46 protein-coding genes (2 of these 46 running past the window's edge) are annotated in these 57,671 nt (G+C 62.6%); 21 read left to right on the top strand and 25 right to left on the bottom strand.

All coding sequences use genetic code 11. The annotated features are described in order from the left end of the window. The 3 genes in view from JQ600_RS14880 to JQ600_RS14870 are tightly spaced (each overlapping or abutting the next) and all read right to left on the bottom strand, a layout consistent with a single transcriptional unit that may run on beyond the window. Nucleotides 1-2,978 carry the 5' portion of an error-prone DNA polymerase gene (locus tag JQ600_RS14880; RefSeq protein WP_212385672.1) on the bottom strand. Its footprint begins 478 nt before the window's first position, so only the first 2,978 of its 3,456 coding nucleotides appear in the window; the start codon lies at nucleotides 2,976-2,978; the stop codon falls past the left edge of the window. Beyond that, complete coding sequence (locus tag JQ600_RS14875) at nucleotides 2,975-4,684, bottom strand: Y-family DNA polymerase (RefSeq protein WP_409363248.1); 1,710 nt, start codon at nucleotides 4,682-4,684, stop codon at nucleotides 2,975-2,977. The genes JQ600_RS14880 and JQ600_RS14875 overlap by 4 nt, the downstream gene beginning before the upstream one ends. Next, complete coding sequence (locus JQ600_RS14870; protein ID WP_212265453.1) at nucleotides 4,575-5,369, bottom strand: ImuA family protein; 795 nt, start codon at nucleotides 5,367-5,369, stop codon at nucleotides 4,575-4,577. Before JQ600_RS14870 ends, JQ600_RS14875 begins: the two co-directional genes overlap by 110 nt. A 160-nt stretch (nucleotides 5,370-5,529) precedes the next feature. Between JQ600_RS14870 and JQ600_RS14865 the strand changes: the two genes are divergently transcribed. From JQ600_RS14865 to JQ600_RS14850, 4 genes are all read left to right on the top strand, one after another. After that, nucleotides 5,530-6,777, top strand: coding sequence for a putative DNA modification/repair radical SAM protein (locus tag JQ600_RS14865; protein ID WP_212489969.1), 1,248 nt, complete (start codon nucleotides 5,530-5,532; stop codon nucleotides 6,775-6,777). A gap of 130 nt (nucleotides 6,778-6,907) precedes the next feature. Next, complete coding sequence (locus tag JQ600_RS14860) at nucleotides 6,908-8,344, top strand: UdgX family uracil-DNA binding protein (RefSeq protein WP_212385673.1); 1,437 nt, start codon at nucleotides 6,908-6,910, stop codon at nucleotides 8,342-8,344. A gap of 450 nt (nucleotides 8,345-8,794) precedes the next feature. Further along, entirely contained in the window at nucleotides 8,795-9,235 is a 441-nt protein-coding gene (locus tag JQ600_RS14855) for a GNAT family N-acetyltransferase (protein ID WP_212265456.1), read from the top strand. Between the two features lie 98 nt (nucleotides 9,236-9,333). Further along, complete coding sequence (locus tag JQ600_RS14850; protein ID WP_212265457.1) at nucleotides 9,334-10,956, top strand: inorganic phosphate transporter; 1,623 nt, start codon at nucleotides 9,334-9,336, stop codon at nucleotides 10,954-10,956. A 244-nt stretch (nucleotides 10,957-11,200) separates the two neighbouring features. Here the strand turns inward: JQ600_RS14850 and JQ600_RS14845 are convergent, their stop codons facing one another. The 3 genes from JQ600_RS14845 to JQ600_RS14835 all read right to left on the bottom strand — a co-directional run bounded on the left by JQ600_RS14845 (nucleotide 11,201) and on the right by JQ600_RS14835 (nucleotide 13,997). Continuing rightward, nucleotides 11,201-12,373 carry a M20 aminoacylase family protein gene (locus JQ600_RS14845; RefSeq protein ID WP_212265458.1) on the bottom strand — a complete coding sequence of 391 codons (1,173 nt, stop codon included), beginning with the start codon at nucleotides 12,371-12,373 and terminating at the stop codon, nucleotides 11,201-11,203. 158 nt (nucleotides 12,374-12,531) lie between these two features. Further along, on the bottom strand, nucleotides 12,532-12,726 hold the full coding sequence (locus tag JQ600_RS14840) for a hypothetical protein (protein ID WP_212265459.1): 195 nt from the start codon (nucleotides 12,724-12,726) through the stop codon (nucleotides 12,532-12,534). 98 nt (nucleotides 12,727-12,824) lie between these two features. Next, nucleotides 12,825-13,997: a M20 aminoacylase family protein gene (locus tag JQ600_RS14835; protein WP_212265460.1), complete on the bottom strand. Its 1,173-nt coding sequence runs from the start codon at nucleotides 13,995-13,997 to the stop codon at nucleotides 12,825-12,827. A gap of 227 nt (nucleotides 13,998-14,224) precedes the next feature. Here JQ600_RS14835 and JQ600_RS14830 point away from each other — a divergent pair, with 227 nt between their 5' ends. The 10 genes from JQ600_RS14830 (at nucleotide 14,225) to JQ600_RS14785 (ending at nucleotide 25,611) form a co-directional block, all read left to right on the top strand. Next, entirely contained in the window at nucleotides 14,225-15,373 is a 1,149-nt protein-coding gene (locus JQ600_RS14830) for a transporter substrate-binding domain-containing protein (protein WP_212385677.1), read from the top strand. 10 nt (nucleotides 15,374-15,383) lie between these two features. Then, on the top strand, nucleotides 15,384-15,992 hold the full coding sequence (locus JQ600_RS14825; protein WP_212385681.1) for an ANTAR domain-containing protein: 609 nt from the start codon (nucleotides 15,384-15,386) through the stop codon (nucleotides 15,990-15,992). Nucleotides 15,993-16,266: 274 nt separating this feature from the next. Then, nucleotides 16,267-17,514, top strand: coding sequence for a transporter substrate-binding domain-containing protein (locus JQ600_RS14820; protein WP_212033330.1), 1,248 nt, complete (start codon nucleotides 16,267-16,269; stop codon nucleotides 17,512-17,514). Nucleotides 17,515-17,633: 119 nt separating this feature from the next. Then, nucleotides 17,634-18,527 carry an urea ABC transporter permease subunit UrtB gene (gene urtB, locus JQ600_RS14815; protein WP_212412606.1) on the top strand — a complete coding sequence of 298 codons (894 nt, stop codon included), beginning with the start codon at nucleotides 17,634-17,636 and terminating at the stop codon, nucleotides 18,525-18,527. Between the two features lie 3 nt (nucleotides 18,528-18,530). Further along, complete coding sequence (gene urtC, locus JQ600_RS14810) at nucleotides 18,531-19,685, top strand: urea ABC transporter permease subunit UrtC (protein ID WP_212489968.1); 1,155 nt, start codon at nucleotides 18,531-18,533, stop codon at nucleotides 19,683-19,685. Between the two features lie 5 nt (nucleotides 19,686-19,690). Next, nucleotides 19,691-20,440: an urea ABC transporter ATP-binding protein UrtD gene (gene urtD, locus JQ600_RS14805; RefSeq protein WP_212385693.1), complete on the top strand. Its 750-nt coding sequence runs from the start codon at nucleotides 19,691-19,693 to the stop codon at nucleotides 20,438-20,440. Next, the gene (gene urtE / locus JQ600_RS14800; protein WP_212265466.1) at nucleotides 20,440-21,135 is read left to right on the top strand and encodes an urea ABC transporter ATP-binding subunit UrtE; all 696 of its coding nucleotides are present in this window, start codon (nucleotides 20,440-20,442) and stop codon (nucleotides 21,133-21,135) included. The genes urtD and urtE overlap by 1 nt, the downstream gene beginning before the upstream one ends. Before the next feature lie 49 nt (nucleotides 21,136-21,184). Then, nucleotides 21,185-22,924: a nitrilase-related carbon-nitrogen hydrolase gene (locus JQ600_RS14795; protein ID WP_212385695.1), complete on the top strand. Its 1,740-nt coding sequence runs from the start codon at nucleotides 21,185-21,187 to the stop codon at nucleotides 22,922-22,924. A gap of 165 nt (nucleotides 22,925-23,089) precedes the next feature. Continuing rightward, complete coding sequence (locus JQ600_RS14790; RefSeq protein WP_212385697.1) at nucleotides 23,090-24,712, top strand: GMC family oxidoreductase; 1,623 nt, start codon at nucleotides 23,090-23,092, stop codon at nucleotides 24,710-24,712. Next, on the top strand, nucleotides 24,709-25,611 hold the full coding sequence (locus tag JQ600_RS14785) for an alpha/beta fold hydrolase (protein ID WP_212385699.1): 903 nt from the start codon (nucleotides 24,709-24,711) through the stop codon (nucleotides 25,609-25,611). Before JQ600_RS14790 ends, JQ600_RS14785 begins: the two co-directional genes overlap by 4 nt. A 31-nt stretch (nucleotides 25,612-25,642) precedes the next feature. Here JQ600_RS14785 and JQ600_RS14780 read toward each other — a convergent pair whose 3' ends face one another. Continuing rightward, nucleotides 25,643-26,047 carry a GFA family protein gene (locus JQ600_RS14780; RefSeq protein ID WP_212265470.1) on the bottom strand — a complete coding sequence of 135 codons (405 nt, stop codon included), beginning with the start codon at nucleotides 26,045-26,047 and terminating at the stop codon, nucleotides 25,643-25,645. Nucleotides 26,048-26,204: 157 nt separating this feature from the next. Beyond that, nucleotides 26,205-27,596 (bottom strand): aspartate aminotransferase family protein, encoded by a 1,392-nt coding sequence (gene hpnO / locus JQ600_RS14775; RefSeq protein ID WP_212265471.1) that lies wholly within the window; start codon nucleotides 27,594-27,596, stop codon nucleotides 26,205-26,207. Nucleotides 27,597-27,694: 98 nt separating this feature from the next. Between hpnO and JQ600_RS14770 the strand changes: the two genes are divergently transcribed. Next, nucleotides 27,695-28,393: a DUF2147 domain-containing protein gene (locus JQ600_RS14770; protein ID WP_212385701.1), complete on the top strand. Its 699-nt coding sequence runs from the start codon at nucleotides 27,695-27,697 to the stop codon at nucleotides 28,391-28,393. On the opposite strand, the gene JQ600_RS14765 is transcribed toward JQ600_RS14770, so the two are convergent. Further along, nucleotides 28,361-30,949, bottom strand: coding sequence for an MMPL family transporter (locus tag JQ600_RS14765; RefSeq protein WP_212265473.1), 2,589 nt, complete (start codon nucleotides 30,947-30,949; stop codon nucleotides 28,361-28,363). The two genes, JQ600_RS14770 and JQ600_RS14765, sit on opposite strands and share 33 nt — an antisense overlap. A 445-nt stretch (nucleotides 30,950-31,394) precedes the next feature. Between JQ600_RS14765 and ispH the strand changes: the two genes are divergently transcribed. Both ispH and hpnH read left to right on the top strand, forming a co-directional pair. Next, on the top strand, nucleotides 31,395-32,321 hold the full coding sequence (gene ispH / locus JQ600_RS14760) for a 4-hydroxy-3-methylbut-2-enyl diphosphate reductase (RefSeq protein WP_212265474.1): 927 nt from the start codon (nucleotides 31,395-31,397) through the stop codon (nucleotides 32,319-32,321). A 46-nt stretch (nucleotides 32,322-32,367) separates the two neighbouring features. Next, nucleotides 32,368-33,528 carry an adenosyl-hopene transferase HpnH gene (hpnH, locus tag JQ600_RS14755; RefSeq protein WP_212385712.1) on the top strand — a complete coding sequence of 387 codons (1,161 nt, stop codon included), beginning with the start codon at nucleotides 32,368-32,370 and terminating at the stop codon, nucleotides 33,526-33,528. 234 nt (nucleotides 33,529-33,762) lie between these two features. Here hpnH and JQ600_RS14750 read toward each other — a convergent pair whose 3' ends face one another. The 7 genes from JQ600_RS14750 to JQ600_RS14720 all read right to left on the bottom strand — a co-directional run bounded on the left by JQ600_RS14750 (nucleotide 33,763) and on the right by JQ600_RS14720 (nucleotide 40,142). Then, on the bottom strand, nucleotides 33,763-34,455 hold the full coding sequence (locus JQ600_RS14750; protein ID WP_312010856.1) for a phosphorylase: 693 nt from the start codon (nucleotides 34,453-34,455) through the stop codon (nucleotides 33,763-33,765). 68 nt (nucleotides 34,456-34,523) lie between these two features. After that, nucleotides 34,524-36,503, bottom strand: coding sequence for a squalene--hopene cyclase (shc, locus tag JQ600_RS14745; RefSeq protein WP_212489967.1), 1,980 nt, complete (start codon nucleotides 36,501-36,503; stop codon nucleotides 34,524-34,526). A 69-nt stretch (nucleotides 36,504-36,572) separates the two neighbouring features. Continuing rightward, complete coding sequence (gene hpnE, locus JQ600_RS14740; protein WP_212265477.1) at nucleotides 36,573-37,820, bottom strand: hydroxysqualene dehydroxylase HpnE; 1,248 nt, start codon at nucleotides 37,818-37,820, stop codon at nucleotides 36,573-36,575. Further along, nucleotides 37,820-38,659 (bottom strand): presqualene diphosphate synthase HpnD, encoded by an 840-nt coding sequence (hpnD, locus tag JQ600_RS14735; protein ID WP_212265478.1) that lies wholly within the window; start codon nucleotides 38,657-38,659, stop codon nucleotides 37,820-37,822. The genes hpnE and hpnD overlap by 1 nt, the downstream gene beginning before the upstream one ends. Then, complete coding sequence (gene hpnC, locus JQ600_RS14730; RefSeq protein ID WP_212385718.1) at nucleotides 38,656-39,534, bottom strand: squalene synthase HpnC; 879 nt, start codon at nucleotides 39,532-39,534, stop codon at nucleotides 38,656-38,658. The genes hpnD and hpnC overlap by 4 nt, the downstream gene beginning before the upstream one ends. Before the next feature lie 187 nt (nucleotides 39,535-39,721). Then, complete coding sequence (locus JQ600_RS14725) at nucleotides 39,722-39,955, bottom strand: hypothetical protein (protein WP_212265480.1); 234 nt, start codon at nucleotides 39,953-39,955, stop codon at nucleotides 39,722-39,724. After that, the gene (locus tag JQ600_RS14720) at nucleotides 39,948-40,142 is read right to left on the bottom strand and encodes a hypothetical protein (protein ID WP_212385719.1); all 195 of its coding nucleotides are present in this window, start codon (nucleotides 40,140-40,142) and stop codon (nucleotides 39,948-39,950) included. The genes JQ600_RS14725 and JQ600_RS14720 overlap by 8 nt, the downstream gene beginning before the upstream one ends. Nucleotides 40,143-40,375: 233 nt before the next feature. On the opposite strand from JQ600_RS14720, the gene JQ600_RS14715 reads away from it, so the two are divergent. Further along, complete coding sequence (locus JQ600_RS14715; RefSeq protein WP_192737358.1) at nucleotides 40,376-40,879, top strand: hypothetical protein; 504 nt, start codon at nucleotides 40,376-40,378, stop codon at nucleotides 40,877-40,879. 111 nt (nucleotides 40,880-40,990) lie between these two features. Here JQ600_RS14715 and JQ600_RS14710 read toward each other — a convergent pair whose 3' ends face one another. The 5 genes from JQ600_RS14710 to JQ600_RS14690 all read right to left on the bottom strand — a co-directional run bounded on the left by JQ600_RS14710 (nucleotide 40,991) and on the right by JQ600_RS14690 (nucleotide 48,276). Continuing rightward, nucleotides 40,991-43,372, bottom strand: coding sequence for an RND family transporter (locus JQ600_RS14710; RefSeq protein ID WP_212385720.1), 2,382 nt, complete (start codon nucleotides 43,370-43,372; stop codon nucleotides 40,991-40,993). Nucleotides 43,373-43,607: 235 nt separating this feature from the next. After that, nucleotides 43,608-44,393, bottom strand: coding sequence for an ethanolamine ammonia-lyase subunit EutC (gene eutC, locus JQ600_RS14705; protein WP_212265483.1), 786 nt, complete (start codon nucleotides 44,391-44,393; stop codon nucleotides 43,608-43,610). A 110-nt stretch (nucleotides 44,394-44,503) separates the two neighbouring features. Then, nucleotides 44,504-46,093: a B12-binding domain-containing radical SAM protein gene (locus JQ600_RS14700; protein WP_212265484.1), complete on the bottom strand. Its 1,590-nt coding sequence runs from the start codon at nucleotides 46,091-46,093 to the stop codon at nucleotides 44,504-44,506. Between the two features lie 149 nt (nucleotides 46,094-46,242). Then, nucleotides 46,243-47,625, bottom strand: a complete 1,383-nt coding sequence (locus JQ600_RS14695) for an ethanolamine ammonia-lyase subunit EutB (protein WP_212385721.1) — start codon at nucleotides 47,623-47,625, stop codon at nucleotides 46,243-46,245. A 51-nt stretch (nucleotides 47,626-47,676) separates the two neighbouring features. Further along, nucleotides 47,677-48,276, bottom strand: a complete 600-nt coding sequence (locus tag JQ600_RS14690) for a hypothetical protein (protein WP_212265486.1) — start codon at nucleotides 48,274-48,276, stop codon at nucleotides 47,677-47,679. 569 nt (nucleotides 48,277-48,845) lie between these two features. On the opposite strand from JQ600_RS14690, the gene JQ600_RS14685 reads away from it, so the two are divergent. Together JQ600_RS14685 and JQ600_RS14680 are read left to right on the top strand one after the other, a co-directional pair. After that, the gene (locus tag JQ600_RS14685; RefSeq protein ID WP_212265487.1) at nucleotides 48,846-50,552 is read left to right on the top strand and encodes a methyl-accepting chemotaxis protein; all 1,707 of its coding nucleotides are present in this window, start codon (nucleotides 48,846-48,848) and stop codon (nucleotides 50,550-50,552) included. A gap of 184 nt (nucleotides 50,553-50,736) precedes the next feature. Next, on the top strand, nucleotides 50,737-51,243 hold the full coding sequence (locus JQ600_RS14680) for a hypothetical protein (RefSeq protein WP_212385722.1): 507 nt from the start codon (nucleotides 50,737-50,739) through the stop codon (nucleotides 51,241-51,243). A 159-nt stretch (nucleotides 51,244-51,402) separates the two neighbouring features. On the opposite strand, the gene JQ600_RS14675 is transcribed toward JQ600_RS14680, so the two are convergent. Further along, on the bottom strand, nucleotides 51,403-51,858 hold the full coding sequence (locus JQ600_RS14675) for a VOC family protein (protein ID WP_212265489.1): 456 nt from the start codon (nucleotides 51,856-51,858) through the stop codon (nucleotides 51,403-51,405). Nucleotides 51,859-52,064: 206 nt separating this feature from the next. Here JQ600_RS14675 and JQ600_RS14670 point away from each other — a divergent pair, with 206 nt between their 5' ends. Further along, the gene (locus JQ600_RS14670) at nucleotides 52,065-52,424 is read left to right on the top strand and encodes a hypothetical protein (protein ID WP_212489966.1); all 360 of its coding nucleotides are present in this window, start codon (nucleotides 52,065-52,067) and stop codon (nucleotides 52,422-52,424) included. A 414-nt stretch (nucleotides 52,425-52,838) separates the two neighbouring features. Here JQ600_RS14670 and JQ600_RS14665 read toward each other — a convergent pair whose 3' ends face one another. The 3 genes in view from JQ600_RS14665 to JQ600_RS14655 are tightly spaced (at most 23 nt apart) and all read right to left on the bottom strand, a layout consistent with a single transcriptional unit that may run on beyond the window. Continuing rightward, the gene (locus tag JQ600_RS14665) at nucleotides 52,839-53,717 is read right to left on the bottom strand and encodes a transglutaminase family protein (protein ID WP_212385724.1); all 879 of its coding nucleotides are present in this window, start codon (nucleotides 53,715-53,717) and stop codon (nucleotides 52,839-52,841) included. After that, on the bottom strand, nucleotides 53,714-56,236 hold the full coding sequence (locus tag JQ600_RS14660; protein WP_249132930.1) for a circularly permuted type 2 ATP-grasp protein: 2,523 nt from the start codon (nucleotides 56,234-56,236) through the stop codon (nucleotides 53,714-53,716). Before JQ600_RS14660 ends, JQ600_RS14665 begins: the two co-directional genes overlap by 4 nt. 23 nt (nucleotides 56,237-56,259) lie before the next feature. Continuing rightward, nucleotides 56,260-57,671, bottom strand: partial view of a DUF2126 domain-containing protein gene (locus tag JQ600_RS14655; protein ID WP_212489965.1) — the 3' end only. Its footprint extends 1,864 nt past the window's final position; 1,412 of the gene's 3,276 nt are visible here — the last part of the coding sequence; its start codon lies beyond the right edge, outside the window; the stop codon is at nucleotides 56,260-56,262.

Genomic DNA, 57,671 nt, shown 5'->3' with positions numbered 1-57,671 from the left:
CGCAAAAATTCCATCGGATGGCCCTTCAGCGACAGCCGGATGGTCTGGTAGTCGGCGACCACCTGCTCCGGCAGCGGCATGTCAGGCAGCGGTTTGGCGTTTTCGTCCGGCTGCTCGCGCGCCACCGCTATCTCGAACAGCGGCAGCGGCACATCGTCGGGCAGCCGGCGCACCGCCCACAGCGCGGCGCGGCGATCGAGCCCGAGCGAACGGAACGCATCGGCATCCGCCAGCAGGATCAGCGCGCGTTTTGGAAGTGCGGTGTCGCGGGCGAACTCCTCCAGCGAGGAGAAGGGACGGCGCGTTCGTGCGGCGATGATGCGGTCGGCCCAGTCGTCGGTCCCACCATCATTCCGGGGCGCGCATAGCGCGAGCCCGGAATCCATCTTGCTACGCGGATGCGGTACAATGGATTCCGGGTTCGTCGCTGACGCGACGCCCCGGAATGACGACTGGAGGGCCTTCAATCCCTCCTCATCCGGATCGGCCCATTTGAAACCATCGATCTGCCGGAACCCGAGCCGCACGGCGCAATATTTCCCTTCGCCCTGTTCCAGCGTGTTCTGCGCAAAGCTGCGTGACACGTCGATCCCGCGCACCTCGACGCCGTTCTTGCGGGCGTCGCCGACGATCTGCGCAGGCGCATAAAAGCCCATCGGCTGCGAGTTCAAGAGCCCGCAGCAGAACGCGTCGGGATGGTAATGCTTGAGCCATGACGAGACATAGACGAGCTGCGCAAAACTCGCGGCATGGCTTTCCGGAAAACCGTAAGAGCCAAAACCCTTGATCTGGTTGAAGCAATTATTGGCGAACTCGGGATCGTAGCCGCGGCGGATCATGTTGCCGACCATCTTGGCTTCGAACTTGCCGATGGTTCCGAGATTGCGGAACGTTGCCATGGCGCGGCGCAATCCGTTGGCTTCCTCGGAGGTAAATTCCGCCGCCTCGATCGCGATACGCATCGCCTGTTCCTGGAACAAGGGAACGCCCAGCGTCTTGTGCAGCACGTTGCGCAACTCATCCTTGTTGCCGCCCTTCGGATAGGGATATTCGATATCCTCAGGCCGCATTTTTCGGCGCTTGAGATAGGGATGCACCATGTCGCCCTGGATCGGGCCGGGCCGCACGATCGCGACCTCGATGACGAGGTCGTAGAAGGTCCGCGGCTTCAGGCGCGGCAGCATGTTCATCTGAGCGCGGCTTTCGACCTGGAACACGCCGAGCGATTCACCCCGCTGCAGCATTTGATAAACTGCGTCGTCGTCCTCCGATTTGATATCGGCCAACTCGTATCGCTCACCCTTGTGATCGGCGATGAGATCAAAGCATTTGCGGATGCAGGTCAGCATGCCCAGCGCCAGCACGTCGACCTTCATCATGTGCAGGGCGTCGACGTCGTCCTTGTCCCATTCGATGAAGGTGCGGTCGTCCATCGCGGCGTTGCCGATCGGCACGTAAGTATCGAGCCGATCCTGCGTCAGCACATAGCCGCCGACATGCTGCGACAAATGCCGGGGGAATTCGATCAGTTCGGCCGCAAGCGCGACCGCGAGCTCGATCATCGTATTCGCAGGGTCGAGCCCGGCCTGCCTGACCTGCATCTCGTTGAGGCCCTTGCCCCAGCTGCCCCACACCGTATCGGCCAGCGCCGCGGTGACGTCCTCCGTCAGCCCCAGCGCCTTGCCGACATCGCGGATCGCGCTGCGCGGCCGGTAATGGATGACGGTGGCAATGATCGCGGCGCGATGGCGGCCGTAGCGCCGGTAGACATATTGCATCACCTCTTCGCGTCGCGAGTGCTCGAAGTCGACGTCGATGTCGGGCGGCTCCAGCCGTTCCTTGGAAATGAACCGCTCGAACAACAGATCGACCTTGGTCGGATCGACCGAGGTGATCCCGAGCACATAGCAGACCGCCGAATTCGCCGCCGACCCCCTGCCCTGGCAGAGGATGTTCTGGCTACGCGCATAATGAACGATGTCGTGCACGGTGAGAAAATAATGCGCGTAGTTTAGCTCGGCGATCAGCGCCAGTTCCTTGTGCAAGGTGGCGCGAAGCGTGTCATTGGCATCGTAGCCAAAATAACGGTCGACACCCTGCCATGTCAGATCTTCCAGATGCTGCTGCGCGGTTTTTCCGGGCGGCACCGGTTCGTCCGGATATTGATATTTGAGCTGGTCGAGCGAGAAATTGATACGGCCGGCAAAGCGCATGGTTTCCGCAATCGCGTCCGGCAGATCGCGAAACAGCCGCGCCATTTCGTGCGGCGGCTTGAGATAGCGTTCCGCATTGGCCTCGAGCCGCTTGCCGACGGCCTCGATGGTCGTCTTTTCGCGGATGCAGGTCAGCACGTCCTGCAGCGGGCGGCGCGCGGCATCGTGGTACAGCACCTCGTTGGTCGCCAGCAGCGGCACCTTTGATGTCAGCGAGATCAGATGCAGCCGCGCCAGCCGGCGGCGGTCGTCGCCGCGGTACAGGAGGCTTGCGGCCAGCCACACGCCGTCGGCGCGGCTATCCTTCAGGCGGTCCAGGATTTTTAAGGCGCCGGCCGAGTCGAAGCGATGCGGCAGCGTCAGCACCAAGAGCTGGCCTTCGGAAAATTCCAGGAGGTCATCCAGTTTCAGATGACACTCGCCCTTGGCGATCCGCTCGGTATCGCCGCCGCGCTTGCCGCGGGTAAGCAGCTGGCATAGCCGGCCATAGGCGGCACGGTCGCGCGGATAGACAAGAATATCCGGCGTGCCGTCCATGAAGACGAGGCGCGAACCGATCAGAAGCTTTGGCTTGTGCAGAAGTTCCGGGTTGTCGAGCTCCTTCCAGGCGCGCACCACGCCGGCCAGCGTGTTGTGATCGGCGATCCCGATCACGGGAATACCAAGCCGGCTCGCCTCCTGCACATAGGCGCGCGGATCGGATCCGCCGCGCAGGAAGGAGAAATTCGTGGTGATGCCGATTTCGGCATAGGCAGGCGTATTCATGCGAACAGCCCGTGCACGAACCATTTGGGCAGAACGGGTTCACCCTCCTCGTCGCTTTTGAGTTCGCCCTCATAAAGCCCGTCGCGGTAGATCCAGAACCGCAGCCCTTCCGCGTCCTCGATCCGGAAATAATCCCGCGTCAGCGCCTCGCCATTCTGCTTCCACCATTCCATCGCGATACGTTCGGGACCTTCCACCCGCACCACCGCATGGGTGACGCGCCGCCAGGTAAATTGATGCGGCGGCCCGTCGGGCACGGATGCAAACGGCACGTTGATGGGCTCAGGTCTTTCGAACAGCCGCAGCGGCCGCAATGGCGGCTCACTCGCGATACGATCAGGCCAGGCGGCTTGCGTCGCGGCCGCCAGATGATGCTGCGCCGATACCGCCAGCACCGCGCGTTCCGGGATATGGGTGTCCTGCGGCAGATGCACGACGACGCGCTTTCCCCCGATCCGCGCCGCGATGCGGTCGATCAGGGCGGCCAGTTCGTCATTGTCATGGACATTGGCGTCGAGATCGCGCTGCTGCTGCACCACGATTTCGGTGCGGCTGGCGGACAGGCGTATCAGGTCAAAGCCGAAGCCGGGATCGAGCGGATCGTTCAAGGCATCGAGCCGCTCGCGAAACAGCCGGTCGATCACCTCAGGCCTGGTCACCGGACGACCGGTATCGACCGTAATGTTGCGCACCGCGCCGTCGGTGCGGAAGAAACTCGCCTCCAACCGCCGCGCGCCCTTGCCTTGCTTGTCCATCGCGGTGACCAGCATGCCTGCGAGCGAGGACAGGTTGATCGCGATCACGGTGTCGGTGGCAACAGGTTCGGGAAAGCGTTTTTCGACGATGTAATCCGGCAAGGGTTTTCGCGGGCTGATCGGCGCATCGCCCTGCCCCAGCGAGTGTTCGAGCAAAGTCGTGAAGCCGGCGCCAAATCGCGCCGTGATCTCGTGGCGGGCGCGCGCGGCGACGTCGCCGATGGTTTTCAGTCCGGCGCGGCGCAGGCCGCTGGTGATCGCACTATCGGCGCCGAGCGCCGAGACCGGCAGCGGGCCGACGGCGTCGGCCTCCTCGCCATCGGCAATGATTTTCCCCGACGCATGGCGCGTCATCGTACGGGCGCAGATCGAGGTGCCGGCGATATCAGCGCTGACGACAAAGCCTCTGCGGGTCAGCGCGCCGCACAGGGTCTGCAGCAGCGCGCGCTCGCCGCCGAACAGATGGGCGCAGCCGGTGATGTCGAGATACAGCCCGTGCGGGGGATCGAGCGCCACCAGCGGCGTGAAGCGATCGCACCAGTCGGCGATATCGCCAAGCGTCTTGGCGTCCGCAACCGGATCGGCATCGAACACCGTCAATTCCGGACAGATCGCGCGGGCATTGGCGAGCGGCAGGCCGATCTCGAGGCCGGAGCGCGCCGCGAGATCATCGAGCGCATAGATCTGCAGCGCGTTGTTTTGCTTGGCGACGACGACGGTGGGGGCTGGCACCTCTCCCGCTTGCGGGGACACACGAACAGCATGACTCGCGGAGACACCCCCACCCCGACCCTTCCCCGCAAGCGGGAGAGAGGGCGCACTGCCCGTGCCGTAAGAGATTTCAACCCGCTCTGCGCTGCCCTGCGTAAGCTGCCGCTTGATGCGGTCGATGGGCAGGCGTGGCAGCCAGAGGCTGAGGATTCGCCGCCGGTTCGCTGAAAAGGCACTCATCACATTTCCATTCCATGATCCACCGCCCAACCGGGCCATGACGGTTACGAACGAGCTCGGCGTCGAACACCGGCGCGCCCCACGCATGCCAGGGTGCTGATGGCGGCGAATGCGCCGCGCGCACGATCCACCTTGTCTCCGCGGTCGAGGGCTGCGGCGTCGCCGCCAGCCGCAACAGCAATGCGGTGACGCCGGAAGCCTGCGCTGCCAAAGTCAGTTTGCGGCTGGCGACGAGATCGAGCTGGCGCGGCTCGCCCCAGACTTCCAGCACCACGGCGCCCAGCGCATCGCAGGCCAGCGCGTCGGCGGCGGTCCGTAGCGCCGCGTCGGCATCGGCGGCGCGCACGGTTACCAGCAGCCGCGGATCGAGGCCGAGTTCGGCGAGCCCGCTCATCGACAGCGCGCCGGATTCGATTTCCGAAAAATCCTGCCGCACCCAGACCAGCGGCCGGCGCGATGTCACCCGTCCCGCAAGGCCCGCGATGAATCCCGTCGCCGCCGCACCCTGATGTCCTTCGGCGAAGACTTCATGCACCGCGGCGCGGGCAAGGCCGCCGCACAGCGTCGCATCGGCCTCGGCATGGCCGAGCGCCACTTTGTGAAGCGCATGCGTATCCGCGCCCGCCTCGATGCGCTCGATGCGGCCGCGCAAACTTGCAAGCGTGCTCATGCGCGCGCCGGTCATGCGCCGCTCCTTGGAAATTGTGGGCCATTGCTGGTTTTGAAATGAACCCGCTGCTGGTTCATTTGTTCATGATATGTTCTATATAAAGCTAACAGGCCCGGCAGAGTCAATCGGGATTACTACTCAGGCGATTCATAAGCGGAATCAAAGGGATTCAAGGATGGACGTGCAACGCAAGCTGGAAATCCTGGCCGATGCCGCCAAATACGACGCTTCCTGCGCCTCCAGCGGCACCGAGAAGCGGGATTCCAGCGACGGCAAGGGCCTCGGCTCGACCTCGCCCGGCATGGGCATCTGCCATTCCTACGCGCCGGACGGCCGCTGCATCTCGCTGCTCAAAGTCCTGCTCACCAATGCCTGCAACTACGATTGCCTTTATTGCGTCAACCGCACCTCCAGCAATGTGCCGCGGGCGCGCTTCACCGTCGACGAGGTGGTGAAGCTGACGATCGACTTCTATCGCCGCAATTACATCGAAGGCCTGTTTCTCTCCTCCGGCATCATCCGCAGCGCCGACTACACCATGGAACAGGTCGTTTCTGTCGCGAGAAAACTGCGCGAGGAGCATCACTTCCGCGGCTACATTCATCTGAAAACCATTCCGGAAGCCGATGATGCGCTAATCACCGAGGCCGGCAGATATGCCGACCGGCTCAGCATCAACATCGAAGTGCCCGAGGAAGCCAGCCTTGCCAAACTCGCGCCGGAAAAAGACGTGCGCGCGATCCGCCGCACCATGGGCCGATTGCGGCTCAAGCTCGATGAAGCGCAGGACAACAATAACAACAACAAGACCGTAACAAAGGCAAAGCCGCCGCTCTTCGCTCCGGCCGGCCAGAGCACGCAGATGATCATCGGCGCGGATGCGGCCGACGACAAAACCATTCTCCATACCAGCGCCAATCTCTATGGCTCCTACAAACTCAAACGCGTCTATTATTCCGCCTTCAGCCCGATCCCGGATGCCAGCCGCGCGTTGCCGCTGGCCGCTCCTCCGCTGGTCCGCGAGCACCGGCTCTATCAGGCCGACTGGTTGATGCGGTTTTATGGTTTCGACGTCGGCGAGATCGTCGACGACGCCGCCGGCATGCTGCCGCTCGATATCGATCCAAAACTCGCCTGGGCATTGCGGCACCGCGACCGGTTTCCGCTCGATGTGAACCGGGCCAGCCGCGAGGACCTGCTGCGCGTGCCCGGATTCGGCCGCAAGGCCGTCGATCGCATCATCGCCACGCGCCGCGTCACATCGATCCGTGCGGCCGATCTCGCCCGGCTGCACATCCCGAGGAATAAGGCGCTGCCGTTCATCGTTCTCAGCGATCACCGCCCGCAGCCGCATCTGCTCGACGGGGCGAAGCTGGCGGAACGATTCAGGCCGAAGGCGACGCAATTGGGGTTTGGGTTTTGACCACAGTCGTCATTGCGAGCGAAGCGAAGCAATCCATAGCGCCACAAGCGGAGGAATGGATTGCTTCGTCGCTTCGCTCCCTTGCGCAAACGCTTCGCGTTTGTCGCAGGCAATGACGAGGAGGAGAGACATGCACCACATCACCCTCGACGGCGAAACCGATTTTGACGGCTGGCGTAAGGCGGCACGGACGCTGGTGCTGAATGATGTAAGCCCGGCCGACGTGACATGGCGTGTGCAAGGTGACGCGCCCGAATTGTTTGAATCGACCACCCCACTGCCCGACCCGCCAAATGCGACTTTCAACGTCCCGGCCAAATTCGTCGAGCTGGTGAAAGCCGCGATCCTGCATCGCAATAGCGAACGCTTTGCCATCCTCTATCGCCTGCTGTGGCGGCTACGCGGCAACCACGACCTGCTTGTCGTTGCGACCGATCCTGACGTGGCGGAGGTCGCGGCGATGGCAAAGGCCGTGCACCGCGACGAGCACAAGATGCACGCCTTTGTGCGCTTCCGTGAAATCGGCCGCGAGCAGAAATCGCATTTCGTCGCCTGGTTCGAGCCGGAGCATCATATCGTGGAGCTGGCCGCGCCGTTCTTCGCCCGGCGCTTTGCCGACATGCCCTGGTCGATCCTGACGCCTGACGTCTGCGCGCATTGGGATGGCCATGCCGTTTCGATCACGCCGGGGGTAGCTAAGGCCGAGGCGCCGACCGAAGATCGGTTGGAGGAAACCTGGCGGCGTTACTATGCCAGCATCTTCAATCCCGCCCGGCTGAAGGTGAAGGCCATGCAAACCGAAATGCCGAAGCGATATTGGCGGAACCTGCCGGAGGCCTCGTTGATTAAGCCTCTGATCGAGAGTGCCGAACGCACCGCCAGCGCCATGATCGCGCATGCGGCGAGCGAACCGCATAAATCGCAGAAGCGGCAGGAACCGCCGATGAAACGCAAACAGGCAGCCGACGACATCGAAATGCTGCGGGAAGAAGCCGCCGATTGCCGCGCCTGCCCGCTCTGGAAGGACGCCACCCAGACCGTGTTCGGCGAAGGCCCACAGAATGCCCAGGTCATGCTGGTCGGCGAACAGCCCGGCGACAAGGAAGACCTCGCGGGCAAGCCGTTCGTCGGACCGGCCGGCCAAATGCTGGATCGTGCACTGGATGAGGCCGGCATCGACCGTTCAAAAGTCTACGTCACCAATGCCGTGAAGCATTTCAAGTTTGTGCCGCGCGGGAAAATCCGCCTGCACCAGAAGCCGAACACAGCTGAGATCAAGGCTTGCCGGCAATGGTACGAACGCGAACGCGCCGCCATCAAGCCTGTCTTGGTTGTGGCGATGGGTGCTACCGCAGCGCAGAGCGTGTTCGGCAAAATCACGCCGATCAACAAAAGCCGCGGACGCCTGATTGATCTCGAGGACGGCGCGACGGCTCTTGTCACCGTGCATCCGTCCTATTTGCTGCGGCTGCCGGACGCCGACGCCAAGGCGCAAGAGTATCAGCGCTTCGTGGCCGATCTCAAAATCGCGGCAGCCTTGCTGCGAAAATCGGCGCACGCTGCCTGAATTTTCGCGCATCCCAAAGCGAAGTGGATACCGGTTCGCGTCAAGAAAACGCGTCAAACCAAGAATCAATTGCCAGTTCCGATTCAATCGGAACTGGCAATTGGGGAACCGCAAATTCCCGTTACCGCCCCCTCGAAAACTGACAAATAAATGTACAACCTTCAATTGATCGATGATACTATCTCATTCTCTTGGGGAGGGGTTGGGGCGTCCTGTTCACGCCATGACGTTCCCATGGGGTCGGCGCGCTGTGCGGTTTCCTCTAGCCCCGGTGCCGTGCAGCGCGCGACCTGTCTTGGTCATCATCTCTTGGCCATCATCCCTTGGCCATCATCCCTTGCGGCGATCGCCCCTCGCGGCTTCTTGCCTTGGCATTGCCCGGCAGGCGCGGCAACGCCAAACTGCCGCCATGCAGATTCAAACCGCGCGTAAATCTGACATCCCGCCATCATGCGCATCGAACGCGTGGAAGGCTATGTGCGTCTGATCGGCCGATGGGAGACCGAACAGCACGCCGCTGAAATCGAAAACCCGTCTTCCCGATATCTGGTGGCCTGCGACGGAACGGAGATTGCCGGATTTGCCATTTTACAAGGCATCGGAAGCGCCAACCAATGCGTTCGGCTCAGGCGCATCGCGGTTGGAACCCCCGGCTGCGGCGTCGGATCGGGCCTGCTGCGATCGGTCCTGCAGATCTGCTTCGAAGATCTGGCGGCGCATCGCGTCGAACTCTTTGTATTCGTTGAGAATGAACGGGCCTACCGGACTTACCTCAAAACCGGGTTTGTCGAGGAAGGCGTGGTTCGCGATCTGCACCGGAACCCCGACGGAGCCTTCCGGTCGATGCGCCTGATGTCCATGCTCCGAGGGGAATGGGTGGCGCGCCCCTGACATACCGGCACGCACGCGTGGACGCCGCCCCTGTCATCTAACCTTCAACTCCATCGGTCAAAAGATTAACCGCCGTTAGTATTTCAGGGGGGTTTGCCATGACTGATATGACACTCAATTCATCGATGGGAGCACCGATCCAGCCGGCTTCCAGGCCCAATCTCGACAAGGGGTTCAACCCGCTCACGATGATCCTGTTCTTCGGCATTCTCGCGGCCGGGTTCCTGTTCGTGATGTACAGCATCTATGTCGACGTCGAAGCCACCGGCGCCAAGGTGACGACCTATCTGCCCTATATCCTGCTGCTGGTCGCGCTCGTGATCGCGCTCGGCTTCGAGTTCGTCAACGGCTTCCACGACACCGCCAATGCGGTCGCGACCGTGATCTACACCCACTCGCTGCCGGCCGAATTTGCCGTGATGTGGTCGGGCTTCTTCAACTTCCTCGGCGTGCTGCTGTCATCGGGCGCGGTCGCGTTCGGCATCGTCTCGCTGCTGCCGGTCGAACTGATCCTGCAGGTCGGGAGCGGCGCCGGCTTTGCGATGGTGTTCGCGCTGCTGATCGCCGCGATCGTGTGGAATCTCGGCACCTGGTATCTGGGCCTGCCGGCTTCCTCTTCGCACACCCTGATCGGCTCGATCATCGGCGTCGGCATCGCCAACGCGCTGATGCGCGGCCGCGACGGCACCTCGGGCGTCGATTGGACCAAGGCGACCGAAATCGGCTACGCGCTGCTGCTGTCGCCGCTGTTCGGCTTCTGCATGGCCGCTATCCTGCTGCTGGTCCTGAAGTTCGTCGTGCGCAACCCGGCGCTGTACGCCGCGCCCGAAGCCAACAAGCCGCCGCCGCTGTGGATCCGCAGCATCCTGATCGCCACCTGCACCGGCGTCAGCTTCGCCCATGGTTCGAACGACGGTCAGAAGGGCATGGGCCTGATCATGCTGATCCTGATCGGCACCGTGCCGACCGCCTACGCGCTGAACCGCGCGCTGCCGGAATCGCAGGTGGTGCAGTTCCAGAAGACCTCCGAGGCAGCTTCCAAGGTGATCGCTGCCAAGGGCGCTGGCCACAGCATCATCGGCGATCCCCGCCCGGCGGTGACGCAATATGTCGCCGCGCGCAAGATCAGCGAAGGCACCTATCCATCGCTGGCCGTGCTGGTGAAGGACGTCGGCGACCAGGTGCAGAAATACGGCACGCTCAACAAGGTGCCGGCTGAAGCCGTCGGCAACACCCGTAACGACATGTACCTGACCTCGGAAGCGATCCGCTTTTTGATGAAGGACAAGGAAAACGACCTCAAGAAGGACGAGGTCGCCACCCTCAACGCCTACAAGGCCTCGCTCGACAGCGCCACCAAGTTCATCCCGACCTGGGTCAAGATCGCGGTCGCGATCGCACTCGGCCTCGGCACCATGATCGGCTGGAAGCGCATCGTCATCACCGTCGGCGAGAAGATCGGCAAGACGCACCTGACCTACGCGCAGGGCGCCTCCGCCGAGCTCGTTGCCGCCGGTACCATCGGCGCCGCCGATATTTTCGGCCTGCCGGTCTCGACCACGCACGTGCTGTCGTCGGGTGTCGCCGGAACCATGGCGGCCAACGGATCCGGCCTGCAGCTAGCCACCATCCGCAACCTCTTGATGGCCTGGGTGCTGACGCTGCCCTGCGCGATCATGCTGTCGGCGAGCCTCTACGTGCTGTTCTCTTACATTTTCTGACGAGAGACTGCGGCGGTCTCTTCCGCTGCAATGCAACAGAAAGGCCCGCGCCACCGCACGGGCTTTTTTGCGTGAGCCTCGAATAACGCTGGTCGCTCCGGGTTGGGTCTAGGCCGCTAAAGCGGTTTGAGCCAGCGACGATAGCGCGCGTATCGCACGCCAAATAAAAGAACGCCTGCATGAACATGCAGGCGTTCTCTCAAGTTGCCGTAGAAGTGTAAGAGACGTTTGGCCTGCGCTTGCCTCACGCCGGCAGCGCGTTCTCCACCAGCTTGATCCAGTACGACGTGCCGTGGACGATCGCCTCGTCGTTGAAATTATATTCGGGGTGATGCAGGCCCGCGGTGTCGCCATTGCCGCAGAAGATGAACGCGCCCGGCCGGGCTTCCAGCATGTAGGAAAAGTCCTCCGCGCCCATCAGCGGCGGGGTCTCGTGCACATTGGCCTCGCCGGCGATTTCTCTGGCGATCCGCGTGGCGAAGTCGGTTTGCGAAGCATGGTTCACCGTGACGGGATAGCCACGCTTGTAGGTAAGGTCGATCTTGGCGCCGGTGATCTGCGCGACGCCGGCGACCACCTCGGTCACCCGCTTCTCGACCAATGCGCGAACTTCCGGCGTCAACGTCCGGATCGTGCCGCGTAATTCGGCGGTTTGCGGGATCACGTTGCGGGCGTTGCCGGCCTGGAACTCGCAGACCGAAATCACCGCCGACTCCAGCGGATCGATGCTGCGCGACACGATCGACTGCAGCGCGGTGACCACCTGCGCGCCGACCAGTACGGAATCGATGCAGATATGCGGCCGTGCCGCGTGGCCGCCAAGCCCGGTGATCTTGATGTCGAGCTCATCGGTCGCCGCCATGATCGGGCCGGGGCGAATGGCGAAACTGCCGACCGGAATGCCCGGACCATTATGCATGCCATAGACCTGCTCGATGCCGAAACGGTCCATCAGGCCGTCCTTGATCATGGCGTCGGCGCCCGCGCCACCCTCTTCGGCGGGCTGGAAGATCACGACCGCATCGCCGGCGAAATTGCGGGTCTCGGCGAGATAGCGGGCGGCCCCTAACAGCATCGCGGTGTGGCCGTCATGGCCGCAGGCATGCATCTTGCCGGGATTCTTGGAGGCATAAGGCAGGTTGGTCGCCTCCTCGATCGGCAGCGCGTCCATGTCGGCGCGCAGCCCGATCACCTTGATGTCGCCCTTGCCGGCAGGCTTCTTGCCCTTGATGACGCCAACCACGCCGGTGCGGCCGAGGCCGGTCGCGACCTCGTCGCAGCCGAATTCGCGCAAGCGATCCGCGACGAATGCCGCAGTGCGGTGCACGTCATAGAGCAATTCGGGGTGTTGATGGATATCGCGGCGCCAGGCCTGTATATCGGGTTGGAGGTCGGCGACGCGGTTGACGATGGGCATTGCAAATTCTCTGCTTCCGGGTTGAACGCTTGCCTGTCTAGCATGCAAGACGCGCTCCACCCAGCACCCTACCGCAGAGGCCCTATCCATCCGGGGCGCTTGCCAAAGGGGGAGCCCGGGCGGGCTTGCCATCTTAACGCTTTGCGCGCCGGCGGTCCTTAGACCGGGCCACCATTCCTGCGGTGCAGGTTCGGAAACAGGAACACCAGAGGGAGTGCCAGCGGCCCGATGAACGCAGCAATCCACGCCCAAACCTTGAAGCTGCGTCCGCGACGCTCGGCCAGTCGGCCGGCAAGGTAGATCGAAATGACCGTTCCGATCATCAGCAATGCGAAGGTCGCGTTGGCGCTCATTGGCAGGCTCCAATGTACCTTGCGGAAGGCACAACATAAAGCTGGCCACGCGGCGACCGGCCGTCAAGCCGACCTCGTTGAAATGCCCGTGAACGGCCTCACGCCGCCAGCGTGTTCTCGACCAGCTTGATCCAGTACGAGGTGCCGAACACGAGGGCCTCGTCGTTGAAATTGTATTCGGGGTGATGCAGCCCCGCGCTGTCGCCGTTGCCGCAGAAGATCAGCGCGCCCGGCCGCTGCTCCAGCATGAAGGCGAAATCCTCACCGGCCATCAGCGGCGGCATCTCGTTGACATTGGCGTCGCCGGCGATTTCCCGGGCGGCCCGGACCGCGACGTCGGTCTGCGGGACATGGTTGACCGTCACCGGGTAGCCGCGGTTGTAGGTCAGGTCGATCTTCGCGCCCGTGATCTGCGCCACCCCGGCGACGACCTCGCGCACGCGCTTTTCCACCAGTTTCCGCACTTCGGCGTCCAGGGTCCGGACGGTGCCGGCCAGTTCAGCGGTTTGCGGGATCACGTTGCGGGCATTGCCGGCGTGAAATTCGCAGATCGAAATGACCGCCGATTCCAGCGGATCGACGCTGCGCGACACGATCGACTGCAGCGCATTGATCAGCTGCGCGCCGACCAGCACGGAGTCGATGCATTTGTGCGGACGCGCGGCATGCCCGCCCCGCCCCTCGATCCGGATGGCGACAGCGTCACCTCCGGCCATGATCGGACCGGGGCGAATGGCGAAGCTGCCGACCGGAATGCCCGGACCGTTATGCATGCCGTAGACCTGCTCGATGCCGAAACGGTCCATCAGCCCGTCCTCGATCATCGCAACGGCCCCCGCGCCGCCTTCTTCCGCCGGCTGGAAGATCACGACCGCATCGCCGGCAAAATTGCGCGTCTCGGCAAGATAGCGCGCCGCCCCGAGCAGCATGGCGGTGTGGCCGTCATGGCCGCAGGCGTGCATCAAGCCCGGGTTCTTCGAAGCATAAGGCAGGTTGGTCGCTTCCTCGATCGGCAGCGCATCCATGTCGGCGCGCAGCCCGATCACCTTCACCTCACCCTTGCCGGCGGGCCTATTGCCCTTGATGACGCCGACCACGCCGGTGCGGCCAATACCGGTGACCACCTCGTCGCAGCCGAATTCCCGCAACCGGTCCGCCACCAGCGCCGCCGTGCGGTGCACCTCGTACAACAACTCGGGGTGTTGATGGATATCGCGGCGCCATGCCTGGATATCGGGTTGCAGATCGGCGACGCGGTTGACAATGGGCATGGAACTGATCGTTTTCTGGTTGAACGTTTGTGCCTCTGTAGCATGCAAGACGCGAACCACCCAAACATCCCCTCGGCAAACTGGCGTTGCCAGCCCGACCTGAACTCGCTAAGCTCCTCGCGACGGCATGATTGGCCGTCGTAGCGGCAGGTTTGGCCGTACCTCATGAGCAGGGTAGCTCTCGACCGGCAACGGGCGGGAGCTTTTTGTTTTTTGGAATGGTGGCAATGGACGCAGGCAGCTGGCGAGTAGGCGTTTTGTTTTCCGAAACCGGCGTTACCGCTGCGATCGAGAGAACGCAGCGCGCGGCGACCCTGCTGGCGATCCAGCAGATCAATGCCGCCGGCGGCGTGCGCGGCAAGCCGATCGAGCCGATTTGCTACGACCCCGGCTCGGTCCCGCAGCAATACCGCGAGCTGGCTGTCAGGCTGTGCGATGAAGATCACGTCCGCATGATCTTCGGCTGCCACATGTCCAGTACGCGCAAGGCGGCGCTCCCCATCATTGAAGCGCGCGGCGCCCTGCTGTTCTATCCCACGCTGTATGAAGGCTTCGAATATTCGCGCAATTGCATTTACACCGGCGCCTCTCCCAACCAGAACTCGGTCCAGCTCGTCGACTATCTCACCAACAATTACGGTCGCCGGGTCTTTCTGGTGGGCTCGAACTACGTTTACCCTTACGAATCAAATCGCATCATTGCCGATCTGTTTCTTCAGGCCGGCGGCGAGGTCCTCGACGAGCTTTACGTGCCGCTGGAATTGACGCCGCTTCATATCGAAAAGATCATCCAGCGCGTCAAGGCAAGCAAGCCGGATGTCATCTATTCGACCATCGTCGGCGCCGGCATCATCCCGTGTTTCAACGCACTGGTTCAGTCCGGCCTCGACATGTCCAAAACGCCGGTCGCGAGCCTGTCCACCAGCGAGGCCGATCTCGTCCAGATGGCGCCGGAGGTAATCCGCGGGCATATCACCGCCGCGCCGTTCTTCTCGACGCTCGGCAGTGCGCAGGCGCAGGCATTCGTCCGGGCCTGTCGAGAGGCTTGCGGACCGGATACGCCGGTGACTGCGCCGGCGGAAGCCGCGTATTTTCAGGTGTTCCTCTATGCCGCAGCGCTGGAACGGGCGGGCAGCGATCGCTACAGCGAACTGCTGCCGGCGCTCTATGAGGTGGAATTCGAGGCCCCGCAGGGAAAAGTTAAGGTCGAACGGCTGAACAACCATACGCACCTGTGGCCCCGCGTTGCCAAGGTCAATGCGCGTGGCGAATACGAAATCGTGCACGAACCCACGGTGCGGGTTCAGCCTGATCCCTTCATGCTGGAGCATCGGCTGGGTTCATCCGAACCCGTGCCGCAGCCCGTGCGAATGTAGCGGAGAGCCTGTGTCCGTCGCGCTATTGAAAGATCTGCGGGACCTCAACGTTCTCGTCATTCATCCTTCGGACGCTGAGGGAGAGTTTCTGGTCGATCATCTGCGGCGGATCGGATGTACCGTGAATTGCCGCTGGCCCGTCCCTACCGAACTGCCTGCGCATACCGATGTGCTGTTTCTTTCGATCGACGACGAGACGCGCCCGGAAACCGAACGGCTGCTCAAATCCATCGCGCAGCCGGCGCCGACCATCCTGGCGATCGTCTCTTACGAGAATCCATCGACGTTGCAGATCGTTCTCGAAAGCGGGGCGCTGGCCGTCATCGAACGGCCGCTGAAACCGTTCGGGCTGCTGACAAACCTGGCGATCGCGCGAAATCTCTGGCTGCAGCAACAAGCGCTCAGCAAGCAAGCGCGCAAGTACAAGCGCCGGCTGCTTGGCGATCAAAGAATGGCAAAGGCAAAAGCGATCCTGATGTCGAGCAGCAGGCTCAGCGAGGCTGAGGCCTATCACGAGATACGAAACCGAGCGATGGCGAGTCGCGTGCCGGTGGACGAGGTTGCCAATCTGATCATCAGGTCGGAAGATATGTTACGCAGCAGAGCGCAAGCAGATTAGGCTTGCAAATGAGCGCGAGAGCAGATTAGCATATTGACGTTGATAGTGCCCCTCATGGGCGCCGTCAGGACGTCCCCTCACAACGAGGCCACGTCTTGACGTAGCGGCGGAATGTTCTCCGAACCGCAGGTGGCAGAGTTGCCCGCAGACCGTTGACCCGGTCCTGCGGGTTTTTTGTTGCCGGCTGACAGAGACGTCAGCGTCTTTCCAAACCAGTCATCACGCTGATTGATTTCAGCAGTGCCCGAAGCTTCGCACCAACCAGGGGAACAAGATGTCCTTCAACAGACGTGACTTTTTAAAGACGGCGGCGATCACCTCGGCCGCGATCGCATCGCCTTCTGTGATCAGGCAGGCCTTTGCAGCCGACCCGATCAAGGTGGGCGCGCTCTACTCGCAGACCGGCGGCCTGTCGATCGTCGAGAAGCTGCTGGCGAGCGCGGTGCAGATGGCCGTATCCGAGATCAATGCGGCAGGCGGCGTCCTCGGCCGGAAGGTCGAAGTCATCGTCGAGGACGGCGCGTCCGATCCAAAAACCTTCAACGAAAAAGCTTCCAAGCTCGTCATTCAGGATCGCGTGGCAACCGTGTTCGGATGCCACACCTCGGCCAGCCGCAAGGCGGTGCTGCCGATCTTCGAACGGCGAAACGCCATGCTGTTCTACCAGACCCATTACGAGGGGTTCGAGTGTTCACGCAACGTCGTCTATTCCGGCGCGGTACCGAACCAGCAGCTCGGCAAGTATATTCCGTGGATCGCCAAGACGCTCGGCAAGAAGAAGTTCTTCATCGTCGGATCGGACTACGTCTATCCGCGCGAGATGGCCAAAGTCAGCAAGAAGCTGATCGAGGCCGCCGGCGCGCAATGGACCGGCGACGAATATCTCGAACTCGGCCATTCCGAATGGGCGAGCATGGTCAAGAAGATCAAGGATTCGGGCGCCGACGTCGTTCTTTCCAACGTGGTCGGCGATTCCATCATCGCGTTCTACCGGGAGTTCAAGAATCAAGGTCTCTCGCAGGCGACGATCCCGATCTGCGCGACCGTCACTTCCGAAATCGAGATCGCGGCGATGGGCCCCGAATACGCCGCCGGCAGCTACACGTCGTTCCCCTATTTCATGTCGATCGACACGCCGGCCAACAAGAAGTTCATCGAAGACTTCAGGAAGTTCACCAAGGATCCGAAAGCGGTGACCTACCACTCGCTGGAGGCGGCCTATTTCCAGGTCTTCCTCTGGAAGCAGGCGATCGAGAAGTCGGGACAGGTTACCGCGGACGGCATTCGCGATGGCATCCGCGGCCAGACCTACGACGCGCCGGGCGGCAAGGTCAAAATCGACGCCGACAATCTGCATTGCTGGCTGACGCCGCGGGTCGGCCAGTGGCAGCCGGACGGCCAAAGCAAGGTGGTCGACGCCTGGCCGGAGCCGATCAAGCCGCTCGCCTATTCGGCCTATGGTGAAACTGAAAGCGATCTGTTCTGCACGGCGAAGGGGCTGGAAACCGCCAAGCTGAAGTAAGAAGCTGGAGGCCCGGCCACATCGAAAGACATTCCAGCCGGGGCGCACCTCCCACCCCAACGCGCCCTGGCTGGAAGATGTTCGGTGAACGGTCCGGCTCCTTCGAAAGTAGACACGACATGATCGACACGATGTTTATCGGCCTGAGCCTGAGCTCGATCCTGCTGCTGGTGGCGCTCGGACTTGCGATCACCTATGGCGCGATGGGGGTCATCAACATGGCCCATGGCGAGATGGTGATGCTCGGCGCCTACACCGCCGTGCTGTCGCGCATCTGGCTGGACGCCAACATCGTGATGGCAATTCCGATCGCCTTCGTCGTTACCGCGATCGTCGGCCTGGTCATCGAGCGCGTCATCGTCCGCCGGCTCTATGGCAGGCTGCTGGATACGTTGCTGGCCACATGGGGCGTCGCCATCCTGATACAGCAGGCGATCAGGCTTGAATTCGGCCTGTCGTTCTTCGGCATTCACGTCGAGGGCCTGGGGCCCGGTCTTCAGAACGTGCCGGTGCCGGCAGTCCTGCAGGGCACGTTTCATTTGGCTGGTGTGGAAATCAACACCTATCGCGCCTTCATCATTGTCGTCACCGCCGCCCTTGCGGCCGTGACCTGGTTTTTGTTGCAGCGGACCTCGATCGGAATGCAGGTCCGCGCCATCATCCGGAACCCGAAAATGGCGGCGGCCTGCGGCGTCGACGTCGCACGCGTCAATGCCCTCACCTTCGCCTTTGGCTCGGGCCTCGCCGGAATAGCCGGCGTCATGATGTCGGGTTTCAAGACGGTATTCCCCGACATGGGCACGCCCATGGTGGTCGATGGCTTCCTGGTCGTCGTGGTCGGCGGTGTCGGAAGCCTGCTGGGATCGGTGCTGTCAGCCGGACTGCTCGGCGAGATCAACAGCGTGGTGGCCGCGCTCAAGAACGACACGATCGCCCGCGCGGTCATATTCGGCGTGGTCATTCTCATCATTGTCGTGAAGCCCAAGGGCCTTTTCTCGTTCAGGGGTCGTTGAGTCATGGCATCGAGGCAAAGATACGATTTTCTGCTCTACGGGCTCTTCGTCGCCGCCATTCTGCTGGCGCCGCTGATGCTGGACGAGTTCTGGCTGAACAGGATCGCAAAGTACCTGGTGTTCGGCATGCTCGGCGTCGCCGTCGCGCTGTCCTGGGGGTACGCCGGCATCCTCAATCTGGGTCAGGGACTGTTTTTTGGCGCCGGCGCCTACATGCTGGCGATGTCGCTGAAGCTTGCCAGTCCGACCAGCCTGCAACAGGGATCCGACACGCCGGTCCCCGACTTCATGCTCTGGAACGCCGAGCCCGGCGCGCTGACGCAACTATGCTGCATCAACAAGGGCTCTTTCATATGGCTTCCGTTTCAAAGCCAATGGTTTGGCGTTGCCATGGGCATCGTGTTGCCGGTGGTGATTGCCACCATTACCGGACTGATCGTGTTCCGTAACAGGATTTCCGGCGTCTTCGTTTCAATCATCACACTGGCACTGGTGTTGCTGGTGCGCCTGCTGGTCATCGATGCGCAGCCGCTGACCAACGGCTTCAACGGGCTGACCGACCTCGCCTGGCTGACGATCGGGGCGTTTCAGTCCGACCCCTACAGCCGTGCGACGTACTATCTGGTTGCCATCGCACTGTCGCTGGTTCTCGTCGGTGCGCGTCTGCTGGTGAGCACGCGGGCCGGCCTCATCCTTCAGGCGACGCGGGATGACGAGACCCGCGCGCGCTATCTCGGGCTGGACGTTCCGAGCTACCAGATTTTCTTTTTCGTGGTGTCGGCGGCGATCTGCGGCTTCGCGGGAATGCTCTACGTGATGGTGTCGGAGTTCGCCTCCCCCACATTCATGGACCTGTCGTTTTCGATCACGATGGTGGTGTGGGCTGCGGTCGGCGGACGATCCTCGATCCTCGGCGCCTGCGTTGGGGCCATCCTCATCAACATGATCGAGGCCAAGGTCAGCGAGACCAAGGCTTTGGTGGAGGTCTGGAAAGCCGTGGTCGGGCTCATCTTCGTCCTCGTGGTGCTGTACCTGCCGCGGGGCCTTGGCGGATTTGCACACGATCTTCTCGACCGCTGGCGGGCGCCTGCCACGGAGGCGGCCTCCGATGAAGGGCTGGTGGCGGAAAGCCGCGACGCCCTTGCAGAGCGCGGGTGAGCGCCATGGCAGCCACCGCGCTCACGATCGACGGGCTTGAAGTCAGCTTCGGCAGCGTCAAAGCCGTCAACAACGTCACCATGACGATTGCCGAGGGAGAATTGCGCGTACTGCTCGGCGCCAACGGCGCCGGCAAGACAACGCTGATGGATCTGATTTCCGGTCGTACGCACAGCACCAGCGGACACATTCATCTTTACGACACCGAAATCACGAACTGGCAGGAGCACCGGATTGCCCGGGCCGGGATCGGCAGGAAGTTCCAGATTCCCAGCGTGTTCCGCGAACTTACCGTCCGCCAGAATTTCGAGGTCGCCAGCTGCCGCAATCCCTCGGTGTTCGCGAACCTCGGATTCGGCTTTTCCAGGCATGCGCTCGCAAGGATCGAAGAGGTGCTCGCCATCGTCGATCTCCGGGACAAGGCCGACGTGACAGCCGCTTATCTGAGCCACGGCCAAACCCAATGGCTCGAGCTCGGCCTGCTGATGCTGCAGGACCCGAAAGTCATCCTGCTCGATGAACCGACTGCGGGCATGACGGCGGCCGAAACCAAAAAGACCGCGAACATCATCAACAGCATGCGAGGGAAGCACACCCTGCTCGTCGTCGAACACGACATGGCGTTCGTGCGCGAGATCGCGGAACGCATCACCGTGCTGCATCTCGGCGAGGTGTTGGCAGAAGGCGACATTGCATCGATTGAAACCAATGAGGCCGTCAGGCGGGCGTATTTGGGATCGCGGAGTATCTCCTGATGCTGAGCCTGTCGAACATTCACAGCTTCTACGGACGCAGCCACGTTCTGCATGACGTCACGCTCAGCTTCGACAAGGGGCGGATCACCACGGTGCTCGGCCGCAACGGCGTTGGCAAAACGACGCTGCTGAAAACCCTGATGGGCATGACCGACAAGACCGCGGGAAAGATCGAACTTGACGGAACGAACATCACCTGTGAGCCGACCTTCCGCCGCGCGCGCGCCGGCCTCGCCTATGTGCCGCAGGGCCGCGAAATCATTCCGGACTTCACCATCCGCGAAAACATCCTGCTCGGAACCTTCGCCAGAACCGACGGCAGACGCATCATTCCCCCGCTGGTGGGTGAGCTGTTTCCGTATCTGCTGCAGAACATGGACCGGCTGGGCGGCGTGCTGTCCGGCGGACAGCAGCAGCAACTGGCCATCGCCCGGGCGCTCGCCTCGGAACCGGATGTGCTGCTGCTTGACGAGCCCAATGAGGGAATCCAGCCGTCGATCGTCGAGGAAATCGAGCAGACGATTATTCGCCTCAATCGCGAGATCGGCCTCACCATCGTGCTGGTGGAACAGAACATCGAATTTGTCCGCCGCGCGTCGCACCAGTTCGCGATGATGGAAAAGGGACGCGTGGTGGCTGAGGGCCCGGTATCGCAGCTCACGGAAGAGCTTGTGCACCTGAGAATGGCGATTTGAATCCTGGAACTTTCGGTATCCGCCGTGGCGGCGTGACAGAGGTAAGGCAATGGCATCAGAGCGTTTCAAGGCGGCATCCATCCAGTTCGAGCCGACGATGTTTGAAAAGGAGCGCAACATCCAGCGCTTGCTGGAGATGACGAGCGAAGCTGCGACGGCAGGCGCGCGCCTGATCGTCACCCCCGAAATGGGCACCACCGGCTATTGCTGGTATGACAGGGCGGAAGTGAAGCCTTTCGTGGAAACCGTACCCGGTCCGACCACCGACGTATTTCATTCGCTTGCAAAGCAATTCGGCTGCTACATCGTCGTTGGCATGCCCGAGGTCGACGCCGCCACGGACCTCTACTACAACACCGCAGTCCTGATCGGGCCATCCGGTGTTGTCGGCAAGCACCGCAAATCGCATCCCTATATTTCCGAACCGAAATGGGCCGCGTCGGGAGACATCGCCCATATCGTGTTCGAGACCGAGATCGGACGCATTGCGCTACTGGTCTGCATGGACCTGCATTTCTTCGAGACCGCGCGGCTGGAAGCACTGGCTGGGGCAGATGTGATTTGCCACATCAGCAACTGGTTGCAGGAACGGGCGCCGGCGCCGTACTGGATCAACCGCGCGTTCGAAAACGGCTGCTATGTCATCGAGAGCAACCGCTGGGGCCTCGAGCGCACGGTGCAATTCAGCGGCGGAAGCTGCATCATCGAACCGGACGGCAATGTTCAGGCGGTGCTGGATAGCGGCGACGGTATCGTGCATGGCGAGATCGATCTCGCCCGGGCGCGCCGGCGGGAGGTGTTGTCTGAGCCGATCTTCGAGGACCGTCGTCCCGAGCTTTATGCCAACCTGATGACGAACAGCTTCACCTGGAATCCGCGCGACTTCTTCAAGCTCTATGGCTACCAGCCGCTGCCTCCCGGGCAACTATCGCGGGCCGCGGTCGTGCAATTTACCCCAACCGACGACGTCGAGCAGAATCTCGCGCGCATTGAGGTCTTGGCCAAGGAGGCCGTCAGCGAGGAAAAGCCTGACCTCATTGTATTCCCCGAACTGTCGATGACCGGGATCGGCGCACCCGGTGACCGCGCGCTTGACATCAAGGATCAGGCGGTCACGCGTCTTGTCCGCCTGGCGGCACGGTTGCGGGTACACATTATCGCCGGTTTCGCGGAGCGGGCCGCTGAAGGGCTGTTCAACACCGCCGTTCTGGCCGGCCCCGAAGGGCTGGTCGGCAGCTACCGCAAGATTCATCTGAACGCGCGCGACAAGGTCTGGGCCAGCGCCGGTTCGGACTGGAAAGTGTTCGACCTTCCAATCGGAAGGGTCGGCCTGCTGATCGGGCACGATGCCCTCTTCCCCGAGGCGGTGCGTTCGCTGTCGCTGCTCGGCTGCGACCTCGTCGCTTGCCCGGCCGCCATTGCCGGCCAATTTACCGGAGCTCACGAGGGGACCAGCATACGCCACAACTACCCGATCCCGACCGGCGCCGATCCCCACCATTGGCACGCCTTTCGCGTGCGCGGCGGCGAAAGCAACGTCTATTTTGCATTTGCGAACGTCTACGATCCCGAGCGCGGTTACCTGGGAAAAAGCGCGGTATTCGGCCCGGATGCGTTCGCATTTCCGCGCCAGGAGTCTGCCATCCTCGACGATGAGGGATTTGCAGCGGCGAGCGTCGATACGACGAACCTCGATACGCCCTACCCGACGAACATCGTTCGCCGAAAGGATCTCGTGATGATGCGCCTGCCGCACCATTACCCCGCTCTGGTGAAATGGCATCAATAGAGCGGCGGAAATCGCCCGCTGCGGAAACGAAAGGGTTCGCTTTTGCCCGGATTCGTTTATTGATCGTCCGCGACGGTACCGCCGTTCACTGGACGTGACGCGCGGCCAATCCTGCAGATCGAATTTGGCCCCGGCATTGCGTGCCTTGCGGGTCGCGCGGTAACGATGATGAAGCGGCTTGAAGGTGATTTCGACTATATCGTCGTCGGCGCGGGCACGGCCGGCTGCATCATGGCCAACCGGTTGTCGGCCAATCCCGGCAATCGCGTGCTGATCCTGGAGGCCGGCGGCAACGACAACTGGATCTGGTTTCACATCCCGGTCGGCTACCTCTTTGCGATCGGCAACCCCCGCTCCGACTGGATGTTCAAGACCGAGCCGGAGGCGGGCCTCAACGGCCGCGCGCTGGCCTATCCCCGCGGCAAGGTGATCGGCGGCTCGTCGGCGATCAACGCCATGATCTCGATGCGGGGCCAGGCTGCCGATTACGACCACTGGCGTCAGCTAGGCCTCACCGGCTGGGGCTATGACGACGTGCTGCCGCACTTCCTGGCGCTCGAAGATCATTTCCTCGGCAAGAGCGAACATCATGGCGCGGGCGGCGGCTGGCGCATCGAAGCGCCGCGGCTGTCCTGGGCAGTGCTGGATGCGGTCGGCGACGCCGCCGAACAGATGGGCATCCGCCGCATCCCCGATTTCAACACCGGCGACAATGAAGGCATCAGCTATTTCCACGTCAACCAGAAGCGCGGCCGCCGCTGGTCTTCCGCGCGGGGTTTTCTCAAGCCGGTGTTGAACCGCCAGAATCTGCGGCTGGAAAAGAACGTGCTGGTGGACCGGCTGATTGTCGAGAACGGCCGTGCCGTCGGCGTGCGCTTCTATCAGGGCAACGAGATCGTCGAGGCCCGCACCAAAGGCGAAGTCATTCTCTGCGCAGGCTCCATCGGATCGACGCAGGTGCTGCACCGTTCCGGCATTGGCCCGGCCGACTGGTTGTCGCCGCTTGGCATCGACGTCACGCTCGACCGGCAAGGTGTGGGCCGCAACCTGCAGGACCATCTGCAGCAGCGTGCGATCTACAAGGTCGAGGGCGTCCGCACCCTGAACGAGACCTATTACAATCTGTTCCGGCGCGGCCTGATGGGGCTCGACTACGCGTTCCGCCGCCGCGGTCCGCTGACCATGGCGCCGTCGCAGCTCGGCATCTTCACGCGCTCCGATCCGCATCGCGAGCGCGCCAACATCCAGTTCCACGTGCAGCCGCTGTCGCTCGATAAATTCGGCGATCCCCTGCACCGTTTCCCCGCCATCACGGTCAGCGCCTGCAATCTGCGGCCGACCTCGCGCGGCACCGTGCGCATCCGAACCGCAGAGGCCGACAAGGCACCCGCGATCGCACCGAACTATCTGTCGACCGATGAAGACCGGCAGGTCGCGGCGGATGCCATCCGCACCACGCGGCGGCTGATGAAGCAGCAGGCGCTGGCGCGATTTCATCCGCAAGAATATCTGCCCGGCCCCAGCGTCGGCGACGACGATGCGGCGTTGGCGAAAGCCGCGGGCGATATCGGCACCACGATCTTCCATCCCGTCGGCACCGCGAAGATGGGATCGGCTTCCGATGCCACTTCCGTCGTCGACGAGCGCCTGCGCTTTCACGGCATTGCCGCCTTGCGCATCGCCGACGCCTCGGTGATGCCGACGATCACGTCAGGCAACACGAATACGCCGACGGCGATGATTGCGGAAAAGGGCGCGACAATGATTTTGGAGGATGCGCGCGCTTGACGGGCCCGGCTCGGATTTCGATCGGCGATATTGAGTCGCGCATCGCGCTGGCGCGATGGGGTGCGGAGGATCGAGGCAGGCCGCCCGCGCTTCTATTGCACGGCACCGGCTTTGTCGCCGAGGTCTGGGACGACGTCGCCCGCGAACTCGCACAGGATTATACGGTCTATGCGCTCGACCGCCGCGGTCATGGCGACAGCCACAAGCCTGAGGCCAGCCGCTATCACTTCCAGGATTTTGCTGAGGATGTGTGCCGGGTGATCGAGGCGCTCGATCTGACCGATATCTACGGCATCGGACACAGTGCGGGCGCGACCGATCTGTTATTGGCGGCGAAACTGATGCCTGCGCGCTTCGCACGATTGTTTGTGATGGAGCCGACAGTGATGGATCCGCGGGCGGCTCGACCTGATGGCTTGAGCGATTTCGGCAAAAGCGCGGTGCAGGGCGCGCTGCGCCGACAGGCCGAGTTCGAGAGCGCGGACGCCGCGTTCGCGCGCTATCGCGCCGCGCCGGCCTTTGCAAAATGGACGGAGAATTCGCTGCGGGCTTACATCCGGCACGGCTTCGCGCAGCAAGACGATGGCCGGGTCCGGCTGCTTTGCACACCCGAGATTGAGTCAGCCGTGCTGCTTCCGATCCTGGAGGCGATGGAGCAGGTTTACGCGGGCGACGCGCGCGGCAATCCGTTCGGGTGGCTGTCCGAGATCGAATGTCCGGTGCGCGTGGCCGTTACCGAGCAATCCTGGTCCATCTATAGGGAGATGGCGTCACGCGCCGTAGCCCTGCTTCCCGCCGCGAGCCAATGGACGTTCGAAGGCGCCGGTCACAGCGTGGCGCAGGAAGCGCCCCAACTCGTGCTCCAGGCGTTGTCAGCGTTCGAAGCACAAGCCGGGTAACGGATAGTCGCAACCTGTCGCTTGCCCGCTTCTATGTCTGCGGAGGGTACCGGTCGAATAACGGCAATTCGTGCGCGCGCTCCATCCAGCTGACCCGCTCGGCGACCTGGACGTGCACCATGACCGGAACGGCATCGGGATCGTCATAGGTGCCGCTTTGCACGTCGATGATCCCGGGCAGCATGTTCGCATTGGTGTAGAACAGGCCGGTTCCGCAATTGGCGCAAAACTGCCGCCGGCCGTGTTCGGAAGACGCGTAGACCTTCGGCTCGCCCTGCGTCACCTTGACTGCGTCTTCGGCGTACATCGCCCAGCCTACCATCGGTGCGCCGGCGTGCCGCCGGCAATCCGCGCAATGACACAACGCATGAACGATCAGGTCGCCGTCCACCTGGTAACGGATCGCGCCGCAATGACAGCCGCCGGTAATGCGCATCAGTCTCCTCCACATGATTTGTCGGGATGAGAATACTATGGCGCGGATCAGCCGAAAACTGCGGCATAAACGCATGTACGCCGCGCTGAATTCAAAAGCGAACTTCCGCTTGCCCAGATGGCGACTGTGTGTTGCGCTTTGGTGTTGCGTGTCGGCGTTACGCCGACTTCCGCACGGCGTTGTCGACCAGGGTCTTGCCGAGCGACCAGATCGCGCCGGGCACCTTGTGGCTGGAGGCGATGACAGTGTCGAACGCCTTTTCGATCCAGCTGCAGTCTTCTTCCGTAATGACCAGCGGCGGCAGCAGCTTGATGGTGTGGCTGCCATGGCCGGAAACCTGGGTCAGGATCTTGTGATCCTTGAACAGCGGCACCGTGATGAGCTGGCAGAACAGGCCCTTGTTGGCGGTCTCGAGCACGTTCCAGGATGCTTTCAGCCGCAGCGATTTCGGCGGACCGAATTCGACGCCGATCATCAATCCCTTGCCGCGCACTTCCTTCAGCAATTCGTAGCCGGGCACCATGCGCGTCAGCGCCAGCCGAAGCTCGGCACCACGCTTGGCGGCCTGCTCGACCAGCTTTTCCGCCTTCATCACCTCGAGCGTGGCGATCCCGGCCGCCATCGCCAGATCGTTCTTTGCAAAGGTCGAGCCGTGCACGACCGCGCGGTCCATTTGATTGAATATCTTGTCGAAGATGCTCTTGCGCGTCAGCAGCGCGCCGACCGGCACATGTCCGCCGGACAGCGCTTTTGCCAGCAGCACCATGTCGGGTTCGACGTTCCAGTGCTCGACCGCCAAGAACTTGCCTGTGCGGCCGATCCCGGTCTGGATTTCATCGGCAATGAACAGCGTGCCGTATTTGCGGCATAGCGCAAGAGCGCCCGGCAGAAACTCGTCGGTGGGCAGGTTGACGCCCTTGCCCTGGATCGGCTCGACGATGAAAGCGGCGACCTGACGCGACGACAGCGCCTGTTCGAGGGCGGCGAGATCGTTGAACGGGATCTGGGTGCATCCCGGCAACAGCGGCTCGAAGCCACTGCGGAAGTTCGAATCATCCATCAGCGACAAGGCGCCGTAGGACAATCCATGAAAGGAGTGCGAACAGGAGACGATGCCGGGCCGCCCGGTGGCGCCACGAGCGAATTTGATCGCGGCTTCGACGGTTTCGGCGCCGGAATTGGCGAAAAACACCTTGTCCAGATATGGCACATGTTCGAACAAACGTTCCGCCAGCACTCCGGCCAGCGTCGAGACGTCGAGCTGCACCAGATTCGGAAAATCGGCGTCGAGCACGCTTTTCAACGCATGGCGCAACGCCGGATGGTTGCGGCCAATCGCAAAAACGCCAAATCCGCTCAGTAGGTCGAGATAACGGGCCCCGTCACGATCGAACAGGTATTGACCTTGACCCTTCTGAAAGCCGACATCATAGCCAATCGTCTTGAGCACGCGGACGAGCTGCTCGTTCAAATGGCGCGAATGCATGGAACTGCGCTGCGCCTGGCGCTCCACAAACATCTCGGAAACGTCTAGATTTGAACTTAGCATTCGCTACATACGTCGCTTGATGGCCATTTCGTCAACTGAAAACGCCCAATGCGGCGTTTTGACCCCTCTCGGATAATCTACATAAGCAGGTTTGAACCATGTTGCACTGCCCAAGAACTGTCGCGCGCAGAATAGTTTTTTCCGGATTCTTTTTTGCCACAGGTGTTACTTCCACACTGGCCGCCGACCCCACAGGCGATTGGAAAGTGGCCGACGGCGTCGCCAACATTCGCGTAGCACAATGTAACGGCAACATGTGGGGTGCCGTCGCCTGGGAGAAGACGCCGGGTGGCCGCGATACGAATAATCCGGATGCCTCAAAGCAGAGCAGACCTACACTGGGCATGCCGATCCTGATCAACATGAAGAAGAAACCCGGCGTCGATGCCTGGGAAGGCCAAGTCTACAACGCCAAGGACGGACAGTCTTACAGCTCGACCATCAAGCCGGTCGGAACCGACCAGTTGGAGATTCAAGGCTGCGTGCTCGGCTTCCTGTGCGGCGGCGAGACCTGGACCCGCGTCGGGCCGCCGATTCCCTCAAGCCCGAGCAACAGCATGGCCAAGGGCGCCGCGCCGAAAAATCCGGCAGGCGGAGCACCGAAGGCTGGCGCCTCGGCGACGGCACCGGGTCTGACGCCCGCGCCCGGCTCGCCGGCGGCAACCGCCGCGCCGAAGACCACCGGTGCGGTGAGCCCGGCGCCGGGCCAAAAGCCCGTCGCCGGCCAGAAACAGGCGGCCGCCGATCCCGTCGGCGATATCTGCCTACTCCCCGATATCGCGCGGTTTGCCCATTAGCGCAGGCTGAAACAGCAGCACCGCCGCCAGCGTGGTGATGAGCGACAGCGCCAGCAATTTACCCATGCTGGCGGTGCCGGGATGACTTGATAGCCACAGGCTTCCGAAAGCCGTGGCGGTCGTGAGCGCGCTGAAAAAGATGGCGCGCGTCAGACTGGTCTGCAGCAGGTTCGTTCTGCCCGATCGCCATGCCGTCACATAATAGATCTTGAAGGCGACGCCGATGCCGAGCATCAGCGGCCACGCGACGATGTTGGCGAAGTTGAGCGGCAGCCCGATCAGCACGCATATCTCCATCGTCACGGCGCCGGCCACCAGCAGCGGCACCAGCGTCAGCAACACGTCGGTGACCCGCCGCAACGCCAGCCAGAGCAGCAGGCTGATCACGATCAGCGCCCAGATACCGGCATGGATGAATGCCTTGACGACGGTATCGCCGGATTTGAGAATCGAGACCGGTCCGCCGATCGCAGTCGGCTCAGCGGCGAGAACCGCATCGGCAAACTTGCGCAGAACTTCATTGTCGTTCGGATCGCCCTTCGGCAGCGCCTCGACGCGCATCAGGCCTTCCTTGGTCTTCCAGCTGCTCACGAGTTCGGGCGGCAAGGTCTTCAACGTGACCGGCTGGGCCTGCATCGTGTTCTTGAGCTGGTCGAAGGTTATCTTGAGGGGGATGACGAAAACACTCTGCGCCTTGTCGCGAACCGCTTGGGTTGATTCGGCCAGCTTCGCCAGCGCATCCGCCAGCCGCCGTGCCGCGGTCGCGCCCGGGCCTTTGCCGTCGCCGGCGGTCTTGCGCAGGTTGTCGACCGAGCTCTTGAGCGCCTCGACGTTCTCGGCATCGGTCGGCGCCGCATCGACGGAATCCGGATTGAGCGCGGGGCCTACCACCTTGGCGGCCTGCGCGATCAGCTTCAGCTTGGCCGGCTGATCCTCCGGCACGAAACTGTCGAGCGACATCACGCGAAGCACTTCCGGCACCTTCTCCAGCTTCGCCTCGATCTTCTTGGCGTCGGCGTCCGAATTCGTCATCACGTTGATGGCGTTGGCGCCGGTGTTCGGATCCTTGCGCAGATCGAGGAAGGTCGCGATCGACTCCACCTGCGAGTTGCGCAGATTGATCGGATTGAAGTCGAACTTCATGAAATAGAGCAGCGGCAGACCGGCCAGCGCGACCAATATCGTGCCGGTGATGATGATGACGCGATGCCGCTCGAGAAAGTCATCGACCGGCGCCAGGAAGGCATAGCCAACCGGCTCGCTTTCGCCGGGCGGGTTGAGCAGCGTCAGCATCGCCGGCAACGTCGTGATGCTGGTGATGAACGCCACCAGCATGCCGGCACCGGCGATCTTGCCGAGTTCGGAAATGCCCTTGTAATCGGTCGGCAGGAAGCACAGGAAACCGGCGGCGGTCGCCATCGCCGCGAGCGACAGCGGGACCGCCGAGCGGCGGGCCGCGCTCTCCAGCGCGAGCACCAGGTCATCGTTCTTGAAGCGCTCCGAACGGTAGCGGACACTGAACTGGATGCCGAAATCCACGCCGAGGCCGACAAACAGCACTGCAAACGCGACCGACAGCAGATTGAGCGAACCCACCATCATCAGGCCGACCGCGGTGGTGATCGCAAGGCCGACGAACAGGTTCACGAACACGGCGAAGATGATCTTGCCTGAATGCAGCGCCATCCAGAGAATCACGAGCACGATCACGACGGTGCCGATGCCGTTGACGATCGCGCCATCCTGGACGGTGGCGTATTCCTCATTGGCGATCGGAACCGGTCCGGTCAGCCGCACGCGCGCGCCATACTCGCCCGCGAAATTCAACTCCTTGGCCGCCTGCCGGATCGCGTCGGTGGCTTCCTTGCCGGGCTCGAGCGCGTTGTAGTCGACCTTCGGCTTGAATTCGATGAAGGCGCGCTTGTCGGAATCGGCGAGCGGCTTGTCGCTGACAAGTTCGCGCCACGAGAACGTCGCCGTTCCCTTGCCCAGGATGTTCTCGACGGTCTGCGAGATCAGGTTGAAGGGCCGTTCCGCATTGTCGAGCTTGACCTGGCCGCGCTTGACGCCGGCAAGACCGGTTTCCAGCGCGCCGGTCAAACCGCGGATCGACGGATCGCCGGCCATGATTTCGATCAGCGGGGCGGCGGCTTCGAGCTGCCCGGCGACCTTGCCGACCTCCTCCACGGGCAGGAACAACAGCCCGTTCTTCTCGAAGAACTCGCCGGAACCGAGCGGCTGCACCGATTCGAAATTCTTGGTGTCGCCAGCAAGCTTATCGGCCAGCGCCTTGCCGGCGGCACTGGTGAGCTCGGGGGTCGGGCCCTCGACGACGGCCAAAATCAGCTTTTCTCGATCGAACGCCTTCTCAAACTGGTTGTCGCGCTTGCGCCAGTCCAGGTCGGGCGAAATCAGCGTGTTGATGTCGGTATTGATGGAGAAATTGCGAGCCGCATAGAAGCCCGCGCCAATCGCGAGGAGCAGCGAAAAGACGACGATGAGGGTGGCAAACCGCGTGCACGTTCTAACAATTGAGACAACCAGGCTGGTCAGCACATCATTTCTTTCTAAGTCTTAATAGGGAGCTTGCCGAAAACGTCCGCTGTCTAGCGGAGTTCCGGGGGGCGATCTACATCGGGCGATCTATTGTTGTGGTTACTGTCAGAGAGGCCCCGCGTAGAGAAGGCAAAACGGCCGAAATGGCATTGAGAAACCCCATATAGACGCCCAGTGCGGGCGAGAAAGTGACGAAACGGTGAGGAATCGGACAGAATTCAGGTATTAAGATACCTCAATCGACCTCAAGCCGAACACGGCCTTTTGCGTTCCGGCTTTTCTAGACGCTAATTTTTTGACACAAAGCCCTGTGCTTCCATGTGCTTGGGTGGATTACCCCCGGAACGGTGGTGCGGTTATTGCAGTTTGTTCGGCCGGGCCCGGCAGGACTGACTGCACGAAGGCATTTGAATGAATTTGGTGCAACTTGCGTAATGAGCGTCCCATGGAAGTATATCTTGCGCAGCCCCGCGGATTTTGCGCGGGCGTCGTGCGTGCCATCGAGATCGTCGAGCGTGCGCTGCAGAAATACGGCCCGCCGGTCTATGTCCGTCACGAGATCGTGCATAACAAGTACGTGGTCGAAAGCCTGAAGAACAAGGGCGCGATCTTCGTTGAGGACCTGTCGGAAGTCCCCCCGCTCGCCGTTACCGTGTTCAGCGCCCATGGCGTGGCCCGCAGCGTCGAGGAAGAGGCGGCCGCCCGCGGCCTGCCCGTCCTCAATGCCACCTGCCCCCTCGTCACCAAGGTCCACAATCAGGGCAAACGGTATATGTCGAAGGGCCGGGCCCTGATTCTGATCGGCCATGCCGGCCACCCCGAGGTCGAGGGAACCATGGGTCAGGTTCCCGGAACGGTCCTTTTGGTCCAGAACGTCGATGACGTGGCCTCCCTGACCCTCCCAATCGACACCCCGGTGGCCTATATTACCCAGACGACCCTCAGCGTTGACGACACAAAGGACATAATTGCGGCCCTTCAGGCCCGTTTTACAGATATTCAAGGCCCCGACATCCGGGATATCTGCTATGCGACACAGAACCGCCAATCTGCGGTAAGGGACCTGAGCAAACTGGTTGACGTCATTTTGGTGGTGGGGGCCGCCAATAGTTCCAACTCAAACAGGCTTCGCGAAATCGGCACCGAGGTCGGGGTCGCGAGTTATCTCATTGCCGATGGCAGCGAGTTGAACCCTGATTGGCTTAAGGATGCGAAGGCCGTCGGCATCACGGCGGGCGCCTCGGCGCCCGAAGTTTTGGTCGACGACGTGATCGAGGCTTTGAGACGTATCGGACCCGTCAAGGTGTCGGTGCTTCCTGGGAGGGAAGAAAATATCGAATTCCGGCTTCCCGCCGAACTGACTGCGGGCTGATCCATTCACGAGTTACGACGACTAAGGTCCAGAAAGAAATCCTGTAATGGCAATACCGTTCTTCAAGGAGTTGCGTATCGGCGGCTATCTGATCAAGCAGAAGCTGCTTGGCCGGAAGCGCTATCCGCTGGTGCTGATGCTCGAACCGTTGTTTCGCTGCAACCTCGCCTGCGTCGGCTGCGGCAAGATCGACTATCCCGATGCGATCCTCAATCGCCGCATGTCGGCGCAGGAGTGCTGGGACGCGGCCGATGAATGCGGCGCACCGATGGTGGCGATCCCGGGCGGCGAGCCCCTGATCCACAAGGAGATCGGCGAAATCGTGCGCGGCCTCGTGGCGCGCAAGAAGTTCGTCTCACTCTGCACCAACGCGTTGCTGCTGGAAAAGAAGCTCGATCTGTTCGAGCCCTCGCCCTATTTGTTCTTCTCGGTGCATCTGGACGGCCTGAAGGATCACCACGACAAGGCGGTGTCGCAGAAGGGCGTGTTCGACCGCGCGGTTTCGGCGATCAAGGCTGCGAAGGCGCGCGGCTTTACCGTCAACGTCAACGCCACGATCTTCGACGGGCACGCGGCGGAAGAGATCGCCAAGTTCCTCGACTTCACCACCGAACTCGGTGTCGGTGTTTCGATGTCGCCGGGCTACGCCTATGAGCGTGCGCCGGACCAGGAGCACTTCCTCAACCGCACCAAGACCAAGAAGCTGTTCCGCGACGTCTTTGCCCTCGGCAAGGGCAAGAAGTGGAACTTCATGCATTCCGGCCTGTTCCTCGACTTCCTGGCGGGCAACCAGAGCTACGAATGCACCCCGTGGGGCATGCCGGCGCGCAACATTTTCGGGTGGCAGAAGCCCTGCTACCTGCTCGGCGAGGGCTACACCAAGACCTTCAAGGAATTGATGGAGACCACCGACTGGGAGACCTACGGCACCGGCAAGTACGAGAAGTGCGCCGACTGCATGGCGCATTGCGGCTATGAGCCGACCGCCGCCAATGCCGCGCTGGTCAATCCGCTGAAGGCGATGTGGGTGGCGCTGCGCGGTGTCCGGACGTCAGGTCCGATGGCGCCCGAGATCAACCTCGATAAGCAGCGTCCGGCGCAGTACATCTTCTCCTCGGAAGTGCAGAAGCGCCTGTCGGAGATCCGCAAGGACGAGGCGGCTACCGCAGCCGCCAAGCAGCAGCAGAAAGCCTCCACGGCTGCCTGAAGCCTGCCGAGACCGCAACGCGGCTTGCCCGCGTTGCTTGAAGGCGAGACTCAAAACAAAGAAGCACAAAACAAAAATGCCGTCGCACTTGCGACGGCATTTTTCGTTGCAGCGGACCGGAGCATTATCGGTTCTGATTTAATCAGAACCGAAGCTCTGGACTCTTGTTTTGACGCGTTTTCTTCACGCGAACCGGTATCCACTTCGCTCGAAAACGCTCTATTTCAGCGGTCGTCAGGCGTTGGCCGCGGCCAGCCCCTCGCCGCCGGAGATGAAGCCGCGGCAGCCGCGCAGCGAACGCAGCGCACGATTGAAATCGATGCCCGTGGACACCAGCGCGCGCAACGTTCTCGGATTGCGCGCGACGCCGCGCAGCACCTTGCGCAGGTCGATATCGCCGTTCGGCTTGATCGCGCTCTTGGCCAAAGCCGGCAGCGCACGGCCGGCGGGATCGGAGATGACGCGGAGCGCCGCGAACGGAATGCCTGCCTTGGCCGCATAGGCCGCCGCGATATGGCTTTCCATGTCGACCGCCGCAGCCCCCGTCTCCGAATGCAGCGCGGCCTTGCAGGCGGTCGCCGCAATCACCCGCTCCACTCCGGCCAGACCGCCGCGAATCACGCGCCGCCGCCGCAGCGCGGCGCTGGCAATCACTTCCTCGTTGAGCGCCAGACCGGCCAGAAAGCGGGTATCGCCGGCCAGAACCTCGGTCGCGACCACGACATCGCCCGACTTCAGCGACGGATCGAGCCCGCCAGCGACGCCGAAGGAGATGACACCCCTGAATGTCGATGAATCCAGTGTCGCGAGCAGCGCGCGCAATTGCTGCGGATCGCTACTGCTGCAGATCACGATCATGCCTGGACCGGCCGCAATGCGGGCCTCTTGTACCAAGCCTGTAACGATCAAAACCGGTCGCGGATCAATTTGATTGAGATCACCCGAATTGAGATCACTCGAATTGTCCACGATCGCGGCGGCCCCCGCCCCCAAAGTCACATCCCGACCCCTACCACCCTGCTGTTGGTGCTTCTCAAATTCCGATACCGCGCCATCGCCCAGAGCGGAAAGAACTTCGAGTAGCCATGATAACGCAAATAAAACACCCGCGGAAACCCCGTAGCCGTGTAGCGCGGCTCATCCCACAGCCCTTTTTCGGTCTGTGTGGTTTTTAGGTACTCCACACCACGCGCAACTGCCGGATTCCCGACCTCGCCCGCTGCCATCAGTCCAAGCAAGGCCCATGCCGTTTGGGAGGAGGTCGATGGTGCGGCCTCGAATCCCCTGTAGTCCAGCCGGTAGCTGACCGCATCCTCGCCCCAGCCGCCGTCCTGATTCTGAATCGATAGCAGCCAATCGACCGCCTTGCGAATCATTGGGTCCTGATGATCGACACCTGCGACATTTAGCGCACAGAGCACCGACCAGGTGCCGTAGACGTAATTCAGCCCCCAGCGGCCGTACCACGAGCCTTCGGCAAGCTGGGTGCGGCGCAGATAGTCGATGCCGTCGGCAACAGCCTTGCTGGTTGCGGCGGTTTCACCGAGTTGCGCCAGCATCGAGACGCAGCGCGCGGTGACGTCCTCGGTCGGCGGATCGAGCAGCGCGCCGTGGTCGGAGAACGGGATGTTGTTGAGATAATATTCGAGGTTGTTGACGTCGAAGGCGGCCCAGCCGCCATCGCGGCTCTGCATGCCCTCGATCCACTCGCGGCCGCGCGCGATCGCGGTATCGTACTCGTTGCTTCCGGACTGCTTGCGCGCACGGTCCATCGCCATGACAACGACGGCGGTGTCGTCGAGATCCGGATAGTAGGCGTTGTTGTACTGGAACGCCCAGCCGCCCGGCCGCACGTCGGGACGCTTCACCGCCCAGTCGCCCTTGATGTCGAGAACCTGCTTCGGGACCAGCCAGTCCAGCGCCTGCTTGGTCTGCGGCAGCATTTCCGTGCCGCCCGCTTCGATCATTGCGTGGCAGGTCAGCCCGGTGTCCCACACCGGTGACACACATGGCTGGCAATAGGCTTCGTGTTCGCCGATCACGAGCAATCTATCGATACCCCGGCGCGTGACGGCGCGCGGCGGGTAATCCACCGGCTTGCCGAACGCCTCATACATCATCACGGTGTTGGCCATCGGCGGATAGATCGCGCCAAGACCATCCTCGCCGTTCAGCCGCTCTTCGATGAAGGCCACGGCCTCGTCGATCGCGCGGGCACGAAGCTTTTTGGGAAACAGCGGTTCGATCGTGCGCAGGACGACATCGAGCGAGCGGAACAGCATGAACCAGCCCCAGCTCTGATGCGGCGCCTTCGCCGTCATGCCCACCGACTTCGGATCCTGCAGGAACAATTCGTCGATGCCGACGCCTTTGGGATTCTTTGCCAGCGGCTTCAGCGCCGCCAGCACCATCAGCGGCACGATCGTGGTGCGCGCCCAGTAGGAGATCTTGTTGATATGGAACGGCGACCACATCGGCAGCAGCATGATCTCGATCGGCAGCACCGGTACCGCGCGCCAGGTCAGCACGCCGTAGAAAGCCAGCAGGAAGCGGGTGAACACGTTGACTTTGGCGGCCCCGCCGCGCGAACGGATCGCCTCGCGCGCCCGCACCATGTGCGGCGCATCGACGGAATCGCCGATCATCTTCAGCGCGAAGTAGGACTTCACGCTGGCGCTCATGTCGAACGCACCGTCCTGCACCAGCGGCCAGCCGCCATGATTGCCTTGCGTGCGCCTGATATAGTTGGCGATCTTGGCTTCGAGTTCGCTATCGACGGGCTCGGCGAGATAGTGGCGCAGCAGCACATATTCCGACGGGATCGTGCTGTCGGCTTCCAGCTCGAATACCCAGTGCCCGTCGGATTGCCGATAGCCGAGCAGCGCCTGCGTCGCCGAGGAGATCGATTTCTCCAGGGCGACGGGATCGACTGCCGCGATGGGATCGGCGACATCGCTGTGATCGACGGAAGACATTTCGTCAGACATCCCTCTGTTCGCGATCGCGCACCGTAAAGCCGGTCACGCTCTCTTCCAGTCAGGCCATCATGCTCTGGCCAGAACCAGATCGGCCGCGCGGTCACCCGACCGCACCGATCCCTCGATGGTTGCCGGCAACCCCGTATCAGTCCAGTCCCCGGCGAGAAACAGGTTTTTGTAAGCGGTGACCGGGCCCGGCCGCAGCGCGTTCTGCTCCGGCGTCGCCTCGAACGTAGCACGGCGTTCGCGCACGATCTGCCAGGGCGGTAATTCGCCCTGCACGCCTCCTGCCTTGCAGACGTCGCGCCAGATCGCCTGCGCGAGTTCTTCACGCGGCATATCGACCAAACGGTCGCCATTGCTGATGGTGACCGACAGGCGCTGCGGGAACGCAAACAGCCATTCCACCAATCCACCGACGACGCCAAGGATCGGCGCCGCATCCCTTGGCGGATCGAAGCGGAAATGCGCATTGACGATGGCGCGAAATTTCGTCGGCGTTTTGAGACCCGGCAGCAACGACGCGGCGGGACGCGGCGGAACGGCGAGCACCACGACATCGTCGGGCGCCAGCGAAATCGCATCGTCGCCGAACTTCAGTTCCCCGACATGGCTAGCGTTCATCCCGAATTCACGCAGCTCATGCCCGAGCTGAACGCTGGCGCCCTTGTCCTGCAGCAGCTTGATCGCAGGTTCGATCAGCACCGAACTCAACCCGTCGCGGGCGATCAGCGGCCGGCAGGCCTGGCCGCCGGCCAACAGAGTTTCACGGACGATCGCGCCGGCCAGCCCCGCCGAGCCCTCCGGCGGATCGACGTTGAGCGCGGCCAGCAGCAACGGCTGCACCAGCCGCTGGTACAGCGTGCCCTCGCAGGGGATCGCCTTGCCAACCAGTTTGTCCGTCCCTGCCCAGATCAGCGGCATCAGTGCGAGATAATCGCGCAAGGACGTGTCGGGCACCCGGCGCGCCTCGTCGAACACCCACAGCGGCAGCCGGCCATCGCCGAGATCGAGCTGCCAGCGCTGGCCGGTCGAGACGTCGCAGAAGGGAAACTGCGCGCGCTTCGGTCCGACCAGTCCCGCCTCGGTGCCGATCGAGCGCGCATAGGCCAGCGCATGGCTGTTGCCCGACAGCAGCAGGTGATTGCCATTGTCGATCATCAAATTGGTGGCGGCGTCGAAATAGGAGCGGCAACGGCCGCCGGTCGTTTGCGTGGCCTCGTGGACGCACACCCTGTAATTGGCGTTCGCGAGCCGGACGGCGGCGGAGAGGCCGGAAATGCCGGCGCCGATGATGTGAGCGGTTTTTTGCATCAGATGATCGCGTAACGGAGAAGGATGCCGATCTTGGCCATCTTGGTGACGCGGACCGGCGCGCGCGGCGCGGCAAAGCCCCGTTCCAGCAACAGGTCGAGGATCGCGCGGTAATATTTCGACATGATGCGGGGCGCGCGCACCTTGCGTCGCGAATTGCGCTTCATGATCTCGTCGGCTTTCTCGAAATACGCCTTGGCCCGTTCCGCCAGCGGCTGGCAAACTTTCGGCAAAGCGCGTTCGACGATCACCTTCTGCGGGTCGTCGCTCGTGATCCCGGCATGCAGCAGGGCTTCACGCGGCAGATACAGACGGCCGAGGGTGGCGTCTTCATCGATGTCGCGCAGTATGTTGGTCAGTTGCAGTGCGCGGCCAAGATGATGCGCGAGTTCAACGCCGTCATTCTCCGGAAGGCCGAACACCCGTACCGACAAACGCCCGACGGCGCTCGCGACGCGGTCGCAATAAAGGTCGAGCGTTGCGAAATCCGGCGCACGGATGTCCTGCGGCACGTCCATTTCCATGCCGTCGACGACGGCCAGAAAATCCTCGCGCTTGAGGCCGAAGGTCCGCACCGGGGCGACGTAATCCTGCAGGCGTGCCGGCGGACGGCCCTGATAGAGCGCGTCGATATCGTCACGCCATTGCTGGAGGCCGGCGAGCCGCTCGGGCCGCGGTTCGTGGGAATCGGCGATGTCGTCGACCTGCCGGCAAAAACTGTAGATCAGGAACATCGCCTCGCGCTGGTCGCGCGGCAGGATGCGCATCGCGGCATAGAACGAACTGCCCGACGCGGTGGTGCCGTAATTTGCGTCGGCCGCCGCCGTCTCTGATGTCATGCGCCAGCCGCCGGGTTCGACACGGGCCGCCGGCCCACCGCGCGGCGCGCGATCTCGCTGGCGACACCGCCGAGGCTTTGCGCCAGCAATTCGAGCGGACTGAGATGCACGCGCTCAGCGAGCGGATCGCGCAACTTCAGCATGCCTACGATCTTGTCGGCAAAGGCCTGGATCACCGAGATCTCGAGGCCGAGGCGGAAATCCTTCACTTCAGCCGCCAGCGATTTGCTTTCGTTGAGCACGGTCTCGGTCCGCACCGCGAGCGCCTGCAGGCACTTCAGCAAAGCGGGCGGTGACTTCGCCTCGCCCAGCATCTCGACCGTAGCACCGGCGGCTGCGAGCGCATCGCGCGGCAGGTAGACACGGTTGAGGTCGCGAAAATCCTTGGCGCAATCCTGCAGGTGGTTATTGATCTGCAGGCCGGCGCACAGCGCATCGGAGGCGGCCCAGGTCGAGGTGCTCTCGCCGTGGACGTCGAGCATGAAGCGGCCGACCGGCATCGCCGAGTAGCGGCAATAATGGATCACGTCGTCCCAGTTCTCGTAACGCAGCTTGGTGACGTCCATCCGGAACGCAATCAGCACGTCGAGCGCGTGGCGCGGCGGCATCTCGCGCGCGGCGAGCGCGTGGCGCAGGCTGACCGCCTCCTTCTGGGTGTCGCCCTTGCCGAGCAACTCCGCTTCAAAGAGGTCGAGAAGCCTCAGCTTTTCGTCTGGCGGCAACGTCGCGTGATCGGCGATGTCGTCGGCCGTCCTGACGAAATTGTAGAAGCTGAGAATCAGCGCCCGGTGACGCGGATGAATGATCCACGACGCGACCGGAAAGTTCTCGTCACGGTGGGTTTTTCCGGATCGCAGTTCGCTCGCGCTGGTCATCAAAAGCTGGCTACATTGGTCCAAATGGCGGCATGCGCCGATATCAGGCGCATGCGACGGATCGCGAGCCCCATATAGGGGAATACGCCGCCAAAACCAATGCTATCTGGGGCATCAAGCCCATGCCGCCGCCCGGCAAACATGCCGGAACGGGCCTTGCGCGACGGTTAACCGATGTGAGCGCGGGTTATTGCCCGTGGCTTTTCAGCACCTGGTCGCAGGCAGCCGTGATCTTCGGGCGATTTTGTTGCAGGCAGGCCAGGATGGTGAAATCGCCCTGATCAATCACCGCGCGGCAAAAGCGCTGCACGTCACGGGAGCACGCCTTTTGCTCTTCCGGCGTTCCACTGCGCTGCTGGGCGAAGGCATCCGATGACACCGCGATCGACAATAAAGAGAGAGCCAGGAAAAGTTTACGCATCGTATTCCTTCATTTCGGCAGCAAGAAATCCTGTTCCCGAATCGTGTTTCAGCATCGCCGGGACGGATTTGTTTGAAGACGCCGCGTAGCGCAGCAATGAGCAAACGACAAGCACTGGTAAATGCGGCCAAATTTGCGACGGCGCCGCCAATCCATCAACCAATTGATATATAACGCCTATTTTCAACACATTTTTCTTCGCACTTGGCTGTTGCGGACAGGCCCCCGCAAAGCTAGATGCTGCCGACGAAGCTCGACGGATATTTCTTGATTCCAGTGCGTGAAAATGCCGCCTGTCGGGGCGCTATCGCCGCAGCTGGCATTTTGTCATTTGAACCTAACATATCGCGGGAACACTAAATCTTCGATGTGGGCGAGACGTGTCTTTGAAAGAACGTCTATTTTGATGGGAAAATCACAATGAAAATGTTTGGTTCCAGCCTGTTTGGTCAGGCTCTCACGGCCGTCGGCGTTGGCGCCGCGCTGATGTTGTCGGTCTCCGCAGGCTACACGCAGGCGGGAGGCCCGTTTGCCGGTTTTGACGGAAATTGGGCGGGCGCAGGCACGGTCGCGCTGTCCAACGGCACCACGGAAAACATCCGCTGCAAGGCCGACTACAAGGTCAACGCGAACGGGCTCGGCCTGAAGCAGAACCTGAACTGCGCCAGCGACAGCTACAAATTCGTTCTCTCCAGCGACGTCACCAGCCAGGGTGACCGTATCTCCGGCAACTGGAGCGAAAAGAGCCGCAACATCTTCGGCAACCTGCAGGGCACCGCGGGCGGCGGACAGATCGACGTGTTCGTCGAGGCGTCCGGATTTGCGGCCAATTTGAACTTGCGGACCAACGGCACCAAGCAGATCGTCCAGATCAGCTCCAAGGGCGAAATCCGCGGCGTCAACATCACGCTGACGAAGACCTGATCAAGCGGTCCTCTTTAGTATCAGAGCCAGGTTCTGTTGATTCAGAACCTGGCTCTTTTCGTATCGACGGCTTCTTGAATTGACGGCTTGACCCGCTGCTCTGCCGATCTGCTATTTTGCCGGCTTGGCGTGAGCGCCGGTGCCACGGATCTTGTCCGACAGGTTGATCAGGAACATCGACGTCGGCCGCAGGATGAAGAGATCCGCGACCAATGCTGCGACCATCGAGAACGCGCTGAGCCAGCCAAACAGGCGCAGCGACGGCAGGTCCGAAAACACCGTCACGACGAGGCCGCAGGCCAGCACCACCGTGGTCAGGATCAACGCCGGGCCGACCAGCACGGTGGCGCGTTCCACCGCCAGTTCCGGACTGATGCCGGGCTTCGACTCCAGCCGCAAGCGGTTCAGGAAGTGGATCGTCGCGCTGAGGCCGAGGCCGAACGACACCGTCAGCGCCACCACGCTGGCGAATTGCAACCCCTCGTCCATCAGCCACAGCACCATGCCCGACGCCACCACGGGGAAGATGCCCGGCAGGATGCAGGAGAACATCACCACGACCGAGCGGAACGCGAGGCCGATGAAGATCGCGACCAGCAGGAATTCGATCGTGAGGCCGTGGTTGAGCTTCTGGATCATGTTGGCGCTGTTGCGCGCGGCGATCGCCGACAGGCCCGTCACCGCGATCTCATAGCCGGGATGCTCGGCGCGCACCTTGTTGAGCGCCGCGTCGAGCTTGTCGACCACCGGCAGGATCTCGCTTGAATCGAGATCGGGCACGCGGCCCGACACCACCACGGCGTCCTGATCGGCCGAGATGAAGCGCCGCACCAGATGTTCGGGGATGACGCTGACATATTCCTTCAGCGTCCCGACATCGCTGCTGCCGGCCTTCTCGGAAAGCCAGCGGCGCAGCGTTTCCAGCGACCAGACATTGCCGACGCCGGCCGCGGTTTCCACCATCGAATGGACGTCGGCGATCGTCTTCAGGGTGTCCGGCGAGTAGAGCGAGGCGCCCTTGGGGAATTCGATCAGCACGTCGATCGGATTGGCGCCGGTGAGCTTGGCATCGAGCCGGCTCGACGCCGCCACCGCCTGGCGCTTGTCAGGCACCTGGTCGGCGAGCCGGTAGCGCGGCTCCAGCGTGGCGTAGATATAGCCGAGACCGGCAACCAGGATCACCGCCAGCAGGCTGAACAGCCCGGGGCGGCTCACCATGCGCACGGCGATCCAGTAACAGAAATTGCGCAGCGCCTGAACGCCGGCGTCGGCGCCCTGGAATTTCACCGCCATGATCTTTTCGTTGCGCACCAGAAGCACGCCGAAGGCGGGCACCAGCGACAGCACCGCGATCAGCGCGATGATGGTGGCGGCAAGGCCCGCCTCGCCGAACTTGCGGATCAATTCGGAGTCGGAGAATTGCAGCGCGATGAACGAGATGCCCGCGGTGCCGTGGGTGAGCACGCAGGCCGGCCCCACCACCAGCACGGCGTTCTTGAAGGCCGTGTATTTGTCCTGCCCCGCGATCAGCCGGTCGCGCGCCGCGAAGGTCAGCTGCATCGAATCGGAGAAGCTGATCACCATGATGAGCGGCGTCATCACGTTCAGGAACATGTTGAGATTGAATCCGGCCCAGCCGAGACCGCCGAGCGCGAGCAGGATCGCGATGATCGGCGGGAAGGCCGCGATGATCATGAACGATATCTTGCGGAAGAAGATGATCGCGATGATGCAGCCGGCCAGGATGCCGAGGATGTTGTAGGTCAACCCGTCGCGCTTGACCGCGTTGCGGATCTCGAGCTGCATGACCGGAACGCCGGACAGCTGCGCATTGAGCCCGCTGCCGGCGAGATCGTCGGCCATGATCTTGCGGATATCGGCGATCACCCTGGAGAGGTCTTTGCTGGCGACGATCGATGGTTCAAGCGACAGCACCATCAGCGCCAGCGTGCCGTCCTCGGACAACAATTTGCCGCGAATGATCTCGTTGGTCTTCACGGTCTCGACGAATTTGTCGTAGGCCGCGCCTTCCGGCAAATCGGAGGGGAACAGCGCCGCCGGCAGCTTGCCGCGTTCGGGCGCCTGACGCGCCGAAAACAGCGAGACCAGACCGCGCACGCCATCGACCAGTTGCAGGTCGGTGACCATGTCGCGGATCTTTTCGAGATTGGGCCGCGCCAGCAACCTCTTGCCTTCGACCACGACCAGCACGTCGAATTCGGTCGCCGGGAAGCGCTTTGTGACGGCCTCGTACTGCTTGTAGTCCTTGGAATCCGAGCGGAACAGCTGGCTCAGCGAATCGTCGATCTTGATGCGCTGGATTCCGAAGATCGCCGCGATCATCAGGGCCGCCAGGATGAGGCAGGACAGGATGGGCGCCTTGACCGCGATCAGCCCCATGCGCTCGAGCCCGAAGGCGATGCTCTGCCCGGGCGGCGGCGGCTCCTCGATTTCCTCGACGTGGACCCGACTTTCAATGTTCTTTTCGAGCATGCCCTGTCCAGTTCTCACGTCGGCTTGAATTGTAGCTTGGGTTGCGGGCGCGGATGCGGCTCAGTCAGCCCCATATCTGATTGGCGCTGATTGGCGCTAGCCCTTGAAATCACGCGGTAAATTAACCGCCGCCGTTTTACAGGCCCGGACCGCATACGGCAAGCGCGCGGCGGGGGTCAAATCGCCGTGCAGATCACGAAAATCAGCGCTAAGTCTCTGATTTGTCACACTTGAACTAACCAGCCCCGATCCGCGCCGGCGCCGCGCCGCCGCTTTCATCTTTTAGTGCGACGCCCGTGACCTGCCGGGCCAGCCCCTCGCGCACCAGCCAGGCGATCTTGAAGGCGGCTTCATCGTAGCTCAGCCCCGCGCCGTGGATGTTGGAGACGCAGTTGCGCATCGCGTCGGTGAGGCCGATGCGCGGCGCAAAGGTCAGATAGGCCCCGAGGCTGTCCGGCGCCGACAGGCCCGGCCGCTCGCCGATCAGCATCAGGACCATCCGCGCGCCGAACATGGCGCCGATCTCGTCACCCAGCGCCACGCGCGCGCCGGAGACAACCGCGGTACCGCCGGGCTGGATCCCGGCTTCCTTCAATCGCGGAACCAGATGGCGAACCAGTTCGACCGCATGGACATTGACCGCCGCCGGCGAGAGGCCGTCGCCGACCACGATGGCCAGCTGGCACGGGCCACCGCTTCGATCGGCCAGCGCGCGTTGCGAGGCCGGATCGAGCATGCGTCCGAGATCGGGGCGGCGCAGATAATCGCGCCGGTTGCGCGCCTGACTGGAGAGGAGAACCGGCGCCAGTCCAAGAAGACCGTTAAGACTGGCCAATCCCTCGACGAGACGCGACGTGTCGAAGGCGCCATGAACCGCATCGCGGGCCCGTGCGTGGTCGAGGGTAAAGGCGAGCAGCGCCTCGGTCGGCATGCTGGCGCCGGCCCGGCCAAGCCCGACGCGCGCCGGCGTCAGCTCCCGCAGATCGCTCAGCGAACGGGACGGCGGCGCCGGCGTTTTCATATCGGCACCTGTTTTGTTTGACGCGTCTTCTACCGCAGATAAGTCTACGCAAGCTGCGTAAACTTGATTGCTATGCGAACCGGTACCCACATCGCTCGAAAACGCTCTGGTTACTCGGCGGGGACCGAGGCCTCGCGCAGCCGGATCGAATAGTTCGATGCGCTCTGCTGGCCGCCGGAGGCTGCACGCGCGAACAAGATCAGATGATGCGCGATCATCGCCGAACCGATCAGGCCCTCGATGTCGCCCTGCCGCAGCCGCCGCAGCGCGAATTTCCAGAACGCCTTCCGGTAGTCGCCGAGCACCCCGACTTTCCAGAAGATATTGCGCAGCATGATCAGGCCGCGCCGGATATTGGCCCAGCTGCGCATCTCCGGGCTGACAGGCCTTTTGATACGGTTGGCGTAGGTGTATTCGCACTGGTACTGATAGCGCGCGAACAGCCGCGCGGGTTCATAGGCGAATTCCATGCATTTGCGCCATGAACTGACCACCTGGTCATAGGGCAGCAGGAAAGCGACATTGGAGTCGCGGCTTTCGTCTTCCTCAAGCAGCCGACCTTCCTTTTGCAGGCGATCCCACAGCGGCGTCTTCGGTAGCGCCTGCAGCAGGTTGATCGTCAGCAGCGGAATCCGGGATTCATCGACAAAGGCCAGCAACGCGTCGGCGGTCTCGGGCTTGTCGGTATCGAGACCCATGATGATGCCGGAGACGACCTCCATGCCATAGGAATTGATGGTGTGGATGCCTTCCAGGATCGGGACCATCATGTTGTGGTCCTTGTGCATCGCCTTCAGCGCGTCGGGATCGGGAGTCTCGATGCCGCAGAACACGGTGACGAAGAAAGCCTCCTGCATCAGCTGGAGAATCTCCGGCCGCTTGGCGATGTTCAGCGTCGCCTCGCACGCGAGCCGCGTGATGTAGCCGGTTCGCTTCTGCCATTCGACAAGATGCGGCAGCAGGTCGAGCGCCGCCTTGCGGTTGCCGATGAAATTGTCATCGACGAAATAAACCGTGTCGGTCATTCCACATTCGCGCAGCTTGTCGAGTTCGGCGATGATCTGCTGCGGTGATTTCAGGCGCGGATTGCGCCCATAAAGGCCGGGGATGTCGCAGAACTCGCACTGATACGGACAGCCGCTCGAATACTGGATACTGCCGAGGAGATATTTTCTGGTCTCGGCGAGTTCATAGGCCGGGATCGGAAATTCCGTCATCGCGAGGCGATCGGCGGTCTTCAGCACCACCTGCTGCTCAGGCCGTGACGGGTCGCGCGCCAGCCGCGCGATCAAATCATTGGTCGCGTCGCCGAGTTCGCCAACATGGAGATAATCGAACGAGGGATAGTAATCCGGGCACGCGCTGACCGACGGCCCGCCGATCGCAACAGCGAGGTCGAAGGCGTGGGCGCGGCGGCAGATGTCGTTCATCTGCTGGCGCTGGATGTGCATGCCGCTGACGAATACCGCTTCCGCCCACTCGAAATCTTCCCTGGTGGCGGGGCGGAGGTTTTCGTCGACGAAGCGGACCGACCAGTTGGCCGGCAAATAGGCCGCGATCAGCAGCAACCCCTGCGGCGGCATGAAAGCCTGGACGCCGTCGGTCAAAGGGTAGGCATACTCGAACGTGCCAAAAGAAGACGTGTATCGCGGGAAGACACACAGGATGCGCCGTGCCGTCTCAATGCCTTCAGCTCTCATCAAACTTCCTCAGCCAAAGCCCTGTCACAAAGTTAAGCACGTCATTGAAGGGTGGGCCAGAAATTCTTCAAGATTGTGGCGGCCCCTTATAACCCGCTGGCGGCCCGATGGTTGCGTGACAGGTTAGTCACGGCGCGCGTCCGGACGGTTCAAGCGATCAGCCGTGACGCAAATTCGGGTAGCAGGCCCGCGTCACCCGCAAGGCGGAAATCGGCGCCGGCAAGCCCGCTGCGCAGCAGCCAGTCGTCGAATTCGGGTGCCCGTTTCAAGCCGAACAGGTCCCGGACATAGAGCGCATCGTGGAATGAGGTGGACTGATAGTTCAGCATCACGTCATCCGCGCCCGGGACCCCCATGATGAAAGTAACGCCGGCGGCCGCCAGCAGCGTCAGCAGATTGTCCATGTCGTCCTGATCGGCCTCGGCATGGTTGGTGTAGCAGACGTCGACGCCAAGCGGCAGGCCGAGCAGCTTGCCGCAGAAATGGTCCTCCAGCCCGGCGCGGATGATCTCCTTGCCGTCATACAGGTATTCCGGGCCGATAAAGCCGACCACGCTGTTGACCAGCAAGGGATCGAAGGCGCGCGCCACCGCATAGGCCCGCGCTTCCAGCGTCTGCTGATCGACATTGTGATGGGCGCCAGCCGACAGCGCCGAGCCCTGCCCGGTCTCGAAATACATCACATTGTCGCCGACGGTACCGCGGCGTAGCGATAACCCGGCCTGCCACGCCTCCCGCAACAGCGCCAGATCGACGCCAAAGCTGCGGTTGGCGGCCTCGGTCCCTGCAATCGACTGGAATACGAGATCGACGGGCGCGCCCTGCCCGATCAGCCCGAGCGTGGTCGTGACATGGGTGAGCACGCAGCCCTGGGTCGGGATCTGCAGCCGCGCGATGACGCCGTCGAGCAGGCGCACGAGTTCGCCGATCACGGCCGGATCGTCGCTCGCCGGGTTGATGCCGATACAGGCATCGCCCGATCCGAGCAGGATGCCGTCGAGGATCGAGGCGGTAATGCCCCTGGCGTCGTCAAAGGGATGGTTGGGCTGCAGGCGGACGCTCATCCGGCCCTTCAGGCCGATGGTGTTGCGAAACGCCGTCGTGACGGCGCATTTCTTCGCAACCAGGATCAGATCCTGGTTGCGCATCAATTTGGACACGGCGGCGGCCATTTCCGGCGTGATCCCGCGCGATATCTGCTTCAGCACCGCGGAGGTCGCAGCGTCCGAGAGCAGCCAGTCGCGAAACCCGCCCACCGTCAGCGACGAGATGGTGGCAAAGCCTGCCGCATCGTGGCTATCGACGATCAGCCGGGTGACCTCGTCGTCCTCGTAAGGCACCACCGTCTCGCTCAGGAACTGCTTGAGCGGGACATTCGCGAGCGCCATCCGCGCCGCAATCATCTGCTGGGCGCTGTCGGCTGCGACGCCGGCCAGGCGATCGCCGGAACGCGGCGGCGTCGCCTTGGCAAGCAGGTCGCGCAAATCGTCGAAGACGTAAGAGGTGGCATCGATGGCTTGGCGATAGACCATGCTGATCTCCAGGCCCCTGCTCTCGCTCCACGCCGTGGCCGCCGCCCGGTGCTAGTTCAGTGTACCGTAATAGCGGCCGAAAAAGCTAATCTCATAAGCGATCGCGGCGAACACAAACAGCTTATGGAATCTCGGATTGCGCGTTATCGCGCCCACCACGCATAGCAGCACGAATGCGCCGATCCGCGGCAGATATTCAGGTCCCAGGGAACGTAGATGTTGCTCGCCCTTTATCAAGGTATCGACCACATCGAGCGCTTCCGTCAGGGCAATCAAGCCAAAGAACCAGCGGCGGCGGTCGAGAAAATAGTCCTGATAGCCCTGATAATCATCGAGATCCTGAGGAAAAAGCAGCGCGCTCAGGAAATAGTACATCGACGCGTACACGCAGATGAAGGCGTACAGGCCAAACGTCCAATGCTGCACGAAGCTCAGCCGAAACTCCCACCACCAGAACGTGACCACGTTCAGGAGCGCCCAGGCGACCCAGCCCAGATGAACAGACCAGATCGGGGTGCGGCCGGGATGCTGGATCAATGTCGCGACGCCGCTGATCAAGCGGGTGACGCTGAGCCCGAGAATGATGGCGACCAGCACGCGAACGTGAAGATAGAGATCGACATTGCCCGTCAGGTCGGCAGTTTGAGCCATAAGCCCTCGTCCTCAATCACACTCGAACCACACGGTGCAGCAGCGTCCCGCGCACAGGATGGTCCCAGACGATGGCTTCAGGGTTTGCGCGTTCGCCCGCCCGGGCAAGACGAGCTGTCTCCGTTCCGTCGCTGCGCTCGTTGTCTAGCTTGATTCGCGCTCCTGGTGCATGCGGCTCACCTTGCGTGAGAACTCATCTGCTCGCTTGAGGCAGGTGGCGCGCCCTCACTTCGGTTAGCCAGCCTGCCGCTGCGGATTGAGCGAGAGCCGCGAGTGGGCTGGCGGCAGCACGCGAACACATCGAAATTGCACCTCGTCCGTGAGTAACGCCTTGGTAAGAAATGCGTGCTCCGGTCGCAGTGTCGCAGCTGGCCGACCACCGCGATAACCATTTGAACTTCTTATGTAATAATTCCAAAAGTTGCAGCTCGGCGAAGCTCGCGCGTTAAGACATTGTCCATCAAAATTCTGCACAATTTATCGACGGCCGACGGTGCTCAACCGGCCCCATTTGGAGTGCCGCGATGACCCAATCCATAAAATCCCCTAGCTCTTTTCCTGGTAGATCCATGCTGTCCCGCCTTTCGCTTGCAGCCAAGCTGTACTCGATCTTCGCGTTGTTCGCGGTCCTCGTCGCCGCCATCACGGCCCTCTCCGACTACAACACCCGACAGAACAATGCCCTCACCGAGGCCGTCGCGACGGCAAGCCGGGCTGCGCTGAACGTCGAGCGGGTCAATTCGCTGGTCTATGCGGTGGTGATGGAATCGCGCGGTGTCTACATGTCGACGGAGCCCGCCGTCGTGAAGAGGTACGGCGACGGGCTGCTCAAATTCAACGAAAGCATTCTCGAAGTCGTGAGGAACTGGCAGGCGCTGGTACAGGCCGACGACGCCGAGCAATTCGCCACCTTCAAGAAGCGCATCGAACAATTCATCGACTTCCGCAAGGAACTGGTTCGGCGCGGCGTCGAAATCGGCGCCGCCGCTGGCCGCGAATGGGGCGACAATGACGCCAACCGCCAGGTGCGCTCGGCCCTGAACAAGGATCTCGAAGCGCTTTCCAAGGTCTATGCCGAGCGCAGCAAGAAGCTGGCGCAGCAGGCCGACGCCAACCATACGCTGGCCTTTGTGCTCACGGGTCTGGGCGTGCTGGCGATCATCGTGGTCGTGATCGGCGTGCTGATCATTTCCCGTTCGGTCGCGCGTCCGCTGTCCGTCATCACCGACACCATCAAGCGCGTCGCCGAGGGCGCCGAAGGCGTTGAGGTGCCCCACACCAATCGCGGCGACGAGATCGGTGCGCTGGCGCGCGCCATCAAGATTTTCCAGGAGGCGATGGATCGCAACCGCAACCTGAACTCGCAGGTGGTGGAGGATTCCAAGGCCCGCGAACAACGCGCCAGGCAGATCGAAGCCTCGGTAGACGCCTTCCGCGAAGCGATCGGCGGCGTATTGCGCGCCGTCACCGACAACGCGACGTCGATGCGCGGCACCGCCGAAACCATCGCCAGCGTGGCATCGGATGCCAGCGGACGCGCGGTTGCGGCGTCAGGCGCCACCGAGCAGGCTTCCAGCAACGTTTCCGCGGTCGCCAGCGCCGCCGAAGAACTGTCCGCTTCCGTCGAGGAGATCGGCCGCCAGGTTCGCCAGTCCGCCAGCGCGGTCGAACAGGCCGGCTTGCGCACGGAAAAATCCGTCACCGAGATCGAAGGGCTTGCCGCCGCAACGCAGCGCATCGACGGCGTGCTCAACCTGATCCAGGCGATCGCCGAGCAGACCAATCTGCTGGCGCTGAACGCGACGATCGAGGCCGCGCGCGCCGGTGACGCCGGCCGCGGCTTCGCCGTCGTCGCCCATGAGGTCAAGGCGCTGGCCGAGCAGACCGCCAAGGCGACCGCCGAGATCGGCCAGAACGTCGGCCTGATCCAGACCTCGACCAGGAACTCGGTCGATGCCGTCCGTGAAATCGGCAACGCGGTGCGCGAGATCAACGACGTGACGTCGGCGATCGCCGGCGCCATCGAGCAGCAGGATTTGGCGACCCGCGAAATCTCGCAGAACGCGCAACTGGCCGCGCAAGGCAACGGCACGCTGGTGGTCAATATCGGCTCGCTCAGCGACGCCATGGGCAAGACCAGCACCGCCGCGGCCTCGGTCCTTACAGCCTCCAGCGACCTGACGGCGACCGCGGAAACGCTGTCCCGCGAAGTCGAAACATTCTTCCGCAACCTGCGTGCCGACCCGGTCGATGATTTCAGGCGCACCGGCACCTAGAGCGGGAAGAGGTTATCCTGAAGCCATATCGGATTCCCAAATCGGCGGATATCTGATCCGCCAGGCCGGCAACGCCAGGGGTATCAACCCCTCAACCATCCTTTTCACGTGTGCGCATTAACCATTTGTTAACCATACGCTTGCGATTGTCCCGGCACGGCCCCACCGAATTGGAGGAGAACACATGGCCCGGGAGAGCAGAGCCACCAGCAGGCAGCCAAACGCAATCCGTCGCCCTCACGTCTACAGCCTCGTTGTACCGCGGACGGAGGACCAGGGTGATTCGGAATTCAGCTTCGAACTCGAAGAGGTCCTGTCAGTCCCGTCAGCCGCGGCCCGACCGAAAGACGCCGATTCTCCAGACCATCTTCAAGCCCTTGAGCTGATCAGTGGCGCCGCCCAGGCCATGCAGATGGTGGAAAGCCACTCGCACAAAATCCAGGCCAAGGCGTTCGAACTGTTGCAGCATTCACGTTCGAAACGAATTGAGGCTTCACAACAGATTGCCAGCCTCCAGGAAAGATTGATTGCAAGTGAGGCGAACGTAGAACAACTCACCAAACGACTGGCCGAAGCCGAAGCGCGCGCGAATACAGCCGAGCACTGGCTGCGTCGCTTCCACGACGCCATCAACACGGCCTTCGCAGACAAGCGCGCTTGCCAGCCAGACAAGGTGTCCTCAGCTGCCTAGTGCATGATCGGTTCTGATCGAATCAGAACCGACGCTCTGGTTTCTTGTTTTGAGCATTTTCTACCGCAGATAAGTCTACGCAATCTGCGTAAACTTGATTGCTATGCATAAGGCGACATCGCAACCAGCTCAGCTGACGGCAGGCGCGAGTTGGAGACCTTAGCCAGAAGCGTCTGAGCCGTCCCACTGTACCAACTCTACGGTGATGCCCTCGGGACCCTCGAACAGCCGCAGCTTTCGGCTGATGTAGTCCATCTCGTCGCTCAGCACGGTTACGCCGTTGGCCACGAGGTGCGCGGTGGCCGCCTCAATGTCGTCGACGCGGAACGCGAGGTGATTGAAGCCCAGTTGTCGCAGATTCGTCGGGTGCGCACCCGGATCGGTCGCCGGGGGCGGGTCGAACTCAAGCAGCTGAATCTCGAAATGAGGATTTGCGCCTTCGAGTGCGAGGGTGATGTGCTGCGCTTTCATGCTCGGCATGCCCATGTACCGGGCGGGATCGCCACCGTCGATCGTCGCGACGTGACCCTTTTTGAAGCCAAGGAGCGCGAAGAACGCGATCGCCCGGTCGGCGTCTGCCACTGCGATCGTGATATGATCCGGATTGAGTATCATCTTGTCACTCCCTGTCATCAACGCCGCGCACTCGGCCGCGCCGGCTTACCTCTGCCGGGTGATCTGCCGTCGGCTAGCGCTCCGCTATTGCAAGGCTATCAGCTCGCTCCGTCGCACGGTAGGCGGGTTGGCCCGCGGCGGCGTCTGCTTCGGACCAGAAGCTGACTAAGGCGCAGCGGAGCGGCAGATCAGCAGGATCAATACGCTTGGAGGGCGATTGGAAGGCCGACCGGATCCCGTTGGGTCAGGCGCGCCTGATCGATTCGGTTCACCCCGCGGTACTTTATTCTCTAGCGAAACTCTTGAATGAGATCGGCAGCGGCTTTGTTGAGGACGGGATTTCGTGGATCAGCGGCATCGTCGAACGAACACCCGAGTTAGATTCGAGGGAGCTCGAGGTCAACACGGTTTATTATCTAGAGAACCTGGTGCGCGGCTACCTGCTCCAGAACAGACATAAAGCTCGTACGACGCCGCAAATTCAACATCAGGTTCTTGCCATTCTGAATTTCCTCTTAGAGAAAGGTTCCGCGACTGCTTACCTGCTGAGAGAAGATATCCTCTGATATCAGCGGTGCGTCCGATAACGCTCCAAAGCCAGCGTGCTGGTGGAAACGTGCTGGCGATGCAGGTGCTTTCGACGCAATGGGCCTCGTTGTTAGGTGAATTGCTCGCCTTCAAACGTGTAGGACAGTGCAATTTCGGTGACAGCGCACTCAATCGATCCGCCACCCGCCTCACGAACGGAACGAAGTCGCGATGAGAGTTTCCCCTAATTCCTCACGGCGTCCACAATCTGACGGCAACCGCACGCTCTCGCGAGGTCGAAACATCCTTCCGGCAACCTGCGCGCCGGCCCGGTCCAGGACACAAGGTACACAGGAACTTAGCTTCAGGTATAAAAATACCGTTACTGTGCATGGGGTTGTTTTCGACTTTTTGAGTCGAGGCCGTCGGCGTACCGCTGAAGCGGCGCCGGATTACTCCACCGGCACCACGTCCACGGCCACCGCGAGCTTCTGCTTGCGCGATCCCACGATGATGCCGTCGACCGGCGAGACGTCGGAGAAGTCGCGACCCATCGCCAGGATGATGTGGTCGTTCTCGACCAGGAGGTCGTTGGTCGGATCGAACCCGATCCAGCCGATCTCACTGCCGCACCACACCGACACCCAGGCGTGGGTAGCGTCGGCACCCTGCAGGCGCGGCTTCCCCGCCGGCGGGTAGGTGCGTAAGTAACCGCTGACATAGGCCGCCGGCAGCCCGAGGCCCCGCAGACCTGCGATCATCACATGGGCAAAGTCCTGGCAGACGCCGTGGCGTTTCTCGAACACTTCCCGAAGCGGCGTCGAGATCACGGTGGCTTTCGGATCGTATTTGAACTGGTGGCGGATGCGGTGCATCAGATCGACCGCGCCTGTGAGAATGCCCTGCCCTTGCGGAAAGCTTGCCGCGGCGTAAGCCGTGACCGGCCCAAGCACCGGCACCAGCGAACTTGCAAAGACGTAGCCGACCGGCGAGGCCGGACCGAGGCTCGAGGCCTCGAAGGCGACGTCGCGCACGCTCTCCCATGACGGGCTCGGCGCGGTGCGGCCAAGCGCCTGGCGCGTGACCTGCACCCGCGACCTGGAATCGATCCGCAAGCTGCGATGCGCGGTTTCGATCAGCACGCTCTCGGTATGGGTTCCGAAAAAATCCCGACGTATCGTGCGCTCCGCCGGCCGTGGCCGGATCTCGACGGAATGCGAGACCAATTGCTGCCCGTCGCCGCTGCGCGGCTCGAGCCGCAGCGAGCAGCGCGCAAAGCTCACCGGGCTCTCATAGCTATAGGTCGTGACGTGACGGATGTCGTAGATCACGCGAGGCCCGTCAGCTTCTCCGGCCGGCTCGCATTGGGTCCGTGCGGGAAGTAATGCAGGCCGATGGCGTCGGCGAGATTGAGCAGATCCTGCTCCAGCACGAACAGGGCTTTGACATCCAGCGCCGCGGCTTCCGCGGTCGTCAGCATCGCCTGCAGCGCCACGGCCAGACGCTGCGGCCGCTCGATCAAACCATGCTCCTTGAGGCTCGGAAGGCTCGCAATGTGCTCATTGAGCGCCGCCACCTGGAACGCGACCGAGCGCGGATTGTAGGGGTCGAGCACCGCCAGATCGCGCACCGGCGCCAGCGCCGGCCCGACCAGATAGCGCGAACGGTAGGTGATCTGGCAATCCACCAGCGTCAGCAGGACATCGAGGTCCTCGTCGCCGGCTTCGTCATAGGCGAACTGACGCGCAAACCGTGCGGTGTTGATGGCGCGCTCGGCGCGGCGGCCCATCTCGAGAAAGCGCCAGCCGGCGGCGCGGTTCATATTCTCTTGCGCGAGCCCGGCAAAGCTCGCGAGCTCCTGCAAGGACAATTCGGCGGCGCTGACGATGCCGTCATCGTCGTCGGCCTCCACGGAAAGCCGTTCCACCATCTCGGTGATGACCTGCCAGGCGTCGGGCGAAAGCCGCTCCCGCAGCGAAGTCGCGGTGCGCTGCGCCGATCGCAGCAGCGACAGCGCCGAGCCGAATTTTTCCGCACTTTGCAGCGCCTCGGCGGCGACCTTGGCGGAATTGGCCCGGCTCGCCTGCGAGGTCGCACCCCAGGTCACCAGAAGCCGCTGGATGCGCTCGACCGAATGCAGCGCGGTCGATGCCCCGGTTGGTGCGCCCTTGCCGGACTCGCGCGTCGGCGTGCCGAGCGCGCGGATCAGCCGCAGCGTCGCCTCGGCGCGTTCGAGATAGCGGCCGAGCCAGAACAGATTGTCTGCGGCACGGCTCGGCACCACGCCCGCGATGCGCCTGATCCGCACCGTGTCGGCCGCCGGCAGCAGCGTCGAAGCCGGGATCGCCTTGTCGGACACCACCCAGACGTCGGCCGACCGCGCCCCGTCGCCCATCGATACGGCACGGGCATCGGGCTCATCGGCGATCCGGCAGAAGCCGCCCGGGAGGATGGTCCAGCCGTTCGGGGTGGCGGCGGCAAACACCCGGAGCACGAACGGACGCGGCGTGATCCGGCCGTTCTCCCAGGTCGGCGTCGTCGACAGCCGCACCAACTCCTGGCCGACAAAGTCGATACCGCGATCGGAAATCGCAGACCTGAGCCGCTCGCGCTCGGTCGGCGACAACTCGCCCGCAAGCACGGGTCCGCTGCCCGGAAAGCCCGGCACGGCACGGCCATAGGCGCCCTCGATCGCGAAATCGTCGAGCCGCGACAGGACTTCCTCGCGCGCTGATTTCTGGCCGCACCACCAGGTCGCGATGTGCGGCATCAGCAAATCCTCGCTGAGCAGGCGGCGGCACAGATTGGGCAGGAAGCCGAGCAGCGCCCGCGCCTCCAGCACGCCGGAGCCGGGCATGTTGGCGACCACGACGCCGCTCTTGCGCAGTACGTCAATCAGGCCGGGCACGCCAAGATGCGAGGAAGCATCGAGCTCCAGCGGATCGAGGAAATTGGAATCGACCCGGCGCAGCAGCACATCGAGCCGCTTCAGGCCGGCGACGGTGCGAATATGGATGCGGTCGCCGCTGACGGCAAGATCATCGCCCTCGACCAGCAGGAAGCCGAGATAGCGCGCGATCGTCGCATGTTCGAAATAGGTTTCGTTGAAGGCGCCCGGCGTCAGCAATCCGATGCGCGGCTCGTCGCGGTCGGCGCTCGCGCGCAATGAATCGCGGAACGCCTCGAAGAACGGCGCGACGCGTTCGACATTCATCGACTTGTAGAGATTGGAAAAGGCGCGCGACAGCACCAGGCGGTTTTCCAGCGCATAGCCGGCGCCCGACGGCGCCTGCGTACGGTCACTGAGCACCCACCAGCGGCCATCGGGGCCGCGGCCGACATCGGCGGCGTAGAGATGCAGATAGCGTCCGCCCGGCGGTTTGACGCCGCAGACCGCGCGAAGATATTCGTTGCTGCCGGCGATCGCCGCTGCCGGCACGGCGCCGTCCGCAACCAGCCGGCCCTCGCCATAGAGGTCGCGCAATATCATCTCGAGCAATTGCGCGCGCTGGGCGATGCCCGTGGTCAATTGCCGCCAGTCGGTCTCGTCGATGATCAGCGGCAGATGGCTCAGCGGCCAGAGCCGGTCCGCGGTCTCGCCGGGCGCGCGATAGGTGACGCCGGCCTCCCGCAAATGGCGGTCGGCGGACGCGAATCGGCGCTCGATGTCGGCGGGCGACAGCGCGGCAAAGGCGTCGAAAAACCGCGCCCATGCCGGCCGGGGCGCACCGTCCTGGCCGATATATTCATCGGGAATTCCGGGTAGCCGGGCGTAGTCACGGGTCCATTGCGCCATCCGGCGCTGGCCCGGACGGGCCTTGTTATCCTGACTGCCGGCTTGCCCCGCCATCCGACTCTCCGATCTCAGCGCCTTTAGTGCCGGAGCGGCGTCCTCAAGTCGAGCGTCAAAGGAAATTCTATTGTGCGTTCCTCGGGCGGCAGATCGACCTTGCCCGGGGTGTGGCCGTGGTCCTGAAACCGGGCCAGCCGCCGCGCCTCGGCCTCGTAGGAATTGACCGGCTTGGTGTCATAACTGCGGCCACCGGGATGGGCGACATGGTAGACGCAGCCGCCGAGGGAGCGGCCATTCCAAGTATCAATTAAATCAAATGTCAGCGGCGCGTGCACCGGAATGGTCGGATGCAGCCCGGACGCCGGCTGCCAGGCCTTGAAACGGACGCCGGCGACCGCTTCGCCGGAGCGGCCGGTGGCCGTCATCGGCATCCGCCGGCCATTGCAGGTGACGACGTGGCGGCCTTCGACAAAGCCCGACGCCTTGATCTGCAACCGTTCCACCGACGAATCGACATAGCGCACGGTACCGCCGGCCGAGCCTTCTTCGCCGAGCACGTGCCACGGCTCCAGTGCCTGCCGCAGTTCCAGCGAAACGCCGCCGTGATGGACCCGGCCGAACACCGGAAAGCGAAACTCGAGCTGCGCCGAATACCATTCCGGCGAGAATTCGTAGCCGGAGTGCTTGAGTTCTTCGAGCACGCCCAAAAAGTCTTCCCAGAGAAAATGCGGCAGCATGAAGCGGTCATGCAGCGTGGTGCCCCAGCGCACGAAATTGCCCTGTTGCGGCTCGCGCCACATTTTTGCGATCAGCGCCCGGATCAAGAGTTGCTGCGCCAGCGACATGCGCGGATCGGGCGGCATTTCCAGCGCGCGGAACTCGACCAGTCCGAGACGGCCGGTCGGCCCGTCGGGCGAATAGAGCTTGTCGATGCAGATTTCGGCGCGATGGGTATTGCCTGTTATGTCGACCAGGATGTGCCGGAACAGGCGGTCGACCAGCCATAGCGGCGCCTCGATGCCCGGCGGCGGCACGTGGGCCAGCGCGATTTCAAGTTCATAGAGGCCGTCATGCCGCGCCTCGTCGATGCGCGGCGCCTGGCTGGTCGGGCCGATGAACATGCCCGAGAACAGATAGGACAGCGACGGATGACGCTGCCAGTACAGCACGAGACTCTTCAAGAGATCGGGCCGGCGCAGGAACGGTGAATCCTGCGGCGTGCTGCCGCCGACCACGACGTGGTTGCCACCGCCGGTGCCGGTGTGGCGGCCGTCGACGAGGAAACGGTTGGCGCCGAGGCGCGTCTTGGCGGCGTCCTCGTAAAGGCCGAAGGTGATGTCGACCGCCTCGCGCCAGTTCTGCGCCGGCTGGATGTTGATTTCGATCACGCCGGGATCGGGCGTCACCTTGATGACTTCGACGCGCGGATCGTAAGGCGGCGAGTAGCCCTCGACATGGACCTGCAGCTGCAGCTCTTCGGCGGTCGCCTCCA

The organism is Bradyrhizobium sp. AUGA SZCCT0176 (genome assembly GCF_018130145.1).
In the GTDB taxonomy this organism is placed as follows: domain Bacteria; phylum Pseudomonadota; class Alphaproteobacteria; order Rhizobiales; family Xanthobacteraceae; genus Bradyrhizobium.
This window is presented reverse-complemented; position numbering and strand designations above follow the sequence as displayed.

Coding starts and splice junctions, on each gene's coding strand:
- JQ600_RS14875 (WP_409363248.1), bottom strand. CDS start 4,684: ATGAGTGCCTTTTCAGCGAACCGGCGGCGAATCCTCAGCCTCTGGCTG.
- JQ600_RS14870 (WP_212265453.1), bottom strand. CDS start 5,369: ATGACCGGCGCGCGCATGAGCACGCTTGCAAGTTTGCGCGGCCGCATC.
- JQ600_RS14865 (WP_212489969.1), top strand. CDS start 5,530: ATGGACGTGCAACGCAAGCTGGAAATCCTGGCCGATGCCGCCAAATAC.
- JQ600_RS14860 (WP_212385673.1), top strand. CDS start 6,908: ATGCACCACATCACCCTCGACGGCGAAACCGATTTTGACGGCTGGCGT.
- JQ600_RS14855 (WP_212265456.1), top strand. CDS start 8,795: ATGCGCATCGAACGCGTGGAAGGCTATGTGCGTCTGATCGGCCGATGG.
- JQ600_RS14850 (WP_212265457.1), top strand. CDS start 9,334: ATGACTGATATGACACTCAATTCATCGATGGGAGCACCGATCCAGCCG.
- JQ600_RS14845 (WP_212265458.1), bottom strand. CDS start 12,373: ATGCCCATCGTCAACCGCGTCGCCGACCTCCAACCCGATATACAGGCC.
- JQ600_RS14840 (WP_212265459.1), bottom strand. CDS start 12,726: ATGAGCGCCAACGCGACCTTCGCATTGCTGATGATCGGAACGGTCATT.
- JQ600_RS14835 (WP_212265460.1), bottom strand. CDS start 13,997: ATGCCCATTGTCAACCGCGTCGCCGATCTGCAACCCGATATCCAGGCA.
- JQ600_RS14830 (WP_212385677.1), top strand. CDS start 14,225: ATGGACGCAGGCAGCTGGCGAGTAGGCGTTTTGTTTTCCGAAACCGGC.
- JQ600_RS14820 (WP_212033330.1), top strand. CDS start 16,267: ATGTCCTTCAACAGACGTGACTTTTTAAAGACGGCGGCGATCACCTCG.
- urtB (WP_212412606.1), top strand. CDS start 17,634: ATGATCGACACGATGTTTATCGGCCTGAGCCTGAGCTCGATCCTGCTG.
- urtC (WP_212489968.1), top strand. CDS start 18,531: ATGGCATCGAGGCAAAGATACGATTTTCTGCTCTACGGGCTCTTCGTC.
- urtD (WP_212385693.1), top strand. CDS start 19,691: ATGGCAGCCACCGCGCTCACGATCGACGGGCTTGAAGTCAGCTTCGGC.
- urtE (WP_212265466.1), top strand. CDS start 20,440: ATGCTGAGCCTGTCGAACATTCACAGCTTCTACGGACGCAGCCACGTT.
- JQ600_RS14795 (WP_212385695.1), top strand. CDS start 21,185: ATGGCATCAGAGCGTTTCAAGGCGGCATCCATCCAGTTCGAGCCGACG.
- JQ600_RS14790 (WP_212385697.1), top strand. CDS start 23,090: ATGATGAAGCGGCTTGAAGGTGATTTCGACTATATCGTCGTCGGCGCG.
- JQ600_RS14780 (WP_212265470.1), bottom strand. CDS start 26,047: ATGCGCATTACCGGCGGCTGTCATTGCGGCGCGATCCGTTACCAGGTG.
- hpnO (WP_212265471.1), bottom strand. CDS start 27,596: ATGCTAAGTTCAAATCTAGACGTTTCCGAGATGTTTGTGGAGCGCCAG.
- JQ600_RS14770 (WP_212385701.1), top strand. CDS start 27,695: ATGTTGCACTGCCCAAGAACTGTCGCGCGCAGAATAGTTTTTTCCGGA.
- ispH (WP_212265474.1), top strand. CDS start 31,395: ATGGAAGTATATCTTGCGCAGCCCCGCGGATTTTGCGCGGGCGTCGTG.
- hpnH (WP_212385712.1), top strand. CDS start 32,368: ATGGCAATACCGTTCTTCAAGGAGTTGCGTATCGGCGGCTATCTGATC.
- shc (WP_212489967.1), bottom strand. CDS start 36,503: ATGTCTTCCGTCGATCACAGCGATGTCGCCGATCCCATCGCGGCAGTC.
- hpnE (WP_212265477.1), bottom strand. CDS start 37,820: ATGCAAAAAACCGCTCACATCATCGGCGCCGGCATTTCCGGCCTCTCC.
- hpnD (WP_212265478.1), bottom strand. CDS start 38,659: ATGACATCAGAGACGGCGGCGGCCGACGCAAATTACGGCACCACCGCG.
- hpnC (WP_212385718.1), bottom strand. CDS start 39,534: ATGACCAGCGCGAGCGAACTGCGATCCGGAAAAACCCACCGTGACGAG.
- JQ600_RS14725 (WP_212265480.1), bottom strand. CDS start 39,955: ATGCGTAAACTTTTCCTGGCTCTCTCTTTATTGTCGATCGCGGTGTCA.
- JQ600_RS14715 (WP_192737358.1), top strand. CDS start 40,376: ATGAAAATGTTTGGTTCCAGCCTGTTTGGTCAGGCTCTCACGGCCGTC.
- JQ600_RS14710 (WP_212385720.1), bottom strand. CDS start 43,372: ATGCTCGAAAAGAACATTGAAAGTCGGGTCCACGTCGAGGAAATCGAG.
- eutC (WP_212265483.1), bottom strand. CDS start 44,393: ATGAAAACGCCGGCGCCGCCGTCCCGTTCGCTGAGCGATCTGCGGGAG.
- JQ600_RS14700 (WP_212265484.1), bottom strand. CDS start 46,093: ATGAGAGCTGAAGGCATTGAGACGGCACGGCGCATCCTGTGTGTCTTC.
- JQ600_RS14695 (WP_212385721.1), bottom strand. CDS start 47,625: ATGGTCTATCGCCAAGCCATCGATGCCACCTCTTACGTCTTCGACGAT.
- JQ600_RS14690 (WP_212265486.1), bottom strand. CDS start 48,276: ATGGCTCAAACTGCCGACCTGACGGGCAATGTCGATCTCTATCTTCAC.
- JQ600_RS14685 (WP_212265487.1), top strand. CDS start 48,846: ATGCTGTCCCGCCTTTCGCTTGCAGCCAAGCTGTACTCGATCTTCGCG.
- JQ600_RS14680 (WP_212385722.1), top strand. CDS start 50,737: ATGGCCCGGGAGAGCAGAGCCACCAGCAGGCAGCCAAACGCAATCCGT.
- JQ600_RS14675 (WP_212265489.1), bottom strand. CDS start 51,858: ATGATACTCAATCCGGATCATATCACGATCGCAGTGGCAGACGCCGAC.
- JQ600_RS14660 (WP_249132930.1), bottom strand. CDS start 56,236: ATGGCGGGGCAAGCCGGCAGTCAGGATAACAAGGCCCGTCCGGGCCAG.